Here is a 56716-nt window from a genome sequence, read left to right as displayed (position 1 = left end):
GGCGTAGCGTGCCGGCATCCAGCTTCTCCAATGCACCGCTTCCGGTGCCGTTGTTGGCGATGATGCCGTTGTAGGTCGTCGTAAGGCCGGTGGCGACGCTCAGCACGCCGGTGCCGGCACCGCCATCCGCGCCGAGGGCGATGCCGCGATTGGCATTGATCGTCACGTTGTTAATGGTGAGACGCAGGCCGCCGCCATTCAAAATGATGCTGCCGGGCGTGGGCGAACCTGGCACGGCGCCGATGCGATCTTCGAGGCTGTAGCTCACCATCCCGCCATTGACCGTAAGGCCGCCAGTGAAGGAGTTGCTGCTGTTTTGCAGCCGCAGCGTCCCTGTGCCGGTTTTGACCAGCCTGCCGCTGCCGCCAGGATTATCCGCGATGATGCCTTCGTAGGTTAGCGTGTTTGCTCCGGTGACTTGAATTGTGCCACTGCCTGAGCCGGCGTTTGGCCCGAGGGCGATGCCTCGGTTCGCATTGAGCGTCAGACTAGCCGTGACGGTGAGTCCGCCGCCGTTGAGAAGGATGTTGCCAGGCGTTGGTGACACAGGCACGGCACCGAGGCGGTTGTCCACGCCAACGCTCACATCCCCCTCCAGCACCCGCACCCCGCCAGTGAAGGTATTCACGGCGTTTTGAAGGCGCAGGGTGCCACCACCTGTTTTGACCAAGGCACCGTTGCCGGAGCCATTGTCCGCGATGATGCCTTCATAGGTCAGCGTGAAGGTGCTGTTCACGCTGATTGTGCCGCTGCCGGACCCGCTTTCGGGTCCTAGGGCGATGCCGCGATTCGCGCTGAGCGTGAATGTGTCCGTCGCCAGCAATACGCCGCCATTGATCACCAGGTTTCCAGGTGTAGGCGTGGTCGGAACCGAGCCTAAACGGTCGTCCAGCGCCACACTGACAGTGCCGCCGAGGATGCTCATGCCGCCGGTGAAGGTTTTGCTCGTCGTCTGCAGGCGAAGGATGCCATTTCCAGTTTTGAGAATGCGTCCGCTGGCGCCCGGCGTGTCAGTGATGGCCCCCTGCACGATGAAGCTGTTGCTTCCATCGACTTGGATGGTGACGGAACCCGAACCTGAAGTCGGGCCGACCTCAAAACCACGATTCGCTCCCGAGTCGATCGTTCCTGTCGAGGTATCGACCAGCAGCGTGCCACCACGCAGAAAAACGCTGGAAGCAGGTGCCGCGGGCAACCCACCCAACGCGGTGACGACATTCGCGATGCGCAGTGTGCCGCTATTTATGTACAGCCCTCCCGTGAAGGTGCTCGCGCCTCCGAGTGTCTGCGTGCCGGAGCCATTTTTGATGACGGTGATGTTGTTGTTGGCCCCGGTGAGATTGGTTGTCGAGGAAGGCACGCCGATGCCCGAATCAAACACATAGGTGCCACTGCCCTCCAAAGTGAGCGTGGAAGCCGCGCCTGTGTTCGCCACCCCGCGCATGCCCGCGGGCGATACCAAGCCCGCCACGGTCTGGCTGAAGCCTGCGAGATCAAGGGTGCCGCCCGAGCTCAAGGCACCTCCCCCGGCGCTTTGATTGAAAAACACTGTCGTGCCGGTCGGCAGTGCGTTCGTGATGCCGAGACGCAGCACGCCGGTGCTCGTGTGGTTGAGGAACGTGCCGCCGCTGAAGTTGTTGGCCGCGCTCAGGATTACGATGCCGGCTCCACCAGCCTGCCCGCCGGAGATTTGGAGTGCTGCTGAACCACTGAGCACACCACCGTAATTTAGAGTGTTACTAAAATTAGCCCCCAGCATGGTGGCGGAGATGGAGCTGTTGTTGAGAATGTTCGAGTTTAAGGCCACCTGCACACTGGGCGAGGAAGTGGGTGTGTAAGCCACAAAACCCGTGGGGCCCGCCGCAGTGCCAGCCAGCGTGATGCTGCCACCCGTGATGGTGCTGCTTGTGGTGAGGTCGATGCGATTGCTGTTGTCCAGAGTGGCATTCCCCTGCACCAATAGCGAGCTGCCGGTGCCGAAGGTGATCGTTCCAAGGCGCCAAGTCGGCCCGGTGGATGCCATGCTCAGTGTCAGTGCCACGTTGTTATTCAAGGAAACAGCCCCGGTCACGGTGAGCGGCCTCGCTGCCGAACTTGATGTGATGACATAACCCGTTGTATTGACATTCAGCGCAGCCATCGTGGCACCGCTTGTTAGCAAGCTGGAAGTACCGAGCGTAATCGTGCCGGCAGTACCACCAAGGTTGGCCGTGACCGTGCCGCCATTATCCCAGCTTTGCAGCGTTCCGATATCGCTGCCGAAGCGCCAGGTATTCGGTGTGCCCCAGTTGCCGGTCGCACCAGTGCCGGATGTGTCTCCATTTGGATCCCAAAACAGGTTCGTTTGGGCAGAGGCGCTGCCAAACGTCAGAAGCATGACGCTTAGCAGCCGCACGAAGAGTGATGAAGGAGAATGAAGGAAAAAGGAACGCGAATCAGCGCAGGAAGTTTTTTTCATGTTCCGCAATCGGCATCAGCCCGGCCGGGTTGGGGCGGAGAAAGCTGATTGGGTAAGGTTTTCAGGGCATGGTATCTAGGTTGTCGTTCGAAGCGGAGACGCCGTAGAGCCGGGGGGCTTGATGACGGGGCGACGAGCTGAGCATTTTTTAAAGCACCGCTCATGCCATAAACCCCTCGCCTAAATGAGTGAGGCGCGTTGTTTCCTCACATTTTCATGCATCCATCAGACCGTGCGAACCGTGCGCTCACAGAGCTTCACTCAGAGGCTTGCCTTTGTCGATTTTGACGCCGAGATGAAGCGGGAGATAGACCGTCAAGACTTTAACCAAGGCATTGGCGAAAGCCTGCCGGTTTTCTGCCGTGTCGCGCAGGCGGGGCCGGTTGGCCTCGATCTGGAGGCCGGTGACATTTTTGTCACTCTTGCAGTGCCGTGCGATGGTGTAGCCGCCGCGAAAGAACGGCTCCGTAGGCAACGGCATGCGCGGACTTGGCGTGGCCGGGAAACCTTCGCGCTCCAGCATCGCGCCGAGGCTCTGCGGGCCGCGCAGGAGATCGGTGTGGCTCGGAGTTCCGCGCTCGACGATCCAGCGCAGGCTGCTGGCGGCGATGGCGCCGGATGAGTTCAAAACCTCCTCGCAGTCCGCCAAGTCCAGCGCGGAATGCAGATAGCCCAGCTCGATGCGCGGATCGGGATGGCTGTGGCCGTGAAGATCGATCAGGAAAGCCACACCAAACTGGCCCACAGCCTTGGCGCAGGCCTTCTCGATGAACGCGTGGTGCTCTTTCCACGCCTGTTCTGCCAGGGAATTTCCCTCCGCGGCTTCCACGATGTCACGATTTGCATCGAGCTTGCTGCGATGCAGGTGGCAGATGATCAGATGAGGGTGCCGTCCCGTATCGACATGCAACACAGCGGCGATTGCTCGCGCCAGCTCCTGCGTGTTTGCGTCCATGACAACGACGCCGTTGGTTCGATCAGGAATGACTGCGGGCTTTTCGCGTCCGCCATGCGGCACCGCGATCACCAGCGGCAGATCACCCGGGATGTATTCAATGTAGTCATGCTGTCCGAAGAGGCTCGCCCCGGGCTTGAGTTCCTGCGCGCACCCATCGAAGGCTGCGATCAGCAGGCACCGGAGGAAAAACAGCATCCTCGTCATCTCATTTGTCCTCCGGAATGATTCTCAGAATGTGACTGGCCTGCCTGAAATACCAGGAACGCGGCTTGAAAGCACGCAGGTGGATGCCGTCCGGAATCTCCTTGCCGTTGGCATCATAGTTCCCGCTGCCAGTGCTGTCCAGGATCAGCGGCGTGCCATCAGGGGAACGTCCGATCTTCCCCACCCACAGCACCACATGAGAAAGGCTGCCCTTGGTGTTTTTGATGTAGAGCAGATCCCCGGTCAGCAGCTCGCGTTCGAAATCCTCATGGCTTTCCGGCAGCTCGATGCGCTTCACCGGGATGGTGCGGTTCGCCCCCGGGCCCTTCACCTCGGCCATCTCGGACTGGGCCTTGATGTCTCCGGTCGGCTTGATTCCAAGCGCAAGGTTGTAGGCAAAGGCGGTGAAGTTGCTGCAATCGAGTCCCTTCCCCGCCGGCGTCTTCTGCTCGGGATCACGCGGCCAGTCGGCTGGTGGATCCCAGTCCGGCACGTGATGATGCTGGTAGGTGTAACCGATGAAACGCATGCCTGTGGCAATCACTCGTTCGCGAGACCATCGGGGACTCTTCGTGGCCAGTCCGGCAGGTGGATTAAAGTGCTTCGCGGAGGGGCCGCGATAACCCCAGCGGGCCTGATTGGCGGCATTGTACCAATCTCGGTAGGGCACGGTGGCAAAGTCTTTCCAATCCGAACGCGGGCCTTTGAGCAGATCACCCATGAGTTCTTCTTCCGGGAAGGAAAATTTCACACTGTAAGGTGACTTGTAGGCGTCCTGCGCCTGCGCGGCACCCAGCAGCGCAAAGGTGAATACCAGAGAGCGCAAGATCATGGCAGCACGTTTTCTTTTTTCTCACCCGCCGCCCAGAAAACACCGCGCGGGATGAGGTTCTCGAGTCCTGGCGTGCCCTCGGGATGCGGACTTGAGACAAACACGCGGCCTTTGCCAAAAGTGCCGATGGCCTGTGCGGGTGCGTTCACCTGCACGCCTTCGGGAGAGCCGTACTTTGCCACCTCCGTGCGGAAGACGCTGAGCGGCGTGTAGGCCGGCAGATCCGTGCGCGTCCAAGGCTTGAGGATGGGTCCGTTGTTGTAGCGCACCTTGAACACACCGGGCACATCACCCAGCAGCGGCCTGCCGGCCTCGGTCATCTCCAGGTCGAGGATCGCCTGACCGCGACGCCATTTGCTGGAGACGGTGCCCGCGTTGAGAATGCCGAGTCCCCATGAAAAATTCGAGCACGCGAGATAAGCTCCCGCGCATATACCCACATAGCCGCCGCCTTTGCCCACAAACTCACGCACGTTCTTCAAACCGGCCTCGCCAATGCCCTTCGACTGTCCGGAGCCCGAGCCGCCTGGGAAAACGAGCACATCGTATGCTGCGAGATTCTGAGTGGCGACATCCTCACCGCTCATAATCACCGTCGTGGCCTCGGCGAAGGGTTTCATCACCTTAACCACCGCGTCCACGCTGCTCTGCGGCGCGCCGGGGCCGCTGTAAACCCCCACCTTGATCGGACGCCGGTTTTCCGGGAGGGCGATGACGGTCTTGTTGCCATTCACGTCCGGCGGCACGACGAATTTCGGTGGCGCCGCCTTCTTTTCCTCCTCCTGGGCAAAGGTGGAGACGCAGACGATGAGGAGCAGGGTGAGAGTGAGGGTCGATGATTTCATGGTGAAATGGCTCACATGCAGTTTTTAAGGCGGCAACCGCCACTGTCATCTCACCAAAACAGGTGAGCCGGACGACCAAAAGGAGGATGGCAAAATCCGAATGACCAAGGAATGTCACGGCACGGATGACGACACCGCAGTTCAGCACTAACCAGCAGCGAAGCGCCCTGGCGCGGCTCGTTGTGTCATTCGTCATTGCTTCACTTCGCTCACTCCTTCGGAGCAGCACACGCTTCGCGGTGCTGGCTGTCTCGCTTTGCTCGGCTCTGCAATCGTCATTCGCCCTCGGCGTGGACTCACGCTGGGTGGACCGTCTGGCATTCTGGTCGTGGGGGGAGCTGGAGACGCTCGAGTCAGGAATCCGTGAACGCGACCAGCGGCTCGCCAGGCTGCCCGGGCTTATGCTGATCAACAGTTGCCTCCGCGTCGGCCTCAAAACCGGCTACACCACGGACGAGTACGTGCGCTGGTTCGAGCTCACGCTCAAAGAGTCCACCTCGGTGGACAGCATCGTGCTCGTTCCGCCGCTGGCGAAAGGCGCGAACGCCGTCGTGGCCGGCTATGGCTTTCCGGTGCGCTTCAAGCTGGAGGTCTTTGATGAGCAAGACCGCGCCCACGTTGTCCTGGATCAAACACGGTCCGATTTCCCCAATCCAGGCTGCTTTCCCGTGGTCGCCCATTTTGAGCCGCGTGTCATCAAACGCGCGCGTTTTACCGCCACGGAACCGTGGAGCGTCGATGGACCGGAAATCCTCGCCATGGCCGAGATGCTTGTGCTTTCCGGCGATCGTAACCTCGCGCTCGAAGCCGCGGTGACGAGTTCCAGTTCGCGAAACGCGCCACGCGCCTGGACGCGGCTCAATTTGATCGACATGATCACACCGCTCGGCCTGCCCGTGGAGCCGCAAAGCGCCGGGACCAACGGCTATCACAGCGCCGTGTCTGAAAAGGCGGACGCGGAAAAAACACTCACGCTCACACTGCCGGAAGTCACACCGCTCGATGAGATCCGCCTCGTGCCCGTGCGGCGCAAAGACGTGCCACTGTGGTTCGACTACGGTTTCCCTGTCACCTACAAGATCGAAGCCGCCACGAAGGAAGACTTTAGCGACGCGATTCTGGTTCATGAAGCCGCCGACCGACTCGCCCCCACGCCGGGTATGAACCTGGTGTGCATTCCCACGCGAGGTTTGCGCACAAAGCACGTCCGCATCACGACCAAGCAGCTCTGGTATCGAAAAAGCGACCATGTCTTCGCGCTGGCGGAGTTTCAGGCGTTCAGCGGCGGTCGGAATGTGGCGCTGCACGGCAAGTTCAGCGCGAGCGACATGCTGACAGGCGAGGAAGCGGGCAAATGGAGCCTCGACGCACTGAATGACGGCCTTACTGAAGGTGGCCGCCTCATCACGCTGCCCGAATGGTTTGAGCGGCTCGAAACACGGCAAAAACTCGAACGCGAGCGTGATGAGTTGAGAGCAAGGCGTGACGCGCTGTTAGCGCGTTCGCAGCATCAACTCGTTTATGTCAGCGTCGCGGGCACCGGCGCCATCACACTGCTCTCCGCGCTCCTGCTTTGGCGGCAGCAGCGCGACCGCCGCCGTGACGCGCGCTTGCTGCGCGACAAGCTTGCGCGTGACCTGCACGACGAGATCGGCTCGAACCTCGGCAGCATCACGCTCATCTGCTCCATCGCGAACCAGTCCGATGCCACGCTCGATTCGATGAAGGCGGACATCACCGAAATCGAGCGCGTGGCCGCCGAGACCGCCGACTCCATGCGTGACATGGTGGATCTCATCCGTCCCCGTCGCTCCGAGACCGGGGCGGACTGGCTGGATGTGCTCCACCGGCTCGCCGAGCGCCTCCTGCGCGGCCTCACGCTCGATTGCGCCCTTCCTGCCGCTCCTCTGACGGTGCAGCCTGACATCGAGACCCGCCGCGAGTTGTACCTGTTCTGCAAAGAGGTGCTCCACAACATCGCCAGGCACGCGCAGGCCACTCGCGCGCGCTTCCACCTGACGCCGACGAACGACGGCCTGCGCGTCGAGATTAGCGACAATGGCGTTGGTTTCGACACCTCAAGAGGCAGTGTCGGCCACGGCCTCGGCAATCTGCGCGAACGCGCTGCCGCCATGCACGCCGTCCAGCATCTCACCTCTGAAGCCGGCAAGGGCACCCACGTCGTGCTCGACGTGCCGCGCACGGCCCGCTGGGGCAAACCTGAAACTTGAAACATGAAACCTGAAACTCTGGTGCAGACCTGGATCGTCGAAGACCACGACACCTTCCGCCGCTCGTTGCAGCGCCTTTGCACGCCGGAACGCGGTCTTGCACTCGCTCCGGCGTTCGCGAACGCCGAAACGATGCTCGCCGCGCTCAAAAGCGCCGCCGAAAGCCAGAAGCCGGATGTTTTGCTGCTCGATGTCGGTCTTCCCGGTCGCAGCGGAATCGAAATCATCAGTGACGTGCACAAACTCGCTCCTCACTGCCGCATTGTCATCCTCACCGTCTTCGAGGACGAGGAGAAAATCAGCCGCGCCATCAGCGCCGGCGCCAGCGGTTACCTTTTGAAGACCTCCCGCGCCGAGACCGTCGTCGAGGCCATTCTTGAGGCCTCGCAAGGTGGCTCACCGATGTCGCCGAAAGTGGCCGCAAGCGTCGTGCAGATGCTCGCCAAGCTCACCAAACCCACCGCGCAGCCCGTGTCCCTCTCGCCACGCGAGCATGACCTGCTCAAGCTCCTCGTCGAAGGCCTCACCGCGAAGGAAATCGCCGACCGCATGCAGGTGAGCATCCACACCACCAGCACGCACACGCGCAATCTTTACACCAAGCTCGACGTCCACAGCCGCGCCGCCGCCGTGGCCCGTGCGCTGAAGGAAAGACTGGTGTGAGGCCGCCTACTTCTTCTCCGGCAGATGTTCAGCAATCACTGAAGCCACCTTTTCCGCCAGATAGCGGCTGCCATCCGGCGAATAATGAACGTTTCCGTCCGGCAGTTGCGCGTCCGGTTTGGCCAGAGCATGGGCACGCAGATCGTTCGTGGGGATGCCCGCTGCCTTCATCACGCGGGCAGCAGCCTCGTTGTATTTTGCTTCATCACCCTCGACACGACCATCGCTGCCAGCGGGCACAGGCGTGGTATTGCACCAGATGAGCTTCGCGCCGGTGGCCTGCATGATTTTCACGAGTTCGGCGAGGTTCTTCTCATAATCCGCCAGCGCCACCTGCGGGTGAGAGCCGGGTGCCTTCGGATCAGCGCGCTTCGAGGGGTCATCCTGGATGTATTTCAGGTCGTGCAAGCCCCAGTTGAAGTGAATCACGTCCCATTTCGAGCCGCCAAGCCAGGCCTGGATGTTTTTGAGACCGTTCGTGGTCGGACCGCCATTCGTCGGGATGCGATGCACATTGGCCTTTCCTTTGAGCATCTCGCGCACATCGACCGTGTAGCCCATCGAGATCGAGTCACCGATGAGCAGCACACGCGGCAGACCCGCGACATCCTCGACCTTGGCGAGCGACGGATGCGGCTTGCGTTCGCGTTTGGCAGAAGCCTTGGGCGTCTGGGCGGTAGCGGAGGCAATCAGGGCGACGAGGCAGAAAAGGACGGCGGTCTTCATGGCCGCACTAGAACGCGGACACGCATTCGGAATATCGTCAGACTGAAAAAGATGCTGGCAGACCGCGTCCGGGCGCGTTTGATAGCCCTCACTCAACCATCCAGACCCATGCGCGCATTTTTCGCCCTCTTCGCCTTCGCATCTCTCGTTTCAGCCGCCGAACCCGTTTTTCTCACGCTCGCCGACTTCACCAATGTGAACGGCGAGACTCCCTCCGGCGGCTGGAAGGTGGAGGGCGACAACGGCATCCACCTTTCTGGCAAAGGCGGCGGCAATTTGATCTCGAAGAACGAATACACGAACTTCGAGCTCGAATGGGAGTGGAAGCTCAATCCGAAGGGCAACAACGGCATCAAATACTGGGTCACGAAGATCGGCGGCAAAGAGTGGCTCGGCATCGAATACCAGATGATCGACGACAGCGGGCACGCGGACGGCCTGCGTGGCGGCTCGCACACCACAGCCTCGATTTATGACATCAAGGAGCCGGTGAAGGACAAGCTGGTCAAACCGGCAGGCGAATGGAACACGAGCAAGATCGTCGTTCAGGACGGCAAGATCCAGCACTGGCTCAATGGAGCGCTGGCTGCCGAGGCGGACACGAACGCGCCCGAGTGGAAGGAAATGATCGCGAAGAGCAAGTTCAAGAACAAGGAGGGCTTTGCCCCCGGCAAAGGCAAGATCATGCTCACCGAGCACGGTGACGAGACCTGGTTCCGCAACATCAAGCTGACGTCGAAGTAGTCTCCGTCCGGTCACGTTCGAACAACTGCGTCAGCTCGATGCGTCGCTCGCGGACGATGCTGGCGTAGGCGTCATCATCGTCGTGAACGGGAATGAGCATGTGGAAGGTCTCCTCATCGTAGGCCTTCCACTTTTTGGCGGCGCACTCCAGATCCTCACACTGCTTGCCGAGAGCGCAGAGCGCCTTCACACCGAGCTCCAGCGCGCTGTGCATCTGCTCGTGCACGATGTCCTCCACGTTCAGACCCAGGCTGCGCAGCTCGAAGCGTTGATCGTAGTCATGAGCACGGGCCAGGATCCGCACGTTCGGGAATTTTTCGCGAATCTCCGCCACGAGCTGAGCCACCTTCGCGCGATCCGCCAGTGAGATGATGAACATCCGCGCCTCGGCAATGCCAGCCGCGTGGAGAAGATCGAGCCGTGTGGCGTCTCCATAGAAGACCTTGAAGCCGAAGTTGCGCAGCATGTCCACGTGATCAGGATCGCTCTCCAGCACGGTCACTTTGATGCCCTGGGACATCATGAAACGGCCCACGAAGTTCCCAAAACGGCCAAATCCCGCCATGATCACCGGCGCATGCTCGTCGATGGCATCAGGCGCACGTTTTTCCTCCGCCACCGCCGTGTAGCGCGGCGCGATGACCTTCTCATAAATCACAAACAGCAGTGGCGTCACCGCCATCGAAAGCGCCACGACCGCGACCAGCAGTTTAGATGTTTCCGCATCGAGAATGCGCTGCTGGATCGCCATCGAGAGCAGCGCGAAGGCAAACTCGCCACCCTGCGCGAGCGCCAGTGACAGCAGCCAGCGGTGACTGCCGCGAATCTTCAGCACGGTGGCGATCACCAGCATCACCGTGGCTTTCAGCACGATCAATCCGACGACCAGGAGCGTGATGAGCACCGGCTTGGCCACGATGACGCTGAAATCGAGCGACGCACCGACTGCGAGGAAGAACAAACCGAGCAGCAAGCCTTTGAACGGCTCCAGATTGCTCTCCAGCTCGTGTCGATAATGACTTCCCGCCAGCACCACGCCCGCGACGAATGCTCCGAGTGCCGGTGACAGACCCACCTGCGTCATCAGCAACGCCACGCCGACGATCAGCAGCAGCGCGGCGGCCGTGAGGAGCTCACGCAGTCCTGTTTTCGCCAAAACCGCAAAACCACGAGGCACCACGAACTGCCCGGCGATCACGATCAGCACCACGGCGCTCAACGTGACGAGCGGCTGGACCCAATGCGGCAGTTGTTGCAACCAGCCGTGATCTGCTACCTGCGCTCCGCTGGCGGACAGCAGCGGAAACACTGCGAGCATGGGGATGACGGAGATGTCCTGAAACAGCAGCACTGCGAACGAGTCACTTCCCGCATCGGTCCGCATCAGCGCTTTCTCTTGGAGAGTTTGCAGAACAATCGCTGTCGATGACAGAGCCAGGATCATCCCTGCGGCAATGGCGGGCTTGAACGCCTGCCCACACAGCATCGCGACCACCATCACGGCTAAAGAGGTGAAAACGACCTGCGCGCCGCCAAGGCCGAAAATCGGGCCGCGCATCCGCCAGAGCCGCGAAGGCTCCAGTTCAAGGCCGATCATGAAGAGCATGATGACGACGCCGAACTCGGCGAAGTGCATCGCCTCCTCGCCCTGGCTGCCCCCGACCCACGCCAGTGCAAACGGACCGATCACAGCCCCGCCAATCAGATAACCGAGCACCGATCCGAGACCGAGCCGGTGCGCCAGCGGCACCATCAACACCGCCGTGGCGAGGTAGATGAACGCGGAGAGGAAAAAATGAGGATCGTGCATGAGCGGGGTTTTCGCTGGCTTGGCGAAAGAAGCAAGCGCGGGAAGATCTCAGCGCATCGCAACGAAGGTTCCTTCGAATTCCATGCAGGCCTTGCCGTCGTGTTCGATGACGACTTGGAGCGTCAGACGGGCGCGGCCGGATTCCGCGAACTGCTGACGAAAAGCCTGCATCGTTTCATCGTCAGGCCGCGAGCAAACCGCACGCAAAGGGCCGCGCACAGGATGACGGTAACGAATGTGGCTGTCACGCACGACGACATGCGCCTCGCGATCACCGAGCATCAACCAGACAAGGCTGTAGCCCGCCAAAGTCGCCAGGGCGCTGAGGCTGCCGCCGAATGCTGTGCCCAGGTGGTTGTGATTCGGCTCCAGCGGCGCCTGCAGCACAAGCCGGGTGCCATCCCAGCTCTCCAACGTCACCCCCATGGCGCGAGTCAGTGGAATCTGCTCGTGCAGATAGGCCTCAGTCTCGCGCAGGAGAGATTCAGACATCCGAGTGAAGTCGAAAGACGCTCAGAAGCTGTTCTGAATCACCACTTCCTCATAAGGAAGCTGCCCAGGCTTCGGCCACGCAGGCTGCGTGCCTTTGCCGACGGCGATCATGAAGCTGATGACGTGATCTTCCGGCAGTTTGATGATCTTGGCGACGGCATCGAAGTCGAAGCCATCCATCGGGCAGGAGTCGTAGCCCATGGCTTTGGCAGCGAGCATGATCGTCATGCCGGCCATGCCACAGGAGCGCATGCACTCGTCGCGCTGAACCTGATCGCGGCCGTTGTAATACTGGCCGATGGCGGGGACGAGGAAATCCTGCACGGGCTGTGGAGCATCCTTCCAGTAACGCGCGGCGTCTTTCTTCCACGCGTCTTTGTCGGCGCACAGCACGATGAGCAAAGAAGCATCCGTGACTTGCGCCTGATCCCAGGCGACGGCGCGAATCTGTTTCCGAACTTCAGGATCGATCACGGTGACGAAGCGCCAGTGCTGGATGTTGAAGGCCGTGGGAGCTTGCAACGCTGCGGTGAGCAGTGTTTTGACCTCCTCCTCCGTCATGCGGTGAGCGGGATCGTAATGCTTGATAGCGCGGCGGGCGTTGATGGCGTCGAGGGTGCTCATGGAGGTGGTAATGAGGTTTGGGTTTCGGTGAGTAAAGCTTTGAGATCAAGCGGTGCGGTGGTCATTTCGAGCTCACCTTTCGCATCACGCGGCCATGCGGCGGGATCGCGGTCGATGTAGAGTTCGAGGCCGTTGCCATCGGGGTCTTGGAGGTAGATCGCTTCGCTGACGCCGTGGTCGGCGGCACCGTCGAGCGGGATTTTGTGCTCGATGAGGCGGCGCAAGGCATCGGCAAGAGCTTTGCGATCCGGATAAAGGATGGCGACGTGATAGAGGCCAGTGGTGCCGGGTGGCGGGGGCTTGCTGCCACGGCTTTCCCAGGTGTTCAGGCCGATGTGATGATGATAGCCGCCCGCCGAGACGAAGGCAGCGCCGGGTCCGTAGCGCTGCGTGAGCTGAAAGCCGAGCACGCCGCAGTAAAAGGCGAGCGAGCGCTCCAGATCGGCCACCTTCAGATGAACGTGGCCGATGCGAACGCCGGGATGGATGGGCGTGCTCACGACATCGCGGGATAGTCCGTGTAGCCTTCGGGGCCGGGGGAGTAGAACCGTGCGGCGTTCGGGGCATTGAGCGGCGCTTTGGCGGCGATGCGGGCAGGCAGATCGGGATTGGCGAGGAAGCTGGTGCCAAAGGCGACGGCGTCGAGCTTGCCCTCGGTGATGGCTTGTTCGGCTTCGTCGGAGGTGTAGCCCATGTTGCTGATGAGCACGCCTTTGAAATGCTGTCGAGCGGGTGTGAGGACATCGCCTTGCTGAGCTTGGAAGAAGTCGCTGCGCATGACATGCAGGTAGGCGATGCCGCGCGTGCTGGTCTGTTGCGCGATGTAGGTGGTGACGGCGACAGGATCGCTATCGATCATGCTGTTGTAGCTGTTGAGCGGCGAGATGCGCAAGCCGACGCGATCCGCGCCCCAGACGCTGATGACGGCATCGAGCACTTCGAGCATCAAACGGGCGCGATTTTCGATGGAGCCACCGTAGGCACCGCTGCGCTTGTTGGCACCGTCGCGGAGGAATTCGTCGAGGAGGTAGCCATTGGCTCCGTGGACCTCGACGCCGTCAAAACCGGCCGCTTGGGCATTCTCGGCGGCCTTTTTGAATCCGGCGATGATGCCGGGGATCTCGTCGTCGCGGAGTTCGCGAGGCGTTACGTAGGGTTTCTTGCCTTCGGGCGTGTGAACCTCATCGCCGGTGATCGGAATGGCGCTCGGGGCGACGGGCTGGGCTCCGCCATTGAGCAGCGGATGGCAGGCACGACCGCCATGCCAGAGCTGGAGCACAATTTGACCGCCTTTGGCATGCACGGCGTCGGTGACGGCTTTCCAGCCTTTCACTTGAGCCTCGGAGTAAATGCCGGGTTCCATCCAGAAGGACGAATTGCCTTCCATGACCATCGTGGCTTCGGCGATGATCAAACCGGCGCTGGCTCGCTGCGCGTAGTATTCCGCCATGAGCGGCGTGGGATTGTGATCGACATCGGCACGGCAACGCGTGAGCGGAGCCATGAGGACGCGGTTGGGGAGCTGGAAAGCGCCGGCGGTGAGTGGGGAGAGGAGCTGCATGGGATTTATGATGTATGATTTTTGATTTATGATTTCAGGTCGGCGTGGAGCTTGATGTGAAGGTGGATGTGGTCGTTGACGATGTGTTTGCCGAGGAAGCGGAAGAGTCGGCCGGAGCCATAGACGCTGCCGAACTGGGTGCGATCGAGGTCGAGCACGCCCTGCGCGGTGAGGCGCTGGCCATCGGCGGTGGCGACGAGGATGGGGAACTCGATCTCGCGGGTGATGCCGCGCAGGGTGAACTGGCCGCGCAGGAGATAATTTGGCGTGCCGTCGGTGCAGGTGGCGAGCGGCGTGATGCTCGTGGCGGTGAATTCGGCCACGGGATGATGCGCGACATCGAAGAAGTCATCGCTGTGTAGATGAGCGATGAGCATTTGGTTCATCGCGGAGTCGCTGATGTCCTCGCAGGCAATGCTGTCCATCGCGATGCGGAAGCGGGCGGCCACGAGCGCGTTGTCGCGCAGCACGATCTCGCCCTCGGCGAGGCGCACGGTGCCGCTGTGATGATTGAAGAGATTGCGACCGGTCCAACGGATGAGGCTTTGCTCCGTGTCTGCACGGAAAGTGCCGCTGAGCAAAGGCGCGGCGGGTAATGCACCCTCGCCTTCCAGGTGCAGTCCGGCGGCACTCCAGGCATCGAGACCGCCTTCAAAGGCTGTCACGTTCGTGAAACCGGCCGCAGCGAGCTTTTCAGCCGCCACCTTGGCATCGAGCGAGCCGCTGCCCGCGCCATACACGATGATGGCGCGGGCTTTGTCGGTGGTGAGAGCGGCGATTTGATCGAGAAAGACCACCTCATACACACAAGCCTGCTTTGAGCCGGGGATGCGGCGTGCGGCGAAGACTTCCTCGGGCAACACCTGCACGAGCAGCGGCGCGTTCGCGGAGGTGAGGAGGGTTTGGAGCTCGGAGGTGGTCATGGCGATGAGGTGGTGTGATGGATTACTTCACGAGGCCGAGCCAGGCTTTGCGCTCGGTGAAGAGGAGGAAGGCGGAGAGGACGCCGATGACGAGGATGGGTGGATCGGTGAGGCCGGCGCCTTTGGTGAGGAAGACGTGGAAGGCGACGATGTTCACGATGATCGGCCCGAGCACCAGGAGGCCGATGTTACGAGTTTTTGGCAGTGCGACGAGCAGGCCGCCGAGGATCTCCAGCACCTTCACGAAGGCGAGGTAGCCGGTGGGGAACATCGCGGCCATGAAGAGCTTGTGCGGTGCATCGGCCGGAGATGGATCGGCAGGCATCGGGATGAAGTTCAGGAAGAAGTTCGCGCCAAAGGTGATGAAGGCGAGACCGAGGAGGACGGAGGCGAGGGTGGGTGCGTGTTTCATGAGGATGGAGTGTTGGAGTTGTGGAGTGATGCTTGGATTAAGCGAGGTCGAAGAGGAGAGCCTCGGCGTCTTCGGAGGCGGTGAGGGTGAGTGTGCCGGTGTCTTCGGTGGAGAAGGCATCGCCGGGTTTCAGCGTGCTGCCGTGCGCGGTGACGCTGCCTTTGATGAGCTGGAACCAGACGCCGCGACCGGTTTGGACCTCGTGGGTGATGCTCTGGCCTTTCGGAAGGCGCACGCGGTAGATGTCGGCTTCTTGATGGATGGTGGCGCTGCCTTCACGGCCATCGGGCGAGATGACGAGCACTTTCGGCTCGTTTTCCTTCGCCGGATCGGGATGCCACTCGGTGTAGCTCGGCGTGAGGCCACGCTGACGCGGACGAATCCAGATTTGCAGGAGCGAGGCACCTTCGGTCTTCGAGGGATTGAATTCGCTGTGGGTGACGCCGCGACCAGCGCTCATGAGCTGGATTTGGCCGGGCAACAGGGTGCGACCATTTCCCATGCTGTCTTTGTGCGCCAGCGCACCCCAGAGGATGTAGCTGAAGATCTCCATGTCCGAGTGCGGATGCGTGGGAAAGCCCGCGCCGGGAGTGATGATATCCTGATTGATCACGCGGAGGCTGCGGAAGCCCATGTGCGCCGGATCATAGTAATCGGCGAAGGAGAAGGTGTGGTAGGTGTCGAGCCAGCCGTGGTCGGCGTGGCCGCGTTCGTTTGAGAGGCGAGTTTTGAGTTTCATAACGGCGATGCATTCGCGCATCCGCCATCAGTCCTCCAATGCCACCTGCTTCACAAGTTCATGCCGGATAGTAATCAAATCGGCCTCATTGGCCGCCTTTGACGGCTTTAACGAGCGGACGGTAGCCAAACTCATTCATCAAGGCGATAGCACCACGGTCACTGGAGTCACGAGCGGCGTCAGACCAGGAATTGAGGGCGTTGTAAGTGCTGTCCATCGCCGCCTCGAGAGATTCGGCACGCAGAGCGGGATCATGGGCCTTGTGAAGCGCTTCGATGGCGCTCACCAGGTGGAAGGCGAACTCCATGCGCTTGGCGGTGTAGAGCGTGAAACTGCGGGAGCCTTCGCGGGCACGGGTGTTGGCCCGGTACATCTCGCTCATGGCATTCAGGCAGTGCGTCTTCACCTGCGTAAGCCACTCCGGCACGGGACCGGTGGCCTTGAGATGACGCAGCAGCATGTCAGGGGCTGGAAGACCGAGTTTGGGGTCGTTCTTGGCGATCAATTGAGCCGCTTTGTCGATCTCTTGAAAGCCGAGCCACATGCGCTCGGCCACACCTTCTCCGCACATGGGCGTGACGAGTTCGCTCAGGGATTTTTTGTCGCTAAAGTCGTTTTTGGGCAGCACGGAGACTGCGACAGGCTCAGCGGTGACGATTTCAAAACCTAGCTTCGCTGCTTTGTCGCGGAAACGGGCGGTGATCGCGACGACGTCCGGGTTTTCGAAGGTTTTTGCGCCACGGAAAGCCTTGCGGCCGGCGGTGTCACCATCGACGCGGATCGGCGTGAATGGCGTGACACTCTTCGGAATGGCCACACTCGTGTAGCCGAGCTTTTTGAGCTGCTGGAGGCGCTGATCGAGTTCTTCATCGCTCCACGATTCCTGGCCCATGGCGTTGCCGGTGTAGCCGTTCCAAAGGCGCGACCGGCTGACCGGCTGGAGGCTGATCTCGCCAGCCGAAGGCGTGGGCGTGCTCTCGGCGAGGGCGGCCTGCGAACCACCGGCGGCCACGCAGAAGAGATTTTCACGCGTGCGGATGTAGAGACGGCCATCGGCAATGCTCGGCGTGGCGATGACCTCCTCACCGAGGTCGTTTTTTGCGAGCACCTTCAGCTCAGGGCCGTCCTGGAGCACCACGACGAAGCCGTTTTTGCCGGCGATGAAGATTTTGCCATCAGCAGCAACAGGCGAGGCAAAGTAGTCGCCGAAATTGCCGAGACGGCTGCGATCCCACAGCGATTTGCCATCCTTGATGTCGTAGCAACTCGACATGCCGCCGCTTTTGACCACGTGCAGCCGACCATTCAGCACGAGCGGCGAGGCGATGTTCGACGGCGTCTTCGGATCGATGTTCCAGAGCAAGTGCGTCTTCGTCACATCGCCTTTGCCGCCGCCTTTGATGGCCTGGATGATGTTCCCGCCGGCGGCCATGTTGTCGGGGCTTTGGAAGGCGGTGTCGATCTCATCAGGATCAATGAGGCCGTTCTTGTTCTTGTCGGAAGTGTCAAAGCGCTCGTGAAACTCCTTCGGTGTCTCATCGCGGGCGAGGATCTTGTCCTGGTTCGTGTCCAGCCACTCCAGCAATGCGTGCTTCAGCGTCCGCGTGGAATCACCGTAGCTCTGCACGGCGATGTAAATCACGCCGTCCTGCACGACGGGCGAGGTCATGATGGTTCGCAGCAACGTGTTGCAGGTCCACTTTTCGACTCCCGTGGCCGGATCGTAGCCTTTCATCTTGCCGCTGCCCGCGACAACGATGTCACCCTCGCACATCACGGGCACGGCGTAACCGGCCAGCATGTCCTTGCGCAGCGTCTTCCATTTTTCTTTGCCCGTTTTCGCGTCCACGGCCACAAGGAAGGGCGCGAGGTCGTCATCCTGGCAGAAAATGACCATGCCATCGTGCACGATGGCGGAGGAGGCCGCGCCCCAGTCCATGAGATAAGCCGGACGTGGCATGGAGTAGCGCCAGACCTCTTTTCCCGTGGCTGAATCAAAGGCCAGCAGGCCAATGGTGCTGAAATGCAGATACACACGTTCGCCGTCCGTGGCCGGAGTCGATGACGCGTGGCTGTTGGGCGGCGTGATGCGCGGCAGCGTGCCGGTGTCGAACTCCGACTTCCATTTCACAGCACCGGTGGCGGCGTCGAAGGCCTGCAGTGCCACTTTGCCATCGCCAGCCATGCCGGTGGCGAAGACCACACCATTTTTCACGATCGCTGAGCCGACGCCATCGCCGAGCCGGGCTTTCCACGCGATGTTTTTGTCTGCAGCGAACTCGGTCGGGATGTTTTTCGATTCGGAGATGCCGCTGCCGTTGTTCCCTCGGAACTGCGCCCAGTCCTCCGCGTGAAGTGTGATGACGACAAACAACGACGCGAGGATGGAGCGATGCATAAGCGGGTGAATTCGATCAACCAAACAGCTCGGTCAGCGGCTTGCCTTCATCGAGAAGGTTGTAGGCGCGGCCGAGGCGGTCGTGGGCTTCGAGGTTGTCGATGCCCATGGCGTAATAGACGGTCTTGGTGACGTCTTCGGGGTAGATGGGACGGTCCTTCGGGTATTCCGCACGCGCATCCGTCTGACCGACGACTTTTCCGCCCTGTACACCGGCTCCGGCCATCAAAACACTCATGCACGCGGTCCAGTGATCGCGACCGGCACCGAGCGGCCCGCCGCTGCGGCGGTCGCCGACTTTCGGCATGCGGCCCATCTCGCTGGTGACCATGACGAGCGTCTCATCCAGGAGGCCGCGGGAGGCGAGATCTTCGAGGAAGGCCGAGAAACAGCGGTCGAACTGCGGCAGGAGATTTTCGCGCAGGCAGTTGAAGTTGTTGCCATGCGTGTCCCAACCGCCAGCGCTCTTGCATTTCTTGTGAAGGCCTTCGTCTTCCTTCCAGAACACCGTGATAAAAGGCACGCCGGCCTCGACCATGCGACGGGCCATGAGCAGGCTCATGCCATTGATGTCCTGGCCGTAGCGTTCGCGGAGCTTCAAGGGCTCGCTTTGAATATCGAAGGCGTTCACGGTGCTACTCGATGAAAGCAGGTCAAAAGCGCGCTCCTGCTGCTTCGCGTAGTTTTGGATCGCCATCTCGTGATCGAGCTCGCGACGGGCGCCGTTCATGGCTGCGAGCAGACCTTTGCGGTCCAGCATGCGCTGTGAAGTCATGCCGCCGCCAAGAGAAATCGTTGGCGCGGCAAAGTTCAGTGGCTCATCGAAGCTGCCGTTCAGAAAAAACGGGTCGAACTCCATGCCGATGCGGCCTGCGAACTGGCCGGGACGCGTGAAGGGCAGCTTGCTGGGCTTGTGCGGCAGCGTGATGAGCGAAGGCAGCGTGGGATGCTGCGGACGTTTCATCGCGACGACGCTACCCATGTAAGGCCAGTCCTCGGGATAGGGACGGCGGTCGTTGCCTTGCTGTTTGAACGTCGGATCAGGGGCGTGGCCGGTGAGATTGTAATAATAGCCGGCGTGATGATCGCCCGTGGCACGTCCGCCGTCGGTGACGCCGTGGATCATGGCGAAACGATGCGCCTGCTTCGCGAGCAGCGGCAGATGTTCGCACAAAACGATATCGTCGCCGGTGGTGCGGATCGGTTTGAACTCGCCACGATACTCCAGCGGCGCGTCCGGTTTCATGTCCCACATGTCGATGTGGGAGGAACCGCCGCAGAGAAAGAAGAGCACCGTCGATTTCGCCGGCTTCGCCAGCGTGGGTGAGGCGACCGCTGGTCCTGTGGAGGCATGCACACCGCCTTTGAAGCCGAGTGACGCCAGCCCCATCGTCGAGGCCGTGAGAAAGGCGCGACGATCCATCGAGGGACGGAACAGCATGGAAGACATGACGCGAGCCAGTACGCACGCCAAAGGCCCGACTTGCCATTGCGTGACAAATTGGGCTGTGTTCTGGTCGCGACGTGGAATTTCACCAGCTTCGCTACTTCATCGCCGCGGCCGAGGATCTGAGCATTTCAGGTGCTGCGAAGCGATTGCACGTCACGCAACCGGCATTGAGCCGCCAGATCGCCGTGCTGGAGGCGGAGCTCGGCGTGGCGTTGTTTGATCGCATCCGGAAACGCATTCATCTGACTGACGCGGGACGTTTCTTCCTGCCGAAGGCCCGGCAGATCGTGTGCGATGCGGAAACCGGGGCGCAGCAGCTCCGCGAGCAGTTTGGAAACGCCCGCCGCACCTTGAGGCTAGGTTTTCTCACGCCGTTTCTGGACGATCTCGTCGCCCCGGCAGTGCGGGAGTTCCGCCAGCGGCATCCGAAAGCGCAGGTGAGCCTGTTTGAGCTGCCGCCCCGAGCTCAGCTCGACCGCCTGCGCAATCACGAGCTGGATGCGGCCATTCTTGGCAACATTTCCGATGCCGAACGTGCCTTTTTCAGCATCCGCACGCTATCCCGTCACAAAATGGCCGCCGTGCTGCCGGAGGATCATGTTTTGGCCGGCAAGAAGTCGATCAAGCTCTCGGCGCTGAAGGCGGAATCGTGGGTGTCGCTCTCCGATGCGTTCTTTCCCGGTCGGCGTGAGTTTTTGCGCTCGATCTGCCAGCAGGCGGGTTTTGAGCCGCAGATCGTGAACGAGGTCGATTCGCTGTCGATGATGCTCGGGGCGGTGACCGCCGGCGAGGGCGTGGCAGTGATGCCTGCGCATGCGGGGAAACTCCCGCACGGCGGCTGTGTCTTCGTGCCGCTCGCGGCCCCGGTGCCGACGTCCGAATTGCTGCTGGTGCTGCCGAAGCAGGAGCCGAGCCGCGAACTGACGACGCTGACGAGCTTGATCGCGGAGAATGCGACACGGATCGCGCAAAAGTAGCGCTGTGACCTCAACTGTGCCTGTCCGGCACGGCGGCGCGCAAAGCAGGCAAATCGGCCATGATGTTCTGGCTGCGCATGAGCGTCTCGCCAATGAGGAGCGAGTCGGCTCCGGCTTCAGCGAGGCGGATGGCGTCCGCAGGCGTCTTGATGCCGCTTTCAGCCACGAGCACGATGTCGTCAGGCACTTCCTCGGCGAGTTCTTCAGTGGTGGCGAGATCGACCGTGAAGGACTTCAGATTGCGGTTGTTCACGCCGATGATGCGGGCATCGGTGGCGAGGGCGCGTTCGAGTTCGGGCAGGTCGTGAACTTCAACGAGTGCGTCGAGCTGGAAGGTCCCGGCGACTTCGAGCAGGTGCTCGAGCGTGGGTTGGTCGAGTGCGGCGACGATTAATAGAATGGCATCGGCTCCAGCGACGACGGCTTCGAAGATCTGCGCCTCGTGGATGATGAAATCTTTGCGCAGGCAGGGGATGTCGAGCTGCTCGCGAATGAGCGTGAGGTAATCGAGGCGGCCCTGGAAGTATTTTTCGTCCGTGAGCACGGAGATGGCGCTGGCACCGGCTTTTTCATACCCACGGGCAATGGTGAGCGGGTCAAAGTCGGCGGCGATGGTGCCTGCGGAGGGCGAGGCACGTTTCACCTCAGCGATGATGCTCAGGCGGGTGGGATCGGCACGCAGGGCGTCATAAAAGGAGCGCACGTCGTTGCGCTGCATCGCGGCGGCGCGGAGTTTCTCGGCGCGTGGGAGCAGTCGTTGCACTTCGGTGTGCTTGTGGGCGATGATTTCGTCCAGCTTGTTCATGGGGCGCGCATGGTGGAGGCGGCCCGGGATTCTGCAACCTCGTCGTGCGTCTGTCGTGGCTTCGGGCCGATTTAGCCGGCCTGCAGAGCCTTTGAATGCCTCATATTGAGGGGAAAAGTGCCAGGGAACCGCGACATGGACAGGCAGGCTGCCGTTGCTTCCGTCAGGACCTGGCGGGGTTCGCAAGCTGACCATCCGCGGCCCCTGACAGTTGCTGTTCTACCTGCTGGGTCCGCCCGGCACAAGCGGGATTGCTAAACCGGGGCAAATTGGCCGAAAATTGGTGTTGTCGAAACTCAGGCCATCCGGTAAAAATCAGGCTCTTAATTCTCAAATCCGCTTCCGTATGGTCTGGAAAATTCTCTCCGCACTCACCGCCGTCTGCCTCGGCACCGCCTGCTATTTCGCCTGGGCCAACCAAAAATCCCTGGTCGAGGAGCGCAAACGCGAGACCTACGCCAAGGCCAACCTGGATGAACAAAAGGCGCAAATCGTCCGCGCCGAGGAGGCCAAGAAGAACCGCGAGACCCAGCTCGCCACCGCCAACAAGGATCTGGAAACCACCAAGACCGCCGTGGTGGACACCTCCGCCAAAGCTCAAACCAAGGAGCAGGAACTCGCCGTGGTGAAAACCAACCTCGAACAGCTCACCAAGGTGGTGAACGACCTGCAGAAGCAGATCGATGACGCCGGAGACATCAAGGCGCTCCTGGCCCAGATCGAAAGCATCAAGAATGAGCGCTCTGAGAAAGAAGCTGAACTGGCCAACCAGTCCCAGCGCTTTGCCGCAGCCCAGGAAAAGGTTAACCAGCTCACCACAGCCGCGAAGGAAGCGGAGGAGCGTGAAGCACGCGGGCGCCGCGGCATCGTTGACAGCGATTTCACCGCCAAAGTCGCTCAATCCTTCACGGACTGGGGTTTCGTGGTGCTCAACAAAGGTAACGGCGGTGGTGTTTTCGCCAATGCCGACCTCGAAGTGAAGCGAGGCAAGGATGTCGTCGCCAAGCTCAAGGTCCGCAATGTGGAGCAGAACTCGTCCGTGGCCGATCTCGTCAAAGGCACCCTGGCTGAAGGCGAGCGCATCCGCCCGGGAGATCTCGTGGTCGCCGCCGCTGAGCAGAGCGCCAAGACCTCCGTAGCACCGAAGAGCGGTGCCGCTGCTCCCGCCCCTGCAGCGCCGGGAGCACCAGCGGCTCCCGCTCCAGCACCTGCGATGGGTTCTGATCCTTTCGGCGCGCCAGCCGCCGCTCCAGGAGCACCTGCTGCCGCTCCAGCCATGAACAGTGATCCTTTCGGAGCACCTGCCGCCGCTCCGGCTCCTGCAGCCCCCGCCGCTCCTGCGATGAATTCGGATCCTTTTGGCGCGGCGCCTGCCACTCCTCCGGCCGGTGCTGCTCCCGCCACACCGCCTGCAGGTGGTGCCACGCCCCCGAGCACGGCTGATCCCTTCGGTACCGCACCTCCTGCCAAGCCCTGAGGTGATCTGTTGAAACCTCTGCGACCCGGAAATCCTACTTCCCTCATCTCATGACCAAAGTTCTCTTCATCCTCAGCGCCGTGGTGATTATCGTCGCCAGTGTCTTTGCCTATCAAAACGGACGTGAGTTTGCTGCCACGCGCATCAACATCGCTGAAATCAACGCCAGCATCGTCAAGGAGAAGCAGACGGAGAAAACCGTGGTAGGGCAGGTCAACCAGTTGGTCGCTGACATCACGCGTGTCCAAGGCGAGCTGGACGCCGAGTCGGAACGCCTCAAAGCCCAGAAAAACCGTCTTGCACAGGCGGAAAGCGAGGCCACCCGCACACAGACCGAACTCGACACCAAGGTGAAAAAGCAGCAGGAACTCACCACCTTGCTGAAAGAGCTGCCCACCGACGTCAAACCCGAGACCATCGCCGAGGACATCGCCCGCTTGAAAAAGGAAAAGCTCGAGTTTGAAGCCCAGGCCGAGGCCAAAAAGAAGGAAGTCACCGCCGAGGAGGAGAAAATCGCAGGAGTCCAGAAGCGTCTTGATGATGTGGTGCGCAAAATCGAGGAGCGCCGCAAGAACTTCGAACGCAACAGCCTCACCTCCCGTGTTGTGGCGGTCAATTACGACTGGGGTTTTGTGGTGATCGACGCCGGCAAGGCCGCGGGCCTCACGCAGGACACCAAATTGATCGTCACACGCGGAGCGCACACCGTAGGCAAGATCAGCGTCATGAATGTCGAAGACCGCGCCACGATGGCCAGCATCGTTCCCGGGGCGGTTGTGAATGGAGAAGTCATCATGCCCGGAGACCGTGTGATTTTGGAAAACCTCGTTCAGAACTGACCTGACGGTCGAATATGACGATGAAAGCACGCCTTGATGTGAAGAAAGCCCTGCTGGCAGCCATCGCCTCCACCTGCGTTTTGTCTTCCTGCACCTCGGATGAGCCGCAGCGGAAGAAAGTCGTCGGCCCTGACAGCAGCGGCTACAGCAATCTTCCTTGGAACCGTCCGAGATCGTGGGAAGGCAATGCGCGTTCCCCTCTCGGAGCCATGGGCGGCATGATGCAGAGCCGCTGAGTTTACGGGGCTTGCTTTTTGCTATTCAGAAAGCTCCAGCAGCGCTTCTCCGCCTGAAGTTTTCACCACGCGGTAAAAGCATGTCTTCCGTTTCGTGTGGCAGCAGCCTCCGCCATGCTGTTTGACCCGTAGGACGAGAGCGTCCTGGTCGCAGTCCGTGCGGATGTCCACGATCTCCTGAAACTCGCCGCTGGTCGCGCCCTTGTGCCACAGTTGGTTGCGACTGCGGCTCCAATAGACCGCCTGTCCGAGTTCCAGGGTCATTTTGAGGGATTGCTCGTTCATGTAGGCCAGCATCAGCGGCGCGCCGCTTTCCGCATCCACTGCCATCGCCGGGATCAACCCGTGCTCGTCGAACTTCGGGGCGAACAGGAGGCCCTCCTCAACGGCTTGCTTGGAATCACGCGATGCAAATGAGATGGGGGCGGTGGACATGGGAACGAACCTGCATGCTAGCGGCGCACGAAGATCGTGCAACCCTCTGCATCAGGCTCATTTGCCGGGGAAAACCGGCAGCACTTTGTTGATGATGCCGGTTCCGGCTTTCACGCCGTTTTCGAGCACGCCGGTCGCGCCTTCGATGAGCTTGCCGGGCATTTTGGCGGCGTCTTCGCCGAGAACCGGCTTAAGGAGGGTTTCCGCGCCCTGGTTTACGAGTTTTTCCGGAGTATCGAGGAGCAAGGACATGCCCGCCGCGCCAATCAGGCGCGAACTGAGGTCCTCTTGCGGCGCGTCGAGCGTGCCGGCGATCCGCACACGCGTCCATTGCAGTCCGGGAGCCCCTCCGGGGTTGCCTTCCACAAAGACCCGGTTGTTGGCCCCGGGGATGGCGACGAGCGCCTCCGGCGTCACGCCAACCATGAAATCGCCCTCGATCGCACGGCCGCGCACGGTCATGGAGCCTTCGATGCGCAGCAGCCCGCTGGACTGCACCACGATCTTCTCCACGCGCAACGCGTCATCCTGTGGGCGGAACGAGGCGCTGCAAATGTCCAGCACGACGCGGTTGAAGCGGTGAATCTTCGTGTAGGTGACGAGTTTTTCGAGGAGCGGCAGCCCTTGGAGCACGCCATTTTTGAGCGCGACTTCGGCCTTCCATCGCAGCGGCTGGTTGCGTGAGCCGGAGAACTCCAAATCGCCCTCGACCTGGCCCGTGAGACGCTGGTCCCACCAGTCATTGAGAAACTCATCCATCGGCACGGCTTTCACGCGGGCAAAGGTCTGCCATGAGCCGTCCTTGAACATCACCTGTCCGCGCAGGGTGGCCTCGGCCTGCTGCTTCCAGCGCAGCGTGGCATTGCTGAGCTGGAGTTGATCAGTTCCGATGCGCAACGAACCCTGGGTGATATCGAGTTTGAGAGGCTCCTTTTGCTCCAGCGCCCGCAAGGGAGTCTGCAGCGCGCCGCCGGTGATTTTCGCGGCCACGGACGTCTCGCCGCTTTTCCAGTCAGAGAGCCGCAGCCTCGACTCGATGATCTTCCAGCCAGCCTGCTCGAAAAAGAAGCGCTGCACGTCGAAGCCGTCGATCTCGGTGGTGTCGGGAATGTAGCGGCGCAAAAACGCCGGGATGGCACTGGCGGCTTCTTCGGTCTCCTCAGTCTTTGGAAAGACTCCGGACGCGCCTCCTCCTGCCGCGATGTTTTGACGACGCAGCGTGATCTCCTCAGCGCCGGCGCTTTGCACATGCCAGAGTCTTTTGCGGATGGCTCCAAAGTCCAGCGTCGCCTGCAAAGCTGTCGCCTCGATATCCCAGCCGCCCGCATGGTTCACCGTGAGCTCGCTGACCGTGACGGTCTCGTCACTCCAGAGCAGCGGCGAGAGGCGCGCCTCGCCGCCCGTCTTCGCGCCGATCATCTCCTCCGCCTTCTGGCGAAACTCCTCCTTTTGCACATACGAACGGATGAAATTCGTGATCAGCGACGGGGCAACGAACATGAGAACCCCGGCGCTGACGAAAAGCAGGCCCGCCAGCCACCCTAGCCAGCGCAGAGGCGATGATTTGCGGCGGGCGGGGCGGTTGCGACGTTGCATGAGACGCGGGGTGGATTGTTGCACTTTTTCATCGCCAGAGCGGTGGTCTCCAGCCTATTTTCAGCAGTACATTTAACCCTTATGCTGAAAGCTCTCAATGTCAGTCTTGAAGTCGATGGACCGGGGGATTCGGAGGAAAACGCCACCCTCCATCTGCTCCGCGACGTGACCTTCAACGTGCCGCCGGCACATCTGATGGCCATCGTCGGCCCCTCCGGCTGCGGAAAGTCCACGCTGCTGAAGGTCATCACCGGCATCCTGGAGCAGACGGACGGAGAGCTGCACTGGGATGGGCGCGATCTCAGCAACGAGGAGGATCTGCATCCTGGCGACCTCGGCTATGTCCCGCAGTTCAGTGTGGCCTACGACCTCCTCACCGTCGAGGAAAGCATCGCCAGCGCGATGGCCCTGCGGACGCAGCTCGCAAAGACGGAGGACTTCATTCCGTCGCTCGACTACATCCTGGAGGTGACCGGCCTGACGCACCTTTCTGACCGTCTTGTGAAAGTGCTCTCCGGCGGCCAGAAACGCCGCCTCGGTCTGGCCCTGGAGCTTGTCACCGATCCATGCCTGCTGCTTTGCGATGAGGTCACCAGCGGCCTCGATCCGAAATCCGAGCATGAGATCACGAATCTGCTGCGCGTCCTCTCACGCGGGCATCCAAAGCGCGTCGTCATCAATGTCACCCACAGTCTCGCCAGCCTGGACGCCTACGACAGCGTGATGGTCATGTACCAAGGCGTGCTCACCTTCCACGGCCCGCCGAAAGCGATGATGCACTACTTTGCCGTGGAGCACCCCGAGGATGTCTATCTCAAGCTCACCGAACGCAAAAAGGATGACTGGCGTGAATCCTGGGCGAAGCACCGCGAGACATACTACAAGCGCCACGGCTTCGACGGGCCGCGCATCCTGCCGGAGGACGAAAGCCCGTCCAAAACCTCGGTGCGTGAAGAACGCACCGTCGCTGACGTGGACATGACCGGAGTGCCTGAGCATCACGAGTTCCCGCCCATCGAGATGCCTTCGATGACGACGCAGCTCTTCGAGCTCCTCAAGCGCCGCTGGACCATCTTCCGCCGCGACTCGGCGCAGGTCTGGCTGCATCTCGCGATGCTGTTCGGCTTTCCGCTGCTCGTCGTCATCTTCGCGCTGGACGGCATCAAGCCGCTGCGCGCGCTCTCGACGCATCAGGATGAAAACATCCAGCAGGAGTATCAGCAGTTGAAGACCCACCAGGAGGAGCAACTCAAGGCAGGCGGGCTCGTCTCTGGCCTAGTCATGCTGCAGGTCGTGCTCGTCACCCTCATGGCCAGCAATAACGCTGCCCGTGAGATTGCCTCCGAGCGTCTCATCCTAGAGCGTGAGAAGCTCGGCGGCCTGCATCCTTTCGCGTATGTGGGTAGCAAAGTGTTTTTCCTGGGCCTCTTCGTGCTCGCGCAAAGTTTATGGATGGGCTTTTTCGTCGATCTGGTCGTCGGTGGTTTGCCCGGTGACCTCATCACAAAGCTAGTCCTACTCTTGCTCGCCTCTGCCGCCATGACCAGCGTGTGCCTTGGCATCTCGGCGATGAGCAAGTCGCCTGAAAAATCCACCATCCTCTGCATCTACCTCGTCGGCTTTCAGCTTCCGCTCTCTGGAGCCGTACTCACACTGCCCGACTGGCTGGAGAACTGGGTGCAGCCGGTCATTGCCGCGTTCTGGGGGTGGAGCGGCAGCCTTTCCAGCATGCGCAGCACGGCCTTTTACGATGCCGTCAAAACCGTCACCGACACCGACCTCGTTGGATCGGGCATCGCCGCCTTCGTGCTCTTCGTCCATGTCATCATTGGCCTCGCCATGGCCTTCGTGGGCGTGCAGAAGAGCCAGTGGGACACTTGAGCCTTCTCAATCGGCCAGTTTCATCTCTTTGAGCAGTCCAGTGCGGTCGAGCATCGTCAGGACTGCCAGGATCGTGAACAACGCGTTGCCTTCGAGGCGGTTGTTCACCAGGAGGAAGCTGCGGCGCGAACTCGTCGGCGTCATCGCATACATTACATGCTCGATCACGGCTGCCGCGGCCTTTCTTGCCTCCTCATTCACATCCTTGGTCGCGTTGTAGGGGCTGAAGGATTGCACTGCCTGCTCGTAGGTGCGGCCTGGTTTCAGCAGGAAACGGGCAGCCGTGAAGTCCGTGGTCAAAACACCCGGCATCCGCCACTGTTCGGCCACGCTCGGCATGTGCGTCCAGTTGTTCATCACATGGGCCACGCCATGTCTTTTCAGTGTCGCGAAGTAGTCCGCATGCAGCAGCGACTTGTTGCGCACTTCCACGCCGTATTGCCAGCCCGGGGGCAACTGGCCCAGGAAAGCATCCAGCATCTCGACAAACTCGCGGCCACGCTCGAAGTCACGCGGATGGAAATGGCTGAACTCAAAGATCAGCAGGCCTATCTTTTCGCGATGCTTCTCGCATGATGCCAGAAAGGCTGCACGGAACAGCTCCGCGTCGAGAAAGTGCGGATTGCGCTGCCCGCCCTTGTCACCATGACGGTCAAGCTTCGGAAACGTCCGTGCTGTGATCTCATCAGTGACTTTGAACACGAAACGAAAGCCATCAGGCACCTGCGAGCACAAACCGGCGATGTACTCCGGCGACGGGAATTTGTAGTAGCCCGCATCGACACAGACCGTGCGGAAGACCTGCGCGTACTCCTCCAGGCAGTCGCGCTCAAACCTGCTTTCGGCGAATTTGCCCCGGTAAAGGTATCGTTGCTCGTCATAGAGCAGCCCCGCCCAGCCCGGATACTTCCACGACGAGGTGCCGAGAAAGACATTGTGCGCCGCGAGCTGGTCAATGGCCTGCTTCAGTCTCTGAATCGGAAACTGGTGGGTCAGCAGCATCAGTGTGGCAGTCCAAAGACATAGTAAGCCGCGCACATCAGCGCCAGGATGACCGTTCCCGCGTTCAACTCACGTGCGCGGCCAGCAGCGATTTTTAACACCGGATGCACCACCAGCCCGGCGGTGAGGCCGTTGGCGATGTTGTAGGTGAACAGCATCATCACGATCGTCACAAAGGCCGGGATCCACTCCGTGAGATCGTCAAAGTCGATGCGCCGCACCGATCCGAACATCAACACGCCCACAGCGATCAAAGCCGGCCCGTAAGCGAAGCGGAGCTGCTGCAGCGGCTCGATCAGCGGGATGAAAAAGAGCGAGACAGCAAACAGCGCGGCTGTGACAAGCGCCGCGAGTCCGGTTCGTGCGCCTTCGCTGATCCCCGTGGCCGATTCGATATAAGCGCCGCTCGTCGAAGTGCCCACCACGCCGCCGAACATGCACGTCAGCGCATCGACGAGCATCGGGCGCTCGACTTGCGGGAAATTGCCCTTCTCATCCAGCAGGTTCGCCGCCGAGCCGAGTCCGGTCAGCGTGCCCAGCGTATCGAGAAAGCTCATCAGAAACAGCGTGAGCAGCACGGGCAGGAAACTGAGCTGCAAAACACCCGCGAGATTGAGTTTGAACGCGATCGCGCTCAAATCGTAGGCACCGGTGAACGGCAACGCCGTGATCGACTTTGGCGCATGACCAAAACCGAGCACGCCGCCGGTCAAAGCCGTGGCAAGGATGCCGATGAGCAAAGCGCCGCGGATTTTCCGAATCATGAGCACGGTCATCAAAACGAAACCGGCAACCGCCAGCAGCACCTGCGGATCGCGCAGGTTGCCGATCTTCACCGGCACCGCCGGGGCCGTGAAAAGACCGCCCGCGCCCGTTGGCAGCGCCTGCGCGGGCATCCCGGTCACAAAACTCGTCACGATGCCAGTTTCATGAAGTCCGATGAAGGCCAGGAACAAGCCGATGCCAGCCGCGAAGCTATGTTTGAGCCCGACCGGCACCGAGTTCGCCAGCCGGCCGCGGATTCCAACCAGGGTGATGACGAGAAACAACGCTCCACTCACAAAAACCGCGCCAAGCCGCTGCTCCCAGCCGATTCCGAGCGCCGTGAGGCCAAACGCGATGAAGGCGTTCTCGCCCATGTAGGGCGCGACGGCGATGGGCCTGTTCGCGATCAATCCCATTAGAACGCAGCCGAACACCGCCGTCACAATCGTCGCCACCGTGCCCGGCCCCGCCGGTATTCCCGCGAAGGACAGGATCGCCGGGTTCACCACCATGATGTAGGCCATCGTGATGAACGTCGTCACGCCGCCGGTCACCTCGGCACGGACAGTCGATCCACGTTCACGCAGCTTGAAAAAGGCTTCCATGATCCTGCGGAGGAGAGCGCGGGCATGTTGCCGCGCAAACGTTGTTTTGGACGCAATTCCAAACGGTGGCCGCTCGTTCCCAGCGCGCCATGATCCGCGCTGTTCTTTTATTTCTCTTCGTCCTCGGCCCTTCGGTTTTTGCCTCGAAGCCGAACGTCGTTCTCTTCCTCGTCGATGACATGGGCTGGATGGACTGCGGCGCTTACGGCTCGCAATATTACGAGACGCCGAACATCGACCGCTTTGCGAAGCGGGCCATGCGCTTCACCAACGCGTATTCGCAGCCGCTTTGCTCCCCCACACGTGCCTCTCTGCTCACGGGGCAGTATTCCGCGCGGCACAGGATCACCAGCGCCACAGGCCACCAAGCTCCGCAACCGGAGGGACATGTGTTTTTGAAGGAAACCGCGCCGCCGACACAGCCCATGCTCACGCCGGAGAGCAAAAACTTTCTCGAACCGACACAGATCACGCTGGCGGAGGCTTTGAAAAGCGCGGGCTATCGCACGGCGCATATCGGGAAGTGGCACCTCGGGCTCACGCAGCCGCACTGGCCGGAGCAGCAGGGCTTCGACGTGGCTTTTCACTGCCATCCTGATCCCGGGCCGCCAGGAAACTACTTCTCGCCTTACGGCGTGACCGCGGAAGGCAATCCGACGGCGAAGAGCAAGGTCGGCACGATCACCGACGGCCCGCAGGGCGAATACATCGTGGACCGCCAGGCGGCAGAGGCGGTGAAATTCATCGCGGCGAGCAAAGGCGGTCCGTTTTTCCTCAATCTCTGGTGCTACGGCGTGCATGGCCCGTGGGGGCACAAGGAGGACTACACGAAAGCATTCATGGCCCAAAAAGATCCCGCCGGCCGTCAGGGCAACCCCATCATGGCATCGATGCTGAAGAGCGTGGACGAGTGTTTCGGCCGCATTCTCGACGAACTCGACAAGCAGGGCGTCGCGGACAACACCATCATCATCTTCACCTCCGACAACGGCGGCAACACGCACAGCAACATCACGACCGAGGGCAAAAAGTCAGCGAACGCGGACTGGCGGAAGTGGGCGGGCACTCAGCCGCCGACGAACAACACGCCGCTGCGCGACGGCAAAGGCACGCTCTATGAAGGCGGCACCCGCGTGCCGATGATGTGGTCCTGGGCCGGTAAAATCAAGGCTGGGAGCACCAGCGAGGCCGTCGTCGGCTGCATTGATGTCTATCCCACCGTTATCGACCTGCTCGGCATCGCGAAACCAGACAAGCAAACGTTTGATGGAATCAGCTACGCGAAGGTTTTGAAGGGCGAAGGTGAGCTAAAACGTGCCGCCTACTTCAACTACCATCCGCATGCCGGGGCCAACAAAGCGGGCGGCGTTTGGGCGCGCAGCGGTGACTTCAAATTGCTGCGCTGGTTTGGCAATCCGGACCCACTCGAGCTTTACAACCTCAAGGATGACATCAGCGAGGCGAATAACCTCGCTGCGAAGATGCCGGGGAAGACGGAGGAACTCTCAGCGCTCATCGACGGCTTTCTCAAGGACACCGGAGCGACGTTTCCCCGCCCCAATCCGGCTTACAAGCCTGTGGCGGCCAAAACACCCGCCGCGAAAACCGATCCGCTCGATAACTGGAAGGAGCGAGGTTGCAAGGCGACGGTCCAGGACGGCATCCTCACCATGAAATCCACCGGCAAACCAGGATCCGCCTTCCTTGGACACGGCATGCCGAAAATGGAGGCTCCTGCCGTCGTGACGTTGCGCGTGCGCAGCACAAATGGAGGAACCGGCAGGATCGACTCGCTGCCGAAGACCTCCGCCGACGCCAGCATCGTGCATTCGACACCTTTGGCATTGAAGGCGGGCCACTGGCAGGAGTTGAAGGTCGAGCTGAAGGAAAAGGCACCGCTTGGCACGCTGCGAGTGTATTTGCCCGATTCCGACATCGACTTCATCGAAGTCGCCCCTGCGAACGGAAAGCCGCAACGCTGGGACTTCTGAGCACGTTGGTTCATATCGTCATGATCCGCCACACCGTCGCTTTTCGTCTCAACCACGCGCCCGGCTCCGATGCCGAGCGTGATTTTCTCCGCGCCGCCTGCGAACTCGCAAAGATCCAGGGCGTGCAAAATTTTGAGTGTCTGAGACAGACGAGCGCGAAGAACCCGTTTGCCTTCGGCCTTTCGATGGAGTTCGCGGACGCGGACGCCTACACGTTCTACTGCGATCATCCCGAGCACGTCGCGTTCGTGCAGAAGCGCTGGATTCCCGAGGTGGCCGAGTTCATGGAGCTTGATTATGTGACTCACGCGCCTTGAAAGCCGGGCCCCGGCCTTCCGGGCAAAAAAAGCGCCGCGCCCGGACTAGCCAGGCGCGGCGTGGATGAGTTCAGGAATGAATCAGGAGATGTGCTTGGAGACCAGCTTGGTCATTTCAAACATCGTAACCGTCTTCTTGCCGCCGAACACCGCCTTCAGCGCGTCGTCCGCGTTGATGTTGCGCTTGTTCTTGGCGTCCTGGAGACCGTTCTTCTTGATGTAGTCCCAGAGCTTCTTCGTGATCTGACCACGAGGAGCCGGCTTGGTTCCGACGACGGCACCGAGGACCGCGTCAGGCTGCACCGGCTTCATCAGGGCAGGATTGGGTTTCCGTTTAGCTTTGGGCTTGGTTGCTTTCTTAGCTGCTTTGGTTGCTTTCTTTGCCATAGTGTTGTTGGCGGCTGTTGCCGTGAGCGCAGGTTATGAGAGCGCCCCAAGGAGCGTCAACGCAAATTTCAGCAATCTTTAGTGTTGTTTCCCTGCGCAAATTGCTCTCTCACGAAGGGAAAAAGATAAATTCGCGGCGCTTTCGACGGTCGCATGCCGGGCGCGGATGAGACGGTGTCAAACCTTTGCGCGGCCCTCAACCCACTGCACCGCATGCCGCACGAGCGCGGCTCCATCGGTGATGCCGAGCTTCTCCTTGATGTGGGAACGGTGGGCCTCGACGGTGCGCGCGCTGATGCTGAGCTGCGCGGCGATGTTCTTCGTCGGCACACCTTTGCCGATGAGCGTGAGGATTTCGAGCTCTCGGTCGGTGAGCGAGTCAATGCCGGTGATTCTGTTGCGTGAGGCGCCAGTGACCTGCTCCAGCATGCGCGCGTTGAGCGTCTCGCTGACGTAAAGGCCGCCGGAGAGAACTTTCTGGATTGCGGCGATGAGATGGTCGGCGGCCTCCTCCTTCATGACATAGCCACGTGCGCCGGCGCGCAGAGCACGCTCGCCATAAGTCTCCTCGTCGTGCATCGAAAGCACGAGGCACTGCGTGGCGGGATGCATGGCGCGGATGTCTTTGACGAGTTCCAGACCGTTTTTGTCCGGCAGCGTCAAATCAACGATGGCGAGGTCGGGCCTCAGCTTTCCGACGACCTCAAGCCCCTCTCGCGCGCTGCCCGCCTCGCCGCAAACCTCCAGCCCTGACTCGGCGCGCACGAGCTGCGCGAGGCCGTGGCGCATGATGGGGTGGTCGTCGATGAGGACGATGTTCTTCACGGATTCTTTGCTGGTGCGGGAACGCTGCATGTGACCTGGGTGCCGCCTGAGCGACGAGGGGAGACGGTGAGAGTGCCGCTCATCATTTGAGCGCGATGACTCATGGTCAAGAGGCCCATGCCGGTGCCCTTGGCCGCGCTGTCGGGGATGCCGATGCCATTGTCGCGCACGGTGAGGACGATGTTGCCGCTCTGCCTGGCGAGGTGAATGTCCACGCGTTTCGCCTGACTGTGCTTCACGGCGTTGGAGACGGCCTCCTGGGCGATGCGGAAAAGCTGCACGGCCATCTGCGTGTCCTTCATCTGCACGGGATTGTCGAAACGAAACTCGCAGATGATCTCGAAGGCGCGGGCCGTGCTGTCGGCCAGTTCCTTCAACGCCGCCATGAGGCCGCCGGCATCGAGCACGACGGGCATGAGGCCGCGGGAAGTCTCACGGGCGCGTGTGTTGGCCTTGCTGATGAGCTTCACGATCTCCTCGAGGTTTTGCGCCTCGGGGCTGCCGGCCTTGCTGAGATTTTTCTGCGCCACTTTGGCAAGGCAGCCGATGGCGGCGAGCTGCTGGCACAAGTCATCATGAATGTCCTGGCCGATGCGCGCCTGCTCCTCCTCGCTGATGTGAAGTATTTTCTCCTCCAACGCCCTGCGCTCCGTAAGATCACGAATGACGCCGGTGAAAATGCGGCGGCCGCTGGGAAGCACCGCCTCGCCGACGGAGAGATCGATGGGAAACACCGAGCCGTCCTTGCGCTGCGCCAGCACCTCGCGGCCGATACCGATGATGCGCCTCACGCCGGTGCTCAGGTAATTGCGAACATAGCCGTCATGCCTGTCGCGGTAGGGCTGCGGCATGAGCATGCTGATATTGCACCCGGTGATCTCCTCACGTTTGTAGCCGAACATTCGCTCGGTGGCCGAATTCGCCGTCTCGATGATGCAGTTTTCGTCGATGGTGATGATCGCGTTCACCGCCGTCTCGACAATCGCCGCTGCGCGCTGCTCGCTGGCCTGGAGCGCGGCCTGCAGCTCGGCGATGCTGGGTGCGGCGGGCGGCTTTTTCGGCATGTGCGGAGGTTTAATCGGCGGCGGAGACAAATCCATCCGGTTTAACCGCCAGGATCGAGCACGGGGCGTTTTGCACGATTTTTTCCGCCGTGGTGCCGATGAGCATCTCCCGCAGGCCGGTTTTTCCACGCGTGCCAAGCACGACGAGGCTGGCATGCGACTCGCTGACATGATCAAGGATGGCCTCGCGGATATTGACGCGCTCTTTGATGAGCGCAGTGACCTTGACACCTGCGGTATCGCGAATGAGCGGGGCAAGAAAGGCGTCCAGATCCTTGCGCCAGTTCTCGACCGCCTCGGGGTCGATGGTGGCGGGCAGCGCGGGGGCAAAGCCGCCGTAGTCGAGCGACATGGCCAGCGCGCTCTGATAGACATGCAGGCAATCCAAGGACGCGCCATCCTGCTGCGCGACGTGCAGCGCGCACTGCACTGCCTTGGCGGAGTTTTCGGAGAAGTCGACGCAGGTGACGATCTTCTTAAACGGCCCCTGCGCGTCCTCCCGCACGACGAGCACATCCACAGGAGCCTTGCGCACGCATTTCGCGGCGATGGCACCGACACGGTGCGGCTCGTTCTTCGAACCTTTGGCCCCCATGACGAGCAAATCGGCGCTGTGAGCACGGCAAGCCTCGATGAGCTCGGTGAACGGATGCCCGATGCGCACCTCGGCATTCACCGCAACGGCCCCGACCTCGGACTCGGCGACAAACTGCTGCAAACGCTTCAACCAGTCGGCCCTGATGGTGGCCTGGTCGGTGGAGAGCGCCTTTTTCAGCTCATGCACGAGAAATTCGTCCATGACATGCACGGCGGTGACGGCAGCGCCATCGAGCGAGGCGCGGCGGGCTGCCTCGCGCAGGGCGTTCCGGCAGTGAGGGGTGAAGTCGATGGCGGCGATGACGTGGTGGAGCTTTTTCATGGGATTAGTAATGATTTCAGCATAGCCGCCCGTGAAAGGCAATGCCCCGCGGCATTTGCGCCCCTTTGGGCGCGCATTGGCCTACAAGCCGGCCTCTTCCTGCGCCTGCTCGACGGCCGCCTCCAGCGTCCACAAGGTTTTGTCGAAAGATTTCTGCCGGGCGCGGAACTGCGCCTCCTCGGTGATGCCGCCGAGCGTCTCCCGTTCCTTCAAGGCGTAGGCGTGGTGCTCTTCGAGCGCCTTCACACGAGTTTTGAAATACTCACGCCCCCCCTGCTCCTTGAGCACTTCGATGTCCGCCTGCCAGCGCGTCAGGGCGTCGTCCGCCTTTTTCAAATACTCATCGCGGCTGGTGGTGAGGTGTTCCTTGGCCTTCTTGAACCACTCGCGGCCCTTGACCTCGGTCTGCTCTTTCACTTTGGAAAATTCATTCTTCAGCTTTTCGGCGGCGCGACGGAGCTGCTCGTTCAAATCCTGCGCATAGGAAGGGGAAAGGCAGATGAAGGCGGCAAGGCAGGCAAGGAATGTCTTTTTCATAATGGCGAGGGATACGGCTGGATGCGGCGGACCATGCATGCTCTTTTCCTCCGCGAAAGATTTTCCACGCTGCTCCGTCAACTTCACGCCTCATGATCCGCACGCACGCCCTCCTTACGCTCGCCTTCCCGTTACTCACCACGCTTGTCGTGGCGCAGTCGGCCACCCAGCCCTTGTTCTGGCCCGCGAAGAACGGCCCGACGCAAGATGCAATCGTCCCCGCGACCGAGGCGGCTCGTGTTCCGCTCGAATGGGACGGAGCTTCCGGCAAAAACATCGCCTGGCGCGTCGAACTCGAAGGCGAAGGCCACTCCACGCCGGTGATCGGCGGGGATTTGATCTGGTTCACCGCCGCCACGACCGATGGCAAGCAGCAGTTCGTGTATGGCATCGACCGGCACAGCGGAAAAATCGTGCATCACAAGCTCGTGTTTGAAAACGCCGCGCCCGAAGAACTCGGCAACCCGCTGAACAACTATGCCGCGCCATCCCCCGTGCTCGAAGCGGACGCACTTTACGTTCATTTCGGCACCTACGGCACGGCGCGCATCGACCCGGCCACCGGCTCAAAAGTCTGGGAGCGCCGCGATATCAATGTGCGCCACTATCGCGGCCCCGGTTCCTCGCCGCTCATTCACGGCGACCTGCTGATCCTCACCTTTGACGGCATCAATGAGCAGTTCGTCACCGCTCTCGACAAGAAAACCGGGAAGACCGTCTGGAAAACACCCCGCACCACCGATTACGGCGATCTCGACAAGGAAGGCAAGCCCACGCGTGATGGCGACATGCGCAAGGCCTACCACACTCCTGACGTGTTCGAGATCGGCGGCAAGGAAGTGCTTGTTTCCATCGGCTCGCGGGCCGCGTTTGGCTACGAGGCAGCCACCGGCAAAGAACTCTGGACCATCCGCCACGGCGGCTTCAACGCCGCCATCCCACCGCTTCGCCTTGGTGACCTGCTCATCCTCAACACCGGCTCCGAGCGCGCCCACACCCTCGGCGTCCGCATCGACGAAAAGATGGCCGGCGACATCACTGAAAGTCACGTCCTGTGGGACCGTGAAAAACGCAATGCCAGCGAGTCCGCCCCGGTCCTCGTCAACGGCGTCCTCTACCAGACCACCCGCGGCGGCATCGTCAGTGCTGTGGAGGCCAAAACCGGCAAGGACCTATGGGAGGACCGCATGGAGGGCCAGCACCTGCCCGGCCCTGTCGTTATCGGCGACAAATTGCTCTTTTCCAATGACCGCGGCCAAACCTTCCTCGTCCGCGCCCTGCCGGAGAAGTTTGAGCTGGTGGGCAAAAACCAGCTCGCCGAGCCCATCACCACCTCCCCGGCTGTGGCGGATGGCGCCATCTTCATCCGCACCAAGAAGGCTCTTTACAAGATTGCGGGCAAGTAACCCCCCTTCCCTGCCCGCCGTCGCCAGAAAGCCGTCTTTCCGGAGCCATTAGAATTGCCCCCTTCATCCGAACATAGGAGCGACTCTTGCGTCGGCGATGCGGCACAAAGTCAAGGGATGATTTGGCCTGTTGCGCATGCCGCGTAGGAGAAAAATCCGGGGATTCTCACAAAACCGTCGCAAACATGTTAAAGATGTGCTAAGCTGACCATCTCTATGGCTACTACCACTCCGACCCGCAAGACACGTTTCTCCCGCCGAGTCCCTGACCATGTCACCGACGAGCTTGTCAATGTCCTCTCCAAGCCTGAGACATATGAGTTCAACACCCTTTTCGGTCTGGTCTATGACAACCTCAAGTTGAAGAACGCCGTCAGCGGTGGGGAGGAAATGCTCCGCCTTCGTTCCTATGAAAAGCTGCAGAACCTCGTCAGCCGCGGTCTCTGCGCCAAGGTCGGCAAGACCTACCGCGGCCTTGAAGGCCTGCGTGCCGCTCACAACGCCGCCATCGCTGCCCGCAGCGCCGCCGTCGTGGCTCGTACTGCGGCCCGTTGATCATCCGTCATTTTTCAAAGGGCCGCCTGCGCATGCACGGCGGCCCTTTTGTTTTCTCCGGGTTTGACGCTGCCCCGGCCTTCGCTACCCATCCTTGTCTCTTTGCCCCCATGTTTGAGAACTATCTCCCCGTCCTGCTGCAAATCGTCATCGCCGGTGGTTTCGCCGTCGTGACACTGATCGCCTCTGCGCTGCTTGGTAAATCTGCCAAGCGCACCGAGATCAAAGACTCCGCCTATGAGTGCGGCATGCTGCCCGTCGGCGACAGCCAGCCGCGTTTCAGTGTGAAATTCTACATCGTCGCGATGCTTTTCGTGCTGTTCGATATCGAGGTCGTTTTCCTATACCCCTGGGCCGTGATCTACAAGGATTTCATCGCCGCTCACGGCCCCTCCATCCTCGCCGTGGCCACCGGATTCGTCTCCATCCTGCTTGTCGCATTCGTTTACGCCTGGAAAAAAGGCGTGCTCGACTGGAAGTCATAGTCTGGCCGCCTCGCAGCTTCGTTTTCCGCCTCCATGATCGCCTACCTCAGCCTGTTTCAGCTCAAGCCCCAGGTCACCGAGGAAAAACTGGAGCAGATGATGTCCCAGACACGCGTCATGCTCCTGCGCGTTCCGGAGGTGCTCGCGGTGAAAACCGGCAAGCGCGTCAATTCTGCCGATCCTTGGCCGTGGTTTGTCTATCTCGAGGTAGAAACCATGGACAAGCTCGCGATCTGCCAGGACGACCCCTATTACATCAAGTTCCGCGAGGAAGTCCTCAAGCCGAACATCTCCGAACAGGAGTCCACCGCCTTCGAAATGGAGCCGCGCAAGGACGTGAAGTACTCGTAGTTTTGTAGGGCCATCGAGTCATTTGGCGCGCAAGTGCCCCGCCAGATCTCCTGCATAACCGGCTAGTTCCAGAAACGCCCGGCCGGCGACCTGTCCGCCTGAGTCGATCACATCGCACGCGCCCTCCCAATAAGGCAGCCGCGTGATTCCGCCGTCCTGCTCCTGATCTTCCGCCAGCGGCTTCAGCTCAAACCAAGTGCCCTCAAACCGAATCCGCACGCGAATTGGATACTCCGCACCATTGCGCGGGCTTTTCCACGTCCCGAGAACCTCCCAGGCAAAAACATCGCTGCTCAGATGGCGAACCTTCCCATCACGCTCCACCACCGCCAGCGTCGAGGCTTTGTCCAGCGTCCCATCCTTCCGCCGCATGCGATAGACCATCACCTCGCGCCCATCCTTTAGCTGAAGCGCCGCCCAGTCCCAGCCCACCTGCCCCGCCTCAAGCTGGCTGCTGCTAAACTCGTGATCCATCCACGCTTCACCGCTCACTGCATGTTCGTCCGCCCGCAGTTTGACCGTGCCCGTCGTCTTCAAACGCGGCCACGTCAGGTAATGGCTCGCAGCCTCAGCGCTCGCTCCTTTGCGCGACACACCATCCTTGCCGAACACCACCAACGGCTTCACCACCTCCAGATCCAGTCGCAGCAAAACCTCGCCTTTCACCGTCGCCGCGATGTGCATTCGCTGCGTCACCTCATCCAGCTTGAGCGACCAGTTGCCATTCCGCACCGCCAGCGTCGTCTCAGACGACACCGCATCCCATCCTTCACGGTTCAGCCTTTCCTCATGCACGAAGCGCCCCGTCCGCGCATCCAGCAGCGCCGCATGTGCCAGATGCAAATGCAAGGTCTTCCCATCATCACGCCTAGCCTGCCGAAAAAACGTCACCTGAAACCCAAACCGCCCGCCATCCTTCGCATCCAGATGCCCCGTCACATACCACCACTCCGTGCGAAACTCAGGATGACTCCCATGATCGCGTGGAAACACGAACACCCGCCCCGCCTGCGGAATCGCAAAGCCATCCGCCGTCGTCTGTGCATGCAGCAGCGTCGTCATCGAGAGAAAAAGTAGCATCCAGTGTTTCATGTCATTCTTCCGTTTGTTCTGCCGGCAGCATCGCCGCCCATCGTCCGACCAGCGCGGCCACCAGCATGCCGACGACGATCACCGCAGCGCCCAGAACTGCGAGATGCCACCACACCGCGTGAAACTGCAGCGTCCAGCCAAAGCACTGCTTGTTGATGCGATAAACGAGCAGCCATCCCAGCCACAAACCGGCCGCAATGCCCGTGAACGCACCTGCACACGCCACGCCGAGCCCTTCAAGTGCCGCCGACTTCGCCATCTCACGGCGCGTCATGCCCAGCGATCGCAGCGTCGCCAAAATCGCCCGCCGCTCCAGCATCAGGCTCGCCAAAGCCAAACCAAGACCTACCACCGCCACGATCACGCCGATCACCTCCAGCGCATGCGTCACCGCAAACGTCTGGCGGAAAATACGCAGCGCTTCGCTCCGCAGGTGTGCGTTGGTGAACACGCTCAAACCTGGTTGCTGGCGTTGCATTCGATCCCGCACCGTCTCCGCATCCATGCCCGGCTTCAGCATGATCGCCACACGCCATGCCTCGTCGGTCTCAAACCACTCGCTAAAAACCTGCTGCGGCAAGGTCAGCGATCCGCGCTCATTGCCATACTCCGCGTTCATCGCCACCACGCGCACCTTGCGACCCGCCAGCTCGATCACATCGCCTACCTGCGTGCCAAACCGCTCGCTCCAGCTCTCGCTCATGATCGCCGGAGTGATGTCATCGTGCGTCTTCCACCATTCCTCACGCTTTGGAGCCTCCACCCAGGCATACAGCCCATGCTTGTGCGCAAACACCGGATCAGTGCCCAGAATGAGCACCTCGCCGCCGTGCCAAAGCAGCGTCCGCGCCTGCACAAACGCCAGCTCGGCCACCTCCGGCCCCTGTCCGAGTGCAGAGAGCGTTTTTGGCGATATGAAATGCGTCGATGACGCGCTCTGCGCTCCCGCGCTGCTCACATAAATGTCCGCCTTCATCGTGCGGTCGATCCAGCCGCGCATCGTGTGGTCAAAACTCGCCACCATCACCGCCATGCCCGTCGTCATCGCCACCGCGCTCGCCAGCGCTGCCACTGCGAAGCGATGCCGCACCGTCGGCCGACGCAGTTGCGAAAGAGCCACACGCCACACTGCTGAAGTCACCTTTCGCCGCGCCAAAAAGCGCAGCATCGACCCCGCCGCCAATCCAGCGCCCACCAGCCATAGCAACGCCGCCGCATAACCCGCTAGCGGCAGGCGCGTGCCGCTCGCAAACCGCAGCACTGGCAACTCAGCCAGCGCAACTGCCACTAGCATCATCGCCCAGCCGATCCATTCCACGCGCCACACCGTTCCACCTTCAAACAGCACCGCATGCCTCCCCAACATGTGCGCCGGTGGCGTGCGCGCCGCCATCCGGGCCGGCCACCAGGCGGCGATAAGACTCGCAAGGATCGAAATCGAAAGCGCCAGCAGTGCCTCATTCACGCTCAACGCCGCCTGCTGCTCGCTTGTCGCGCCATACAGCGCATTCATCGTCTTCGTCACACCACCGACGGCACCTTGCGCCCCAAGCCATCCCAAGAGCACGCCCAAAGCACCACCGCACAGTCCCAGCAGCCCCGCTTCGATAAGAAACGCGATTTGAATCGCCCGATCCGTCACGCCAAGCGATTTCAAGATCCCAATCTCCTCTCGCCGACGGAGCACCACGCCATCCAGCGCTTGAAAAATGAGATAACCACCCACCAACAGCGCCAGCAGCGAGAGAATCGTCAGATTCAGGCGAAACGCCTGCGTCATCGTCCCTGCCAGTTGCCGCCGATTCGAGCCGCCCGTCACCTGCCAGCGTGATTTCAGCAACTCGCCCGCTTCCTCGCGTAGATTCGGAAACAATGCACTGTCCTGCGCCAAAACCTCCACGCGGTCCACCTTGTCACCACGCATCAAAATCGACTGCGCCTCCGGAAAATCCATCAGCAGCAAATGCGCAGGCAAACTCGGCACTCCCGGTGTCTCCGGCACCACACCGGCCACCTTCAGCGTGATCACGCGATCATCCACAATCAGCCGCAGCTTCTCGCCTTCATTCACGCCCAGCTTCGGACTCACATAAACACCCGAGCGCACCGCCTGCATGTTTGCGCCCAGTCCCGCCGGTGCCTCGCCACGCAGATTCAGCAGGGCCACAAAATCCACGCCCAGCAGCCGCCACGTCGCTCGCGATCCGATCTCGCCATTGCCCGCATCCGCCGCCGGTGTCACCGTCTCCTCCACCACGGGCAGCAAACTCACCGGCCGATCCCCCAGCGCCTCGCGCATCTCCCGCACATCGTCTTCGCGCAAAACACCGCTCACCGCCTGCACCGTCCAGTCCGGCTGCCGCGTGATGCCATCCGTGAACGTCTCAAAACCGGATAACGCCGCGTTGCTCGCAAGCCGCACCGCCAGATACACACTCGATCCCAGCGCCAGGATCAGCATCAACGCGATCTGCTGCCGCAAAGCCAGCCGCCAGTGCCGCAGCGCACAACGCCGCAAGATGAGAAGTACCGTACTCATGCGCCTTCGACGATTTGTCCGTCCTGCATGCGCAGCACACGCTCGCAATGTTTCACCGCCTCCGGGCTGTGCGTCACCAGCAGCAGTGCCGCTTTGGTTTCACTCACAATCTCCGCCAGCAACTCCAACACCTGCGCTCCCGTGGCCGAATCCAAACTGCCCGTCGGTTCATCTGCCAAAATCAACGACGGCCGATGCACCACCGCGCGTGCAATCGCCACGCGTTGCATCTCGCCGCCCGAGAGCTGACCTGGCAACGCCGCAGCGCGATGAGCGATGCCCACACGTTCCAGCAGTTTCCTCACTCGCGTTTCACGCTCGCTCGTCGGCACGCCAAACAGTTGCAGCGGCAGCTCGATGTTTTCCGCCGCGCTTAGCGTGGGCAGCAGATGATAAAACTGAAACACCGTGCCGATGTGCTTGCGCCGTAGTTGCGCCAGCCCGTCCGCGCTCAAATCGCCAAGCACCTGGCCTGCGATCATCACGTTACCACTGTCCGCACGATCCACGCCGCCAACACAGTTCAACACCGTCGTCTTGCCACTGCCTGAAGGCCCCAGCAGCGCCACGCGCTCGCCTTGCTCCAGCTTGAACGACACGCCACGCAGGATCGGGCGCTCTGCGTAGCTTTTGGTAAGGGATTCAACTTCGAGAACAGGCATGTGAAAAAGAAACGGCCTGTCCGGCTTCATGGACGCTCACTTCATCGCCCGCATCAGTTCGCGCACATACTTGCCCAGCATGTCGAACTCAACGTTCAGGCGGTCCCCCGGCTTCTTCGTGTGCAAATTCGTAACCTGGAACGTGTGCGGGATGATCCAGCACACCACCGTCCTCTCCGTCACCTCCGCGGCGGTCAAAGAAATGCCATCGAGGCAGATCGAGCCCTTCGGAATGATCAAGCCGCGTTGCTGTGCGGGAATCTCCACCTCCAGCCGGTGATCCTGTCCATGCTCGCTCCAATCGAGGATCTTCACCGTAGCATCCACATGTCCTTGGACAAAATGCCCGCCAAACCGCGCCCCCATCGCCATCGCACGCTCCAGATTGACCAGTGAGCCGGTCTTCAGATCACCCAGGCTCGTCACCTTCAGCGTCTGCATCAGCAAATCGAAACACGCCGTCTGTGCCGCTGCATCCTTCGCTGTCACCGTGAGGCAGCAGCCATTCACCGCCACGCTCTCGCCATCCACAAGTTCAGATGCCATCGCGCCCACGTTCACTGTGAGCCGCGCGCTTTCGCCGCGTGGCTCCAGTGAAATAACACTGCCGGTGGTTTCGACGAGACCTGTGAACATGCTTCGAGATAAACGGGCAAAACGCCGCTGTCGATGCCGTATTGATCCCCGCTGTGTTACATCGTCTCCTCCAGCTTGGCACCTTGTGTATCTCCACGAGCCTCCTCTCGGCGGAGCACTGGGCCTTTCAGCCGCTGAAGCCCGGCCAGGCAAAGAGCATCGACGCCTATCTCCAAACAACAGCCACCCGCGCCGACGCCCGCACCCTCATCCGCCGAGCCCACTTTGACCTCACCGGCCTGCCACCGTCCGACGTGTCCGACACGTCAGACCTGTCGGACGAAGCTTACGCCCGCCTCATTGACTCGCTCCTCTCCAGCCCCCACTACGGCGAACAATGGGCCCGCCATTGGCTGGATGTCGCCCGCTACTCGGACACCAAAGGCTATGTTTATGCCCGCGAAGAAAAGAACTGGGTCCACGCCTCCGCCTACCGCGATTGGGTCGTGCGGGCGCTGAATGACGACATGCCCTACGACCGCTTTTTGCTCCTGCAAATCGCCGCAGACCAGGTCGTGCCGCCAAGCTCACCCGATCTCGCCGCGATGGGCTTTCTCACGCTCGGGCGACGCTTTCTCGGCGTCACGCACGACATCATCGATGACCGCATCGATACCGTCATGCGCGGCACGCAGGCGCTCACCGTCTCGTGCGCACGCTGCCACGATCACAAATTCGATCCCATCCCCACACGCGACTACTACGCGCTCTACGGCGTCTTCCAGAGCTGCGCGGAAGCGCTCGTTCCCTGCGCCAGCGGCGAAAATGCCGAACTCGCCGCGCTGGTGAAGAAGAACCGCGATCTCATGACGAAACGGCGCGAGGAGCAGATGAAGCGCACGCGCGACCGTGTCGCCGATTACCTCAAAGCGACCCGCGAGTTCGACAAATACCCCGAAGAGGTCTTCGGCCAGATCCTCGACTCGAACGACCTCAATCCCTTCATCGTTCATCGCTTCGTCGGATGGCTCGACAAGCATCCCGGCGTCGAACTAACCGAAAAAGTGCTCCAGCAGCCCGATTCGCCCGCTTTCGTGCCCGACGAGCACATCGCGAACATCGAGATGTATTTCCCCACCGGCGTCACCACCGAGCTGTGGAAGTCGCAGGGCGAGGTGGACCGCTTTCTCATCAAAACGAGCACCGCGCCCGCTCACGCCACCATCTTAAAAGACCGTCCGCAGCCCGTCACGCCACGCGTCTTCACTCGCGGCAATCCACTCACAAAGGCCGAAGCCGTGCCGCGGCAGTTTTTGAGCCTCTTCGGCCCGCAGGAGCCTTTTTCCATCGGCAGCGGCCGCCTCGAACTCGCCCAGGCGATCATCGACCCGCGCAATCCACTCACCGCCCGCGTGATGGTGAATCGAATCTGGCAGCACCACTTCGGCAAAGGCCTCGTCAGCACGCCGAGCGATTTCGGCAAGCAAAGCAGCCCGCCCACGCATCCCGAGCTCCTCGACTTCCTCGCCACCGAGTTCATCCGCAGCGGCTGGAGCATCAAGCACATGCACCGGCTTATCATGTTGTCGGAGGCGTATCGTAGAACGAGTTTTCCAACTCGTTCAGACGGGTTGGAAAACCCGTCCTACGTCCCCCATCGCCTCTCCTTCGAAGAAGCCCGCGATGCCTGGCTCGCCGCCGCCGGCCGTCTGAATCCGCAAATCGGCGGTCGTCCCGAGCCGCTGTTTGCCGCCAGCAACACACGGCGCACCCTCTACGCCTTCATCGACCGCGAAAACCTGCCCGCGGTCATGCGCACCTTCGATTTCGCGAATCCCGATCTCTCCATCCCGCAACGCAGCGAGACCACCGTGCCGCAGCAGGCCCTTTTTGGTCTGAATCACCCCTTTCTCGTCCAACAGGCCAAAGCGCTCGTCAAACGCGTTTCGAGCGAAAAATCGCCCCAAGACCGCATAGGCCTGCTTTACCGCTTTTTGTTCCAAAGAAGCCCCAAAGCCGACGAACTGACCTCTGCGCTCGCCTTCATCTCCGTCGATGAAAAGCCCGCTCTCGTCGAAAACGATCACGCCAAGGCCTGGCAGCACGGTTTTGGCGAGTGGGACGAGAAAACCGGCCGCGTGAAGACCTTCACACCACTGCCGCACTTCACCGGCCAAGCCTGGCAGGGCGCGGAAGACTGGCCGAACGCCCAACTCGGCTGGGCTCAACTCACCGCCGAGGGCGGTCATCCCGGAAATGACCGCCAGCATGCCGTTGTGCGCCGATGGATCGCCCCTGCGGATGGTCGCTACGATCTGCGCTCCACCCTGATCCACGAACCGAAGGTCGGCGATGGCATCCGCGCCTTCGTCAGTCACTCCCGCCTCGGCAAACTGCTCGGCACCAAGCTCCACGGCTCCAAAGCCGACCTCAGCCTCGCCGCCATTTCGTTCCGTGCAGGCGACACGCTCGATTTCATCGTCGATATCGACATCGGCCTGAACAGCGACCAATTCCTCTGGTCACCGCAACTCAGCGCCACTCAAACCATCGCCGCTTCCGGCGGCGACGTGCCATTCGAAGTCTGGGACTCCAAAAAAGACTTCACCGCCTCGCCCAAAACAACACTCACCTCTTGGGAGCAGCTCGCGCAGGTCTTGATGCTCTCGAACGAGTTCATGTTTGTTGATTAACGGGCTCCATTGCCTCAAACTGACCGCATGAGCACACTCGCTGAAATTGAAAAAGCCGCCGCTGCGCTGCCACCAGAGCAAAAGCAGGAATTGATCCTGTTTGTGGCCGCCCGTCTGCGTGCGGAGGGTGGTGAACTGCCTCCGCCGCGACAGTTCAGCAAGGAGCGGATGGCGGCATGGTTCGCCGAGGACGAGGCTGACATGCAGCAGTTCCGCCAAAGTGCATGAGGCTCTTTCTCGACACCAGCGTCATGCTTTCGGCTGCAGCTTCGGCCACGGGAGCTTCGCGCGAGGTGTTTCGTCTGGCGTCAATCAACGGCTGGCTGCTGGTGACGACTCAATACGCGATTGAGGAGGTGTTGCGTCATCTGCCCGACCTGCCTCTTCAGGCCAGTGCGGGCTGGGCTGCGATGCGTCCCTGCATCCTGATCATGGATGATGTACTGACCATCAATCGCCCGGTGGTTTTTCCAGTGCCGAAAGACAAGCCAATCCTTTTTGGCGCACTGGCGTGGGCGGACGTCCTCCTCACGCTGGACCATGCGGACTTTGGCGAACTCCTCGGAGAATCCTTCTATGGGATGCCGGTCTTGAAACCAGGACCTTTTCTCAAAAGAGAACGGGATAACGGCCGCCTGAAGCCGGCAAGCCCACCGTAGCGGCTGGCGTATTCGTTACATGCCCCTTCCGCTCACCCGCCGTGATTTCCTTGCCCGCTCCGGCATGGGCTTGGCGGCGCTGGGGTTGGCGGATTTGCAGGCTTCAAGGCCGCATTACGCGCCGAAAGCCAAGCGCGTGATCCATTTCTTCCTCAATGGCGGGCCGTCGCATGTGGACACGTTTGATCCGAAGCCGGCGCTGGCTCGCTACGCGGGCAAACCGGTGCCGAGTCATCGCATCACGGAGCGGAAGACGGGCGCGGCGTTTCCTTCGCCATTTGAGTTTCGTCGCTACGGGCAGAGCGGCATCGAGGTGAGTGAGCTTTTCGCGAAAACGGCGGCGCGCATTGATGACATCGCGGTGATCCGCTCGATGCAGGCGCAGGTGCCGAATCATGAGCCGTCGCTGATGCTCATGAACTGCGGCGACTCCATCCAGCCGCGTCCGAGCCTCGGCGCGTGGTTGACCTATGGCCTCGGCAGCGAGACGGCTGACCTGCCGGGTTTCATCGCGATGTGTCCCGGCGGCATGCCGATCAAAGGCGCGGAGAATTGGCAGGCGGCGTTTCTTCCCGGTGCGTTTCAGGGAACGTATGTCGATTCGAAGCACGAAACGGTGGACCGCTTGATCGAAAACATCCGCAGCCCGCACGCGGACACGAGCGTGCAGCTCCGCCAGCTCGAGCTGCTGCGTCGCATCAATGCCGCGCACAAGGCGGAGCGCAGCGATCCACGACTGGAGGCTCGCATTCAGAGCTTTGAGCTGGCCTTTCGAATGCAGATGGAGGCGGCGGATGCCTTTGATGTCACCAAGGAGCCCGAGCACATCCGCAAGATGTATGGCGAGGGTGTGCATGCGCGGCAGACGCTCATCGCGCGGCGCTTGTTGGAGCGTGGTGTGCGCATGGTGCAGCTCTGGCACGGTGCCGGGCAGCCGTGGGATAATCACGACAACATCGAAACGAATCACCGCAAGCTAGCCACCGACATCGACCAGCCCATCGCGGCGCTTTTGAGCGATCTGAAACAGCGCGGCATGCTGGAGGACACGTTGGTCATTTGGGGCGGCGAATTTGGTCGCACACCGACGGTGGAGCTCAGCGGCGGCAAGTCGAAGCTCGGTCGAGATCACAATCACTACGGCTTCAGCGTGTGGATGGCCGGTGGCGGCATCAAAGGCGGCACCGTGCATGGCAGCACGGACGAGTTCGGATTCGCCGCGCAGGAGAATCCCACCAGCATCCACGATCTGCACGCCACGATCCTCCATCTGCTCGGCATCAATCACGAGGAGCTGACTTACCGGTATGCTGGACGAGATTTCCGGCTCACGGATGTTTATGGCGAGGTGATACGGCCGATCGTGGCTTGATCGGGGTGTCCATCTGTGGATGCTCGCCGCATGCAACCCGCCCGACTTTTAGTCATTTTTGTTTTCGCTGCCGTGCACCTTTGTCATGCAGAGACGGTCAAGCCGCAGGCCAGAGATGATGACTCCGTGGGCGGACGCATGATCAAACTGCCGCCGCCGACGGGATTTCAACGCATCGACGGACTGAATCCGGAGAAGGATCGTCTCTTGGAATCCATGCTCGCCGCGTCGAACCGCTATCTGGCCCGTTTTGAGCCGCTTCAGGCCAATGCCGCCGACGCGAGCCGCAGTTTCAACGCGCAGGTGCTCCGCTCGCTCGAAAACCGTGAGATCGGGGACCGCACCTTCGCAGAAATGAAGCAGCAGACGAAAAAGGAACTCGATCAGGCCAGGGCGACCATCGAGGCGGAAATCGCCAAGCTGAAGGGCAAGGCGGAAAAGGCGATGCAGGACGCCACCGGGGCGGACGCGGCGCTGAGCGTGAGCGATCTCGCGGTGCTGGGCTATTTTGGCGAAACCCCGAACAGCCTGGGATTCACAATGGCCATGAATGTGGAAGCCAGAGCCGGTGACAACACCAACAAACTCAAGGGGGTGATCGCCAGCATGATCGTGCCTGTGAACGGACGTTTGATCTACTTGTATGCCAATGCTGACTTCAAATCGCAGGCGGACCGGCAGTGGGCTGAGAAAGCGGTGACTGACTGGCGCGATGCCGTCCTGGCCGCGAACCCACGCGTGGAAGGCCCGCCAGCCAGCCGTTCCATCTTTGACGGCGTCGGACGCTCCGCCATCATCGGTGCCATCGCCGGAGTGATCGGCGGCCTGGTGGCGATGCTGCTCAGGAAGAAGCGCAAAGCGTGAGCGATCAAGGCATCTTCAAATACGCGATCAAGTCCGCCATCTGCTGCGGCGTGATGGCAGCTTCGAGACCTTCGGGCATCAGGGAGATGCCGGGGCTGGTGAGGGTCTTGATTTCGCTGCGCAAAACCGTGTCCGTGCCGCCATCGGCGCGTTTGAGGGTGAGATTGCCGGCGGTCTCGCTGGTGATGAGGCCGCTGAGGGTGCGGCCGTCGTTGGTTTCGACGAGGTAGAGTGCGAAATTCGGCGAGACCTCGCGATTCGGGTCGAGGATGTTCGTGACGAGCTGCTCGGCGGTCCACGCTTTGATCGTTCCGAGGTGCGGGCCGACGTCGTTGCCCTTGTCCGCGAACTTGTGGCAGACCATGCAGGCCGTTTCGTAGATTTTCGCGCCGCGAGTGGCGTCTCCGGTGGTGCGGGCACTCCTGCCCGCAACCACGCTCTCATTGCGGGCAAGAGTGCCCGCATCACTACCCAGCATGGCCGTGAGATACCTCGCGATGATCTCCTTCCGGTTCGATGACGAACCATCGCCGATGAGCTTCGCGATGCGTTCGGCCAGCGCAGGCGCCTTCTGCCGCCCCAGCGTGGCCTTCGCGGCGACGCTGAGCTGCGCGGGCGTGATCTTCTTTGCCTCGATGGCATCCAGCAGCTTCGCGATGCGCTCCGAGCGCGAGAGCAGGATCGTGGTGGCCTTGTCGCGAAGTGTTGGCGTCAGTTTTGGCCACGCGTTGATAAGCATGTCGGCGACGGCGGGTTCGCGGTAGCTGCCAAGGGCTTCGAGGGCGGCGAGTTGGAGGTCAGGTAGTTCGTCGGGCTTAACCAAAACCTCTAAAGCTGAAATGGATTGGTCAGGCGAAAGTAGCGTGAGAAGCGAAATTTGCCGAATTCGCTCCCCCGACGGTAGTTTCCGATCGTTGAGTTTGGATACCGCCGTGGTCGTCCTCTGCTGCAACCAATCTGAAAGCCTTTTTGGCGGTGCCAGTGATTGCAGGGTGACTCCTTTGGTCAGTAAGCCCGCATTTAATCCAACAAGAATGTGTTCAATCAACTCATCCGGGATGAATGCATGCCCTACAACAAGCCTACGGTTGGTGCAGGCTTGATCGAGGAACTCCAGGGTTTGCTTGGAGTCTGCTGTTGAAGCCGCCATTCTTGCTGACGCGCCTCGAAGGATCCGGTAATAGGCATCTGGCGCACCTGTGGGAGGGCCATAAGCAAACAACCACAAGACTTGGCTTGGGTTCATCGAAGCAGCAGCAAGTTCTGCCGCAATTCCAAGCCACGGATCGCCATCGCCGTTGCGAATCAGATAGATAAGCCGCTCAGGATAGTAGTCACTGGCATGTCCTGCCTCACCAAGGGCAAAAGCAGCCCAGAGTAGAGCCTGTGTTCCAGGCTCGATTCTTGATGTTCGCATGACGAGAACATCATCATTAAAACGATGATAGGCAGGAGGCGTCTTTGCGATGAATTCCGCCTTCAGTCTCCACGCGGTGGATGCGAGGAGTTTGTCGGTGCCGTCGTCATTCAAAACTTCATCAAGTAATCGTAGAGTGAGCTGCCCAAGCTTGGCTGTTTGACGGTCAGAACCTTCTGGTTCAACTCCGACCCGTGGTGCAGGCATTGTCTCTGATTGAGATCCTCCGTGATCAGTTCCGTGAAGTGCCCACAATGCATGTTGTTTGCCCTGCGCCGTCTTCCCGCTCTTCACCAGCTCCCGCAGTGGCTCCACGGCGGCTTTGTCCTGGCGTTCAAACAGCAAACGCTGCGCAGTTTCTCGATGCCACGCGTTCGGGTGGTCGAGGAGGGCGACGAGGTCGGTGGTGCTCGCGGCGCTGAGTTTGGGAGTGTGGCGCAGGCCTCTGGCCTGCGATGAAGGAGCCGGGACAGCTGCACCACTTTTCGGCGCTAGCCGCCAGATGCGGCCTTTGTCTTTGCCGCGCAGGAGATCGACGGCGGCGTGGATGTCGTCGGGGATGCTCCAGGGGTGCTCAATGACTTCGCGATACATGTCGCAGACATGGAGGCAGCCGTCGGGGGCGTTGACGAAATTCACGGGGCGGAACCAGAGGTCGTCGCTGGTACAGAAATTTTTGTTTCCATCGACCTGCACGGCTTTGAAGGTGACGCCGTCGGGCACGAGCTTCATGCGATAGAAGAGATTGCCGGCCACATCGGCGACGAAGGCGAAGTCGCGATACTCTTTCGGATACGCATCGCCGCGATAGACGGTGATGCCGCTGGATGAGGTGACGACGCCAGCGCCGACGAGCTCGCTTTTCGGCAGGTGACTGCCTTCCTGCACCCAGCGCTTCGCGCGGAACTCCCGCCAGGGCTCGGGCGGGCTGGTGCGCCAGACGGGGAGCTGGTCGCCGGCCTCGGCGCAGTCGTTCAGGGCGCTGGGGACGACGAGATACGGGTTCCGCGCGAGGTAGCGATACGGCAGGACGACGTGCTGGCAGGGATTGCGGATGTTGCAGAGGAAGCGGTTGCCCCAATCATCGAAGGTCTGGCCGAAGCGTGCGCCGCCGCTTTCGAGGCGCACATCGCCGGTGCTGGGGTCGAAGGAGAAGTCGTTTCGCTTGATGGGGAGCGGTTTGAAGTCGCTTGGAATCGGCATGACGCTCTCGCTGCCGGGCACGCGTTGGATTTCGCCGCCGTTCGAGCCGCCGGCGATATAGATGCGGTGATCGAGGCCCCAGATGGGGTTGTTCATGACGGCCTGGACGTTGAGCTTTTTGAAGCCGGTGAAGACCTTTTGCCGCACATCGGCCACGCCGTCGTCATTCGTGTCTTTGAGATACCAAACGTCCGGCGTAGCGGTGACGAAGATGCCGCCTTTCCAGCATGCGGCCCCGGTGGGCCAGGAGAGGCCCTCGGCGAAGACGGTGGCCTTGTCGAAGGTGCCGTCGCCATCGGTATCGGTGAGTAGACGCACTTTGCCGATGTGGGCATCCGTGGGGTTTTCCTGGCTGGGCTTGTGCGCGGCCTTGTCGGTGTAGGGGTAGTCGTTCATCTCGCACACGTAGGCGCGGCCATCGGCATCGTAGGTAATGGCGACGGGATCGTTGACGAGCGGCTCGGCGGCGATGAGCTGCATCTCAAAGCCGTCGAGCACATGGAAGGTCTTCGCGGCGTTTTGCGGCTCCACGGGCGGTGTGGAGGGGAAGTCCAAGGCCCGGAGGGTCCGCGAGCAATCAAGCCACAAGGCAAGAAGCGAGATGATTAGCAGAGGTCGAAACATCCTTGCATGCACGGATAGCCCGGGCGAAATCTTGCCTTGATGCTCTGAATCGAATTACTTCAAAGCGGCTGGTCAATGGGCGCTAAATCGGTAGCCAGAATCGTTGATGACTCCGTAGGCACCCGTCGGGGAGAAGGAATCAGCCGCGTAAAGCTGTCGCAGTGCATCGAAGTCCTCTCTTCCCGGCAGGTTGAAAGGCCCGGTGCCTCCTCTTGAACCAAACCGATCTGTGTGTGGAAGGCCAAGCACATTGCCGATCGAATACGGAAGCCAGTCAATGATGGGATCCGCAAGCCAGGCAAACGATTTGGTGCTCCACCACTCCGAAGGATCGAGAAAAATGTGACCCCGCTTGGTGGTCCATGGGAATGTCGCTTCTGTCATCATGCCCAGGCGACCATCCCAGGACTTGCCGGGCGGGGAGTCAAAGCCAACCACAATATCAGCACGGCCACCCGCCGAGGGGGAAAAAGTAAAGACCCGCCCTGGTTCCCAGCTCCGGAAACTTTTGTCAATTTCTCTGCGCAACTCGCTTTCCGAGAGATGGCTAGGAATTGGTGTCAAAGTGTTCAGCCGCCAAGTCAGATGTGATTTGTGCCATAATCCCGGCTTGTTGAAGCTCAAAGGCCTCTGCTGCAATTGCTCCGCCTGCGGATAGGCACAACTGCTGATGAGAACGGTCACGAGTAGCAGTGACAGAAGCGCCGAGTGAGCATTTTTCATGGCTGGTTAGGTTGTGGAGGCAATTTCTGGCATTATTGAATAATTGACTCACTTTTTATAAACGGTTCAAAAGTGACTATGGCCATCTTCTTTGCGCAAAAAAGTTGTAAAATAATATTTATAAAGCATTAATTTTCAGTCTCTTAGTTGTGCATCGCTTAGGTAAAAAGCGGCCCCAATGGACGGTGATAATCATCAAATGGGCTTCCTTGACCCATTGTTTTGACTCGCCACACTGGCGGCCCTTTTCCCGCCATGGCCTACATCAACGAAAATTACAACAAGCTCAAAGCCGGTTACCTCTTCCCCGAAATCGCCCGCCGCGTGAAAGCCTTCACCGAGGCGAACACCGAGGCCGCGAAGCGCCTGATCCGCTGCGGCATCGGCGATGTGACCGAGGCACTCCCTGAAGCCGTGCGCACCGCCATGCACAAAGCCGTCGATGAAATGGGCGACCGCTCCACCTTCCGCGGCTACGGCCCGGAGCAGGGTTACGACTTCCTCCGCAACGCCATCGCCGAGAACGATTTCAAATCCCGCGGCATCAACATCGAGGCCGATGAAATTTTCATCTCCGACGGCAGCAAGTGCGACACCGGCAACATCCTCGACATCTTCGGCGCGGGGAACAAGATCGCGATCACCGATCCGGTGTATCCCGTCTATGTCGATACGAACGTCATGGCTGGAAACACCGGCGATGCGGATGACAGCGGCGCTTACGCCGGTCTCCACTACCTCAAATGCACGCCCGAGAATGGTTTCGTGGCCGACATTCCTTCCGAGCCGGTCGATCTGGCCTACCTCTGCTACCCGAACAACCCGACGGGTGCTGTCGCCACCCGCGCCCAGCTCGAAGCCTGGGTGAAATACGCCCTCGCGAACGGCACCACGCTCCTCTACGACGCCGCTTATGAGGCCTTCATCCGCGATCCTGAGCTGCCGCGTTCCATTTATGAGATCGAAGGCGCTCGCGACTGCGCCATCGAGTTTCGCAGCTTCTCGAAGAACGGCGGTTTCACCGGCGTGCGCTGCGGTATCGTCGTCATTCCGAAGAGTCTCATGGGCAAAACGAAGGCCGGTGGCAAGCAGGCCATCCATCCGCTCTGGAGCCGTCGTCACAGCACGAAGTTCAACGGCACCAGCTACATCGTCCAACGCGGTGCCGAGGCCATCTACAGCCCCGAGGGCAAGGCGCAGGTTAAAGCGCTCATCGAGCACTACATGGGCAATGCCGCGCTGCTCGTCGAGGCCTGCAAGAAGGCCGGTCTCGCCGTCTATGGCGGCGTGAACGCTCCCTACGTCTGGGTCGGCTGCCCCGGCGGCCTTACCAGCTGGCAGATGTTCGACAAGATGCTCAACGAAGCGAACGTGGTCATCACCCCCGGCAGCGGCTTCGGCAGCGCCGGCGAAGGCTACTTCCGCATCAGCGCCTTCAACAGCCGCTCGAACGTCGAAGAAGTCTGCCGCCGCATCGCCGCGCTGGTGTGATCACAACAAGCCTCACGCCAGCACATCCTTCAGCACCTTGGCCGGATCGACGCCGGTGAGGCGGAAGTCGAGGCCTTGGGAGCGGAAGGTGAGCTTTTCGTGATTCAAGCCGAGCTGGTGCAGGAGCGTGGCGTGGATGTCGTGCACATGCGCGGGGTTCTCGACGGCACCGAAGCCGAATTCGTCCGTCTCGCCGTATTGCACGCCCGGTTTGAAGCCGCCACCGGCGAACCACATGGTGAAGGCGTCGATGTGGTGGTTGCGTCCGGTGGACTCGCGCACCTCACCCATGGGCGTGCGGCCAAATTCACCGCCCCAAACGACGATCGTGTCGTCGAGCAGGCCGCGTTGCTTCAGATCTCGCACGAGTGCGGCGCAGGGGCGGTCGATGTCGGCGCACTTCATCGGCATGTGTTTCTCCAGATTCTCTGAAACGCCGCCGTGGTGGTCCCAGTTTGTGTCGTAGAGCTGCACGAAGCGCACCCCGCGCTCGACGAGGCGGCGGGCGAGCAGGCAGTTGCGTGCAAAGGTGGTCTCTTTGGCATCCTTGATGCCGTAGAGGTCGAGCGTGGCCTGGCTTTCGCCCTGAATGTCCATCAGCTCCGGCGCGCTGGTTTGCATGCGGTAGGCCATTTCATAAGCGTTGATGCGCGTGGAGATCTCCTGGTCGCCGGTTTCAACGAGACGCTTCAGATTGAGCTCACGCACAGCATCGACGACTTGTCGCTGCTTTTTCGCGTCGATTTCCTTCGGTGAGGACAGATTCACAATCGGGTCGCCCGTGTTGCGCAGCGGCACGCCTTGGTAGGTCGTCGGCAAAACACCGCTGCTCCACAACGCGGCCCCGCCTCGCGGCCCGCGTGGCCCGCTTTGCAGCACGACAAAGCCGGGCAGTTCGTCGCACTCGCTGCCGAGGCCGTAAGTGACCCAGGCACCCATGCTGGGGCGGCCAAACAGCCCGCTGCCGGTGTTCATGTAGAACTTCGCCGGCGCGTGATTGAAGAGATCCGTCTTGCAGGAGTGCACGAAGGCGAGGTCATCGACCATCGACGCCGTGTGCGGCAGCAAATCATTCACCCAGGCGCCCGACTGGCCGTGCTGGCGGAACGCGAACTTCGTGGCGAGCAGGTTGGTGCGATGGCTGCTGTCCATGAAGGCAAAGCGCTTGCCCTTGGTGAAGCTCTCCGGGATCGGCTGGCCGTTGCGCTTCTGCAATTCCGGCTTGTGCACGAACATGTCGAGCTGTGACGGCCCTCCGGCCATGAAAAGAAAAATG

The 56716-nt window shown here is 61.0% G+C and carries 52 protein-coding genes and 1 other RNA gene (2 of these 53 only partly in view); 20 read left to right on the top strand and 33 right to left on the bottom strand.

What is annotated here, in order from left to right; genetic code table 11:
- From ACILSE_RS07685 to ACILSE_RS07670, 4 genes are all read right to left on the bottom strand, one after another.
- A protein-coding gene (locus ACILSE_RS07685; protein ID WP_395716788.1) for a beta strand repeat-containing protein crosses the window boundary here: on the bottom strand, positions 1-2377 show its 5' portion. 617 nt of this gene lie to the left of the window's left edge; the window shows 2377 of its 2994 coding nt (coding positions 1-2377); it begins with the start codon at positions 2375-2377; its stop codon lies off the left edge, out of view.
- 328 nt (positions 2378-2705) lie between these two features.
- Complete coding sequence (locus ACILSE_RS07680) at positions 2706-3611, bottom strand: hypothetical protein (protein WP_395716787.1); 906 nt, start codon at positions 3609-3611, stop codon at positions 2706-2708.
- Positions 3612-3621: 10 nt separating this feature from the next.
- Positions 3622-4452, bottom strand: coding sequence for an NlpC/P60 family protein (locus tag ACILSE_RS07675; protein WP_395716786.1), 831 nt, complete (start codon positions 4450-4452; stop codon positions 3622-3624).
- Entirely contained in the window at positions 4449-5297 is an 849-nt protein-coding gene (locus ACILSE_RS07670; RefSeq protein ID WP_395716785.1) for a BPL-N domain-containing protein, read from the bottom strand. Before ACILSE_RS07670 ends, ACILSE_RS07675 begins: the two co-directional genes overlap by 4 nt.
- Positions 5298-5422: 125 nt before the next feature.
- On the opposite strand from ACILSE_RS07670, the gene ACILSE_RS07665 reads away from it, so the two are divergent.
- Both ACILSE_RS07665 and ACILSE_RS07660 read left to right on the top strand, forming a co-directional pair.
- Positions 5423-7528, top strand: coding sequence for a sensor histidine kinase (locus ACILSE_RS07665; protein WP_395716784.1), 2106 nt, complete (start codon positions 5423-5425; stop codon positions 7526-7528).
- A 3-nt stretch (positions 7529-7531) separates the two neighbouring features.
- Positions 7532-8191 carry a response regulator gene (locus ACILSE_RS07660; protein ID WP_395716783.1) on the top strand — a complete coding sequence of 220 codons (660 nt, stop codon included), beginning with the start codon at positions 7532-7534 and terminating at the stop codon, positions 8189-8191.
- Between the two features lie 6 nt (positions 8192-8197).
- On the opposite strand, the gene ACILSE_RS07655 is transcribed toward ACILSE_RS07660, so the two are convergent.
- Positions 8198-8917 (bottom strand): SGNH/GDSL hydrolase family protein, encoded by a 720-nt coding sequence (locus ACILSE_RS07655; protein WP_395716782.1) that lies wholly within the window; start codon positions 8915-8917, stop codon positions 8198-8200.
- A 108-nt stretch (positions 8918-9025) separates the two neighbouring features.
- Between ACILSE_RS07655 and ACILSE_RS07650 the strand changes: the two genes are divergently transcribed.
- Positions 9026-9661 (top strand): DUF1080 domain-containing protein, encoded by a 636-nt coding sequence (locus tag ACILSE_RS07650; protein WP_395716781.1) that lies wholly within the window; start codon positions 9026-9028, stop codon positions 9659-9661.
- Here ACILSE_RS07650 and ACILSE_RS07645 read toward each other — a convergent pair.
- The 10 genes from ACILSE_RS07645 to ACILSE_RS07600 form a co-directional block, all read right to left on the bottom strand.
- Complete coding sequence (locus tag ACILSE_RS07645; protein ID WP_395716780.1) at positions 9642-11471, bottom strand: monovalent cation:proton antiporter-2 (CPA2) family protein; 1830 nt, start codon at positions 11469-11471, stop codon at positions 9642-9644. The genes ACILSE_RS07650 and ACILSE_RS07645 overlap by 20 nt on opposite strands.
- Before the next feature lie 48 nt (positions 11472-11519).
- Positions 11520-11963 carry a thioesterase domain-containing protein gene (locus ACILSE_RS07640; protein WP_395716779.1) on the bottom strand — a complete coding sequence of 148 codons (444 nt, stop codon included), beginning with the start codon at positions 11961-11963 and terminating at the stop codon, positions 11520-11522.
- A gap of 21 nt (positions 11964-11984) precedes the next feature.
- Complete coding sequence (locus ACILSE_RS07635; RefSeq protein ID WP_395716778.1) at positions 11985-12587, bottom strand: nitroreductase family protein; 603 nt, start codon at positions 12585-12587, stop codon at positions 11985-11987.
- Positions 12584-13087, bottom strand: coding sequence for a VOC family protein (locus ACILSE_RS07630; protein WP_395716777.1), 504 nt, complete (start codon positions 13085-13087; stop codon positions 12584-12586). The genes ACILSE_RS07635 and ACILSE_RS07630 overlap by 4 nt, the downstream gene beginning before the upstream one ends.
- Positions 13084-14148, bottom strand: coding sequence for an alkene reductase (locus ACILSE_RS07625; RefSeq protein ID WP_395716776.1), 1065 nt, complete (start codon positions 14146-14148; stop codon positions 13084-13086). Before ACILSE_RS07625 ends, ACILSE_RS07630 begins: the two co-directional genes overlap by 4 nt.
- Positions 14149-14174: 26 nt before the next feature.
- Complete coding sequence (locus tag ACILSE_RS07620) at positions 14175-15071, bottom strand: YceI family protein (RefSeq protein ID WP_395716775.1); 897 nt, start codon at positions 15069-15071, stop codon at positions 14175-14177.
- Between the two features lie 22 nt (positions 15072-15093).
- On the bottom strand, positions 15094-15483 hold the full coding sequence (locus tag ACILSE_RS07615; protein WP_395716774.1) for a hypothetical protein: 390 nt from the start codon (positions 15481-15483) through the stop codon (positions 15094-15096).
- 37 nt (positions 15484-15520) lie between these two features.
- A complete protein-coding gene (locus ACILSE_RS07610; protein ID WP_395716773.1) occupies positions 15521-16222 on the bottom strand; it encodes a pirin family protein in 702 nt (233 codons plus the stop codon).
- Positions 16223-16307: 85 nt separating this feature from the next.
- Positions 16308-18620 (bottom strand): PQQ-binding-like beta-propeller repeat protein, encoded by a 2313-nt coding sequence (locus ACILSE_RS07605; protein ID WP_395716772.1) that lies wholly within the window; start codon positions 18618-18620, stop codon positions 16308-16310.
- A 16-nt stretch (positions 18621-18636) separates the two neighbouring features.
- The gene (locus ACILSE_RS07600; protein WP_395716771.1) at positions 18637-20070 is read right to left on the bottom strand and encodes a DUF1501 domain-containing protein; all 1434 of its coding nucleotides are present in this window, start codon (positions 20068-20070) and stop codon (positions 18637-18639) included.
- 74 nt (positions 20071-20144) lie between these two features.
- Here ACILSE_RS07600 and ACILSE_RS07595 point away from each other — a divergent pair, with 74 nt between their 5' ends.
- Positions 20145-21047, top strand: coding sequence for a LysR family transcriptional regulator (locus ACILSE_RS07595; RefSeq protein ID WP_395716770.1), 903 nt, complete (start codon positions 20145-20147; stop codon positions 21045-21047).
- A 10-nt stretch (positions 21048-21057) separates the two neighbouring features.
- On the opposite strand, the gene trpC is transcribed toward ACILSE_RS07595, so the two are convergent.
- Both trpC and ffs read right to left on the bottom strand, forming a co-directional pair.
- Entirely contained in the window at positions 21058-21852 is a 795-nt protein-coding gene (gene trpC / locus ACILSE_RS07590) for an indole-3-glycerol phosphate synthase TrpC (protein WP_395716769.1), read from the bottom strand.
- Positions 21853-21967: 115 nt separating this feature from the next.
- Positions 21968-22062: signal recognition particle sRNA small type (gene ffs / locus ACILSE_RS07585), an RNA gene on the bottom strand.
- 136 nt (positions 22063-22198) lie between these two features.
- On the opposite strand from ffs, the gene ACILSE_RS07580 reads away from it, so the two are divergent.
- Genes ACILSE_RS07580 through ACILSE_RS07570 form a run of 3 tightly spaced genes read left to right on the top strand, consistent with a single transcriptional unit; the run spans position 22199 to position 24404 of the window.
- Positions 22199-23329, top strand: a complete 1131-nt coding sequence (locus tag ACILSE_RS07580; protein WP_395716768.1) for a hypothetical protein — start codon at positions 22199-22201, stop codon at positions 23327-23329.
- 50 nt (positions 23330-23379) lie between these two features.
- Positions 23380-24168, top strand: coding sequence for a hypothetical protein (locus tag ACILSE_RS07575; protein ID WP_395716767.1), 789 nt, complete (start codon positions 23380-23382; stop codon positions 24166-24168).
- Between the two features lie 20 nt (positions 24169-24188).
- Positions 24189-24404 (top strand): hypothetical protein, encoded by a 216-nt coding sequence (locus ACILSE_RS07570; RefSeq protein ID WP_395716766.1) that lies wholly within the window; start codon positions 24189-24191, stop codon positions 24402-24404.
- Between the two features lie 21 nt (positions 24405-24425).
- Here ACILSE_RS07570 and hisI read toward each other — a convergent pair whose 3' ends face one another.
- Entirely contained in the window at positions 24426-24839 is a 414-nt protein-coding gene (gene hisI / locus ACILSE_RS07565) for a phosphoribosyl-AMP cyclohydrolase (RefSeq protein WP_395716765.1), read from the bottom strand.
- Between the two features lie 57 nt (positions 24840-24896).
- Positions 24897-26435, bottom strand: a complete 1539-nt coding sequence (locus ACILSE_RS07560) for a hypothetical protein (RefSeq protein WP_395716764.1) — start codon at positions 26433-26435, stop codon at positions 24897-24899.
- An 81-nt stretch (positions 26436-26516) separates the two neighbouring features.
- On the opposite strand from ACILSE_RS07560, the gene ACILSE_RS07555 reads away from it, so the two are divergent.
- Positions 26517-28316 carry an ATP-binding cassette domain-containing protein gene (locus tag ACILSE_RS07555; protein WP_395716763.1) on the top strand — a complete coding sequence of 600 codons (1800 nt, stop codon included), beginning with the start codon at positions 26517-26519 and terminating at the stop codon, positions 28314-28316.
- Between the two features lie 6 nt (positions 28317-28322).
- Here ACILSE_RS07555 and ACILSE_RS07550 read toward each other — a convergent pair whose 3' ends face one another.
- Both ACILSE_RS07550 and ACILSE_RS07545 read right to left on the bottom strand, forming a co-directional pair.
- Positions 28323-29318, bottom strand: a complete 996-nt coding sequence (locus ACILSE_RS07550) for a DUF72 domain-containing protein (protein ID WP_395716762.1) — start codon at positions 29316-29318, stop codon at positions 28323-28325.
- Complete coding sequence (locus ACILSE_RS07545; RefSeq protein WP_395716761.1) at positions 29318-30688, bottom strand: NCS2 family permease; 1371 nt, start codon at positions 30686-30688, stop codon at positions 29318-29320. The genes ACILSE_RS07550 and ACILSE_RS07545 overlap by 1 nt, the downstream gene beginning before the upstream one ends.
- 89 nt (positions 30689-30777) lie before the next feature.
- Here ACILSE_RS07545 and ACILSE_RS07540 point away from each other — a divergent pair, with 89 nt between their 5' ends.
- Together ACILSE_RS07540 and ACILSE_RS07535 are read left to right on the top strand one after the other, a co-directional pair.
- On the top strand, positions 30778-32679 hold the full coding sequence (locus ACILSE_RS07540) for a sulfatase (protein ID WP_395716760.1): 1902 nt from the start codon (positions 30778-30780) through the stop codon (positions 32677-32679).
- Positions 32680-32699: 20 nt separating this feature from the next.
- Positions 32700-32996 (top strand): Dabb family protein, encoded by a 297-nt coding sequence (locus tag ACILSE_RS07535; protein WP_395716759.1) that lies wholly within the window; start codon positions 32700-32702, stop codon positions 32994-32996.
- A gap of 81 nt (positions 32997-33077) precedes the next feature.
- On the opposite strand, the gene ACILSE_RS07530 is transcribed toward ACILSE_RS07535, so the two are convergent.
- From ACILSE_RS07530 to ACILSE_RS07510, 5 genes are all read right to left on the bottom strand, one after another.
- Complete coding sequence (locus ACILSE_RS07530) at positions 33078-33308, bottom strand: SWIB/MDM2 domain-containing protein (RefSeq protein WP_294225481.1); 231 nt, start codon at positions 33306-33308, stop codon at positions 33078-33080.
- 252 nt (positions 33309-33560) lie between these two features.
- Positions 33561-34238, bottom strand: a complete 678-nt coding sequence (locus ACILSE_RS07525; RefSeq protein ID WP_395716758.1) for a response regulator — start codon at positions 34236-34238, stop codon at positions 33561-33563.
- A complete protein-coding gene (locus ACILSE_RS07520) occupies positions 34205-35272 on the bottom strand; it encodes a PAS domain S-box protein (protein ID WP_395716757.1) in 1068 nt (355 codons plus the stop codon). The genes ACILSE_RS07525 and ACILSE_RS07520 overlap by 34 nt, the downstream gene beginning before the upstream one ends.
- Positions 35273-35282: 10 nt before the next feature.
- Entirely contained in the window at positions 35283-36191 is a 909-nt protein-coding gene (locus tag ACILSE_RS07515) for a universal stress protein (RefSeq protein WP_395716756.1), read from the bottom strand.
- A gap of 81 nt (positions 36192-36272) precedes the next feature.
- Positions 36273-36728: a hypothetical protein gene (locus ACILSE_RS07510; RefSeq protein WP_395716755.1), complete on the bottom strand. Its 456-nt coding sequence runs from the start codon at positions 36726-36728 to the stop codon at positions 36273-36275.
- Positions 36729-36820: 92 nt separating this feature from the next.
- On the opposite strand from ACILSE_RS07510, the gene ACILSE_RS07505 reads away from it, so the two are divergent.
- From ACILSE_RS07505 to ACILSE_RS07490, 4 genes are all read left to right on the top strand, one after another.
- Positions 36821-38134, top strand: a complete 1314-nt coding sequence (locus tag ACILSE_RS07505) for a PQQ-binding-like beta-propeller repeat protein (RefSeq protein ID WP_395716754.1) — start codon at positions 36821-36823, stop codon at positions 38132-38134.
- A gap of 216 nt (positions 38135-38350) precedes the next feature.
- A complete protein-coding gene (locus ACILSE_RS07500; RefSeq protein WP_395716753.1) occupies positions 38351-38689 on the top strand; it encodes a hypothetical protein in 339 nt (112 codons plus the stop codon).
- Between the two features lie 110 nt (positions 38690-38799).
- The gene (locus tag ACILSE_RS07495) at positions 38800-39174 is read left to right on the top strand and encodes an NADH-quinone oxidoreductase subunit A (protein ID WP_395716752.1); all 375 of its coding nucleotides are present in this window, start codon (positions 38800-38802) and stop codon (positions 39172-39174) included.
- A 33-nt stretch (positions 39175-39207) separates the two neighbouring features.
- Positions 39208-39525, top strand: coding sequence for a Dabb family protein (locus ACILSE_RS07490; RefSeq protein WP_395716751.1), 318 nt, complete (start codon positions 39208-39210; stop codon positions 39523-39525).
- An 18-nt stretch (positions 39526-39543) separates the two neighbouring features.
- Here the strand turns inward: ACILSE_RS07490 and ACILSE_RS07485 are convergent, their stop codons facing one another.
- The 4 genes from ACILSE_RS07485 to ACILSE_RS07470 are packed head-to-tail and all read right to left on the bottom strand — an operon-like array spanning position 39544 to position 44454.
- The gene (locus ACILSE_RS07485; protein WP_395716750.1) at positions 39544-40617 is read right to left on the bottom strand and encodes a lipocalin-like domain-containing protein; all 1074 of its coding nucleotides are present in this window, start codon (positions 40615-40617) and stop codon (positions 39544-39546) included.
- 1 nt (position 40618) lies between these two features.
- Positions 40619-43156: an FtsX-like permease family protein gene (locus ACILSE_RS07480; RefSeq protein WP_395716749.1), complete on the bottom strand. Its 2538-nt coding sequence runs from the start codon at positions 43154-43156 to the stop codon at positions 40619-40621.
- On the bottom strand, positions 43153-43818 hold the full coding sequence (locus ACILSE_RS07475; protein WP_395716748.1) for an ABC transporter ATP-binding protein: 666 nt from the start codon (positions 43816-43818) through the stop codon (positions 43153-43155). The genes ACILSE_RS07480 and ACILSE_RS07475 overlap by 4 nt, the downstream gene beginning before the upstream one ends.
- A gap of 36 nt (positions 43819-43854) precedes the next feature.
- Complete coding sequence (locus ACILSE_RS07470) at positions 43855-44454, bottom strand: riboflavin synthase (RefSeq protein WP_395716747.1); 600 nt, start codon at positions 44452-44454, stop codon at positions 43855-43857.
- A 53-nt stretch (positions 44455-44507) separates the two neighbouring features.
- Between ACILSE_RS07470 and ACILSE_RS07465 the strand changes: the two genes are divergently transcribed.
- The 5 genes from ACILSE_RS07465 to ACILSE_RS07445 are packed head-to-tail and all read left to right on the top strand — an operon-like array spanning position 44508 to position 49982.
- Positions 44508-47087, top strand: coding sequence for a DUF1549 and DUF1553 domain-containing protein (locus tag ACILSE_RS07465; protein ID WP_395716746.1), 2580 nt, complete (start codon positions 44508-44510; stop codon positions 47085-47087).
- A 27-nt stretch (positions 47088-47114) separates the two neighbouring features.
- Positions 47115-47315, top strand: coding sequence for a hypothetical protein (locus ACILSE_RS07460; RefSeq protein WP_294225517.1), 201 nt, complete (start codon positions 47115-47117; stop codon positions 47313-47315).
- Positions 47312-47746: a hypothetical protein gene (locus tag ACILSE_RS07455; protein ID WP_395716745.1), complete on the top strand. Its 435-nt coding sequence runs from the start codon at positions 47312-47314 to the stop codon at positions 47744-47746. The genes ACILSE_RS07460 and ACILSE_RS07455 overlap by 4 nt, the downstream gene beginning before the upstream one ends.
- Positions 47747-47765: 19 nt before the next feature.
- Positions 47766-49118, top strand: coding sequence for a DUF1501 domain-containing protein (locus tag ACILSE_RS07450; RefSeq protein WP_395716744.1), 1353 nt, complete (start codon positions 47766-47768; stop codon positions 49116-49118).
- 30 nt (positions 49119-49148) lie between these two features.
- Positions 49149-49982 (top strand): hypothetical protein, encoded by an 834-nt coding sequence (locus tag ACILSE_RS07445; protein ID WP_395716743.1) that lies wholly within the window; start codon positions 49149-49151, stop codon positions 49980-49982.
- Between the two features lie 4 nt (positions 49983-49986).
- Here ACILSE_RS07445 and ACILSE_RS07440 read toward each other — a convergent pair whose 3' ends face one another.
- Together ACILSE_RS07440 and ACILSE_RS07435 are read right to left on the bottom strand one after the other, a co-directional pair.
- A complete protein-coding gene (locus ACILSE_RS07440) occupies positions 49987-53157 on the bottom strand; it encodes a PVC-type heme-binding CxxCH protein (RefSeq protein ID WP_395716742.1) in 3171 nt (1056 codons plus the stop codon).
- Positions 53158-53298: 141 nt separating this feature from the next.
- The gene (locus tag ACILSE_RS07435) at positions 53299-53949 is read right to left on the bottom strand and encodes a matrixin family metalloprotease (RefSeq protein WP_395716741.1); all 651 of its coding nucleotides are present in this window, start codon (positions 53947-53949) and stop codon (positions 53299-53301) included.
- Positions 53950-54204: 255 nt separating this feature from the next.
- Between ACILSE_RS07435 and ACILSE_RS07430 the strand changes: the two genes are divergently transcribed.
- Positions 54205-55440: an LL-diaminopimelate aminotransferase gene (locus tag ACILSE_RS07430; RefSeq protein ID WP_395716740.1), complete on the top strand. Its 1236-nt coding sequence runs from the start codon at positions 54205-54207 to the stop codon at positions 55438-55440.
- A gap of 12 nt (positions 55441-55452) precedes the next feature.
- Here the strand turns inward: ACILSE_RS07430 and ACILSE_RS07425 are convergent, their stop codons facing one another.
- Positions 55453-56716: the 3' portion of a DUF1501 domain-containing protein gene (locus tag ACILSE_RS07425; RefSeq protein ID WP_395716739.1), read on the bottom strand. 146 nt of this gene lie beyond the right edge of the window; only the last 1264 of its 1410 coding nucleotides appear in the window; the start codon falls outside the window, past its right edge; its stop codon occupies positions 55453-55455.

It is taken from the genome of Prosthecobacter sp., from assembly GCF_044236155.1.
GTDB lineage: Bacteria > Verrucomicrobiota > Verrucomicrobiia > Verrucomicrobiales > Verrucomicrobiaceae > Prosthecobacter.
The sequence above is the reverse complement of the archived record's forward strand: the minus strand, read 5'-3'. Positions and strand labels throughout refer to the sequence as shown.

Excerpts from the sequence above, each read along its gene's own strand:
- ACILSE_RS07535 (WP_395716759.1), top strand. The coding sequence starts at position 32,700 with ATGATCCGCCACACCGTCGCTTTTCGTCTCAACCACGCGCCCGGCTCC.
- ACILSE_RS07620 (WP_395716775.1), bottom strand. The coding sequence starts at position 15,071 with ATGACCACCTCCGAGCTCCAAACCCTCCTCACCTCCGCGAACGCGCCG.
- ACILSE_RS07540 (WP_395716760.1), top strand. The coding sequence starts at position 30,778 with ATGATCCGCGCTGTTCTTTTATTTCTCTTCGTCCTCGGCCCTTCGGTT.
- ACILSE_RS07675 (WP_395716786.1), bottom strand. The coding sequence starts at position 4,452 with ATGATCTTGCGCTCTCTGGTATTCACCTTTGCGCTGCTGGGTGCCGCG.
- ACILSE_RS07610 (WP_395716773.1), bottom strand. The coding sequence starts at position 16,222 with ATGAAACTCAAAACTCGCCTCTCAAACGAACGCGGCCACGCCGACCAC.
- ACILSE_RS07645 (WP_395716780.1), bottom strand. The coding sequence starts at position 11,471 with ATGCACGATCCTCATTTTTTCCTCTCCGCGTTCATCTACCTCGCCACG.
- ACILSE_RS07655 (WP_395716782.1), bottom strand. The coding sequence starts at position 8,917 with ATGAAGACCGCCGTCCTTTTCTGCCTCGTCGCCCTGATTGCCTCCGCT.
- ACILSE_RS07545 (WP_395716761.1), bottom strand. The coding sequence starts at position 30,688 with ATGGAAGCCTTTTTCAAGCTGCGTGAACGTGGATCGACTGTCCGTGCC.
- ACILSE_RS07430 (WP_395716740.1), top strand. The coding sequence starts at position 54,205 with ATGGCCTACATCAACGAAAATTACAACAAGCTCAAAGCCGGTTACCTC.
- ACILSE_RS07605 (WP_395716772.1), bottom strand. The coding sequence starts at position 18,620 with ATGCATCGCTCCATCCTCGCGTCGTTGTTTGTCGTCATCACACTTCAC.
- ACILSE_RS07455 (WP_395716745.1), top strand. The coding sequence starts at position 47,312 with ATGAGGCTCTTTCTCGACACCAGCGTCATGCTTTCGGCTGCAGCTTCG.
- ACILSE_RS07560 (WP_395716764.1), bottom strand. The coding sequence starts at position 26,435 with ATGCAACGTCGCAACCGCCCCGCCCGCCGCAAATCATCGCCTCTGCGC.
- ACILSE_RS07520 (WP_395716757.1), bottom strand. The coding sequence starts at position 35,272 with ATGCCGAAAAAGCCGCCCGCCGCACCCAGCATCGCCGAGCTGCAGGCC.
- ACILSE_RS07450 (WP_395716744.1), top strand. The coding sequence starts at position 47,766 with ATGCCCCTTCCGCTCACCCGCCGTGATTTCCTTGCCCGCTCCGGCATG.
- ACILSE_RS07445 (WP_395716743.1), top strand. The coding sequence starts at position 49,149 with ATGCAACCCGCCCGACTTTTAGTCATTTTTGTTTTCGCTGCCGTGCAC.
- ACILSE_RS07680 (WP_395716787.1), bottom strand. The coding sequence starts at position 3,611 with ATGCTGTTTTTCCTCCGGTGCCTGCTGATCGCAGCCTTCGATGGGTGC.
- ACILSE_RS07660 (WP_395716783.1), top strand. The coding sequence starts at position 7,532 with ATGAAACCTGAAACTCTGGTGCAGACCTGGATCGTCGAAGACCACGAC.
- ACILSE_RS07500 (WP_395716753.1), top strand. The coding sequence starts at position 38,351 with ATGGCTACTACCACTCCGACCCGCAAGACACGTTTCTCCCGCCGAGTC.
- ACILSE_RS07670 (WP_395716785.1), bottom strand. The coding sequence starts at position 5,297 with ATGAAATCATCGACCCTCACTCTCACCCTGCTCCTCATCGTCTGCGTC.
- ACILSE_RS07625 (WP_395716776.1), bottom strand. The coding sequence starts at position 14,148 with ATGCAGCTCCTCTCCCCACTCACCGCCGGCGCTTTCCAGCTCCCCAAC.
- ACILSE_RS07550 (WP_395716762.1), bottom strand. The coding sequence starts at position 29,318 with ATGCTGCTGACCCACCAGTTTCCGATTCAGAGACTGAAGCAGGCCATT.
- ACILSE_RS07510 (WP_395716755.1), bottom strand. The coding sequence starts at position 36,728 with ATGAAAAAGACATTCCTTGCCTGCCTTGCCGCCTTCATCTGCCTTTCC.
- ACILSE_RS07530 (WP_294225481.1), bottom strand. The coding sequence starts at position 33,308 with ATGAAGCCGGTGCAGCCTGACGCGGTCCTCGGTGCCGTCGTCGGAACC.
- ACILSE_RS07665 (WP_395716784.1), top strand. The coding sequence starts at position 5,423 with ATGACGACACCGCAGTTCAGCACTAACCAGCAGCGAAGCGCCCTGGCG.
- ACILSE_RS07525 (WP_395716758.1), bottom strand. The coding sequence starts at position 34,238 with ATGCAGCGTTCCCGCACCAGCAAAGAATCCGTGAAGAACATCGTCCTC.
- ACILSE_RS07495 (WP_395716752.1), top strand. The coding sequence starts at position 38,800 with ATGTTTGAGAACTATCTCCCCGTCCTGCTGCAAATCGTCATCGCCGGT.
- ACILSE_RS07470 (WP_395716747.1), bottom strand. The coding sequence starts at position 44,454 with ATGTTCACAGGTCTCGTCGAAACCACCGGCAGTGTTATTTCACTGGAG.
- trpC (WP_395716769.1), bottom strand. The coding sequence starts at position 21,852 with ATGAACAAGCTGGACGAAATCATCGCCCACAAGCACACCGAAGTGCAA.
- ACILSE_RS07480 (WP_395716749.1), bottom strand. The coding sequence starts at position 43,156 with ATGAGTACGGTACTTCTCATCTTGCGGCGTTGTGCGCTGCGGCACTGG.
- ACILSE_RS07555 (WP_395716763.1), top strand. The coding sequence starts at position 26,517 with ATGCTGAAAGCTCTCAATGTCAGTCTTGAAGTCGATGGACCGGGGGAT.
- hisI (WP_395716765.1), bottom strand. The coding sequence starts at position 24,839 with ATGTCCACCGCCCCCATCTCATTTGCATCGCGTGATTCCAAGCAAGCC.
- ACILSE_RS07580 (WP_395716768.1), top strand. The coding sequence starts at position 22,199 with ATGGTCTGGAAAATTCTCTCCGCACTCACCGCCGTCTGCCTCGGCACC.
- ACILSE_RS07515 (WP_395716756.1), bottom strand. The coding sequence starts at position 36,191 with ATGAAAAAGCTCCACCACGTCATCGCCGCCATCGACTTCACCCCTCAC.
- ACILSE_RS07570 (WP_395716766.1), top strand. The coding sequence starts at position 24,189 with ATGAAAGCACGCCTTGATGTGAAGAAAGCCCTGCTGGCAGCCATCGCC.
- ACILSE_RS07600 (WP_395716771.1), bottom strand. The coding sequence starts at position 20,070 with ATGTCTTCCATGCTGTTCCGTCCCTCGATGGATCGTCGCGCCTTTCTC.
- ACILSE_RS07650 (WP_395716781.1), top strand. The coding sequence starts at position 9,026 with ATGCGCGCATTTTTCGCCCTCTTCGCCTTCGCATCTCTCGTTTCAGCC.
- ACILSE_RS07435 (WP_395716741.1), bottom strand. The coding sequence starts at position 53,949 with ATGAAAAATGCTCACTCGGCGCTTCTGTCACTGCTACTCGTGACCGTT.
- ACILSE_RS07575 (WP_395716767.1), top strand. The coding sequence starts at position 23,380 with ATGACCAAAGTTCTCTTCATCCTCAGCGCCGTGGTGATTATCGTCGCC.
- ACILSE_RS07475 (WP_395716748.1), bottom strand. The coding sequence starts at position 43,818 with ATGCCTGTTCTCGAAGTTGAATCCCTTACCAAAAGCTACGCAGAGCGC.
- ACILSE_RS07505 (WP_395716754.1), top strand. The coding sequence starts at position 36,821 with ATGATCCGCACGCACGCCCTCCTTACGCTCGCCTTCCCGTTACTCACC.
- ACILSE_RS07640 (WP_395716779.1), bottom strand. The coding sequence starts at position 11,963 with ATGTCTGAATCTCTCCTGCGCGAGACTGAGGCCTATCTGCACGAGCAG.
- ACILSE_RS07635 (WP_395716778.1), bottom strand. The coding sequence starts at position 12,587 with ATGAGCACCCTCGACGCCATCAACGCCCGCCGCGCTATCAAGCATTAC.
- ACILSE_RS07460 (WP_294225517.1), top strand. The coding sequence starts at position 47,115 with ATGAGCACACTCGCTGAAATTGAAAAAGCCGCCGCTGCGCTGCCACCA.
- ACILSE_RS07485 (WP_395716750.1), bottom strand. The coding sequence starts at position 40,617 with ATGAAACACTGGATGCTACTTTTTCTCTCGATGACGACGCTGCTGCAT.
- ACILSE_RS07615 (WP_395716774.1), bottom strand. The coding sequence starts at position 15,483 with ATGAAACACGCACCCACCCTCGCCTCCGTCCTCCTCGGTCTCGCCTTC.
- ACILSE_RS07490 (WP_395716751.1), top strand. The coding sequence starts at position 39,208 with ATGATCGCCTACCTCAGCCTGTTTCAGCTCAAGCCCCAGGTCACCGAG.